This window comes from Marinilactibacillus psychrotolerans (genome assembly GCF_900101525.1).
GTDB lineage: Bacteria > Bacillota > Bacilli > Lactobacillales > Carnobacteriaceae_A > Marinilactibacillus > Marinilactibacillus psychrotolerans.
In genome coordinates, this window is record NZ_FMZD01000013.1 from 1 (window position 1) to 57671 (window position 57671).

General features: G+C 34.6%; 52 protein-coding genes (1 of these 52 running past the window's edge). 6 read left to right on the forward strand and 46 right to left on the reverse strand.

Going from position 1 to position 57671, the window contains the following annotated elements:
- Positions 1-486 precede the first annotated feature (486 nt).
- Complete coding sequence (locus tag BLT22_RS07995) at positions 487-1359, forward strand: cation diffusion facilitator family transporter (RefSeq protein ID WP_087058465.1); 873 nt, start codon at positions 487-489, stop codon at positions 1357-1359.
- A 179-nt stretch (positions 1360-1538) separates the two neighbouring features.
- Here the strand turns inward: BLT22_RS07995 and BLT22_RS08000 are convergent, their stop codons facing one another.
- The 6 genes from BLT22_RS08000 to BLT22_RS08025 all read right to left on the reverse strand — a co-directional run bounded on the left by BLT22_RS08000 (position 1539) and on the right by BLT22_RS08025 (position 8806).
- Positions 1539-3095 (reverse strand): bifunctional metallophosphatase/5'-nucleotidase, encoded by a 1557-nt coding sequence (locus tag BLT22_RS08000; RefSeq protein ID WP_091762321.1) that lies wholly within the window; start codon positions 3093-3095, stop codon positions 1539-1541.
- A 58-nt stretch (positions 3096-3153) separates the two neighbouring features.
- Positions 3154-4467 (reverse strand): MBL fold metallo-hydrolase, encoded by a 1314-nt coding sequence (locus BLT22_RS08005; RefSeq protein WP_091762323.1) that lies wholly within the window; start codon positions 4465-4467, stop codon positions 3154-3156.
- 76 nt (positions 4468-4543) lie between these two features.
- Entirely contained in the window at positions 4544-5875 is a 1332-nt protein-coding gene (locus BLT22_RS08010; RefSeq protein WP_091762326.1) for an ABC transporter substrate-binding protein, read from the reverse strand.
- Positions 5876-5967: 92 nt separating this feature from the next.
- Positions 5968-6837, reverse strand: a complete 870-nt coding sequence (locus BLT22_RS08015; RefSeq protein WP_236048902.1) for a carbohydrate ABC transporter permease — start codon at positions 6835-6837, stop codon at positions 5968-5970.
- 53 nt (positions 6838-6890) lie between these two features.
- On the reverse strand, positions 6891-7781 hold the full coding sequence (locus tag BLT22_RS08020; protein ID WP_091762328.1) for a carbohydrate ABC transporter permease: 891 nt from the start codon (positions 7779-7781) through the stop codon (positions 6891-6893).
- Positions 7778-8806, reverse strand: a complete 1029-nt coding sequence (locus tag BLT22_RS08025; RefSeq protein WP_218127260.1) for an ABC transporter ATP-binding protein — start codon at positions 8804-8806, stop codon at positions 7778-7780. Before BLT22_RS08025 ends, BLT22_RS08020 begins: the two co-directional genes overlap by 4 nt.
- A 344-nt stretch (positions 8807-9150) precedes the next feature.
- On the opposite strand from BLT22_RS08025, the gene BLT22_RS08030 reads away from it, so the two are divergent.
- On the forward strand, positions 9151-10332 hold the full coding sequence (locus BLT22_RS08030) for an amidohydrolase (RefSeq protein ID WP_091762331.1): 1182 nt from the start codon (positions 9151-9153) through the stop codon (positions 10330-10332).
- Between the two features lie 104 nt (positions 10333-10436).
- On the opposite strand, the gene BLT22_RS08035 is transcribed toward BLT22_RS08030, so the two are convergent.
- The 4 genes from BLT22_RS08035 to BLT22_RS08050 form a co-directional block, all read right to left on the reverse strand.
- Positions 10437-11363, reverse strand: a complete 927-nt coding sequence (locus BLT22_RS08035; protein ID WP_091762333.1) for a 2-dehydropantoate 2-reductase — start codon at positions 11361-11363, stop codon at positions 10437-10439.
- A gap of 207 nt (positions 11364-11570) precedes the next feature.
- Positions 11571-12299: a TspO/MBR family protein gene (locus BLT22_RS08040; protein WP_091762335.1), complete on the reverse strand. Its 729-nt coding sequence runs from the start codon at positions 12297-12299 to the stop codon at positions 11571-11573.
- A 15-nt stretch (positions 12300-12314) separates the two neighbouring features.
- Complete coding sequence (gene uvsE, locus BLT22_RS08045; protein WP_091762337.1) at positions 12315-13574, reverse strand: UV DNA damage repair endonuclease UvsE; 1260 nt, start codon at positions 13572-13574, stop codon at positions 12315-12317.
- Between the two features lie 176 nt (positions 13575-13750).
- Positions 13751-14272 carry an SF0329 family protein gene (locus BLT22_RS08050; RefSeq protein ID WP_091762339.1) on the reverse strand — a complete coding sequence of 174 codons (522 nt, stop codon included), beginning with the start codon at positions 14270-14272 and terminating at the stop codon, positions 13751-13753.
- A 220-nt stretch (positions 14273-14492) separates the two neighbouring features.
- Between BLT22_RS08050 and BLT22_RS08055 the strand changes: the two genes are divergently transcribed.
- Complete coding sequence (locus BLT22_RS08055; RefSeq protein ID WP_091762341.1) at positions 14493-15482, forward strand: EAL domain-containing protein; 990 nt, start codon at positions 14493-14495, stop codon at positions 15480-15482.
- 104 nt (positions 15483-15586) lie between these two features.
- Positions 15587-15736 carry a lmo0937 family membrane protein gene (locus BLT22_RS12220; RefSeq protein WP_143020643.1) on the forward strand — a complete coding sequence of 50 codons (150 nt, stop codon included), beginning with the start codon at positions 15587-15589 and terminating at the stop codon, positions 15734-15736.
- A 59-nt stretch (positions 15737-15795) separates the two neighbouring features.
- Here BLT22_RS12220 and BLT22_RS08060 read toward each other — a convergent pair whose 3' ends face one another.
- The 3 genes from BLT22_RS08060 to BLT22_RS08070 form a co-directional block, all read right to left on the reverse strand.
- Entirely contained in the window at positions 15796-16533 is a 738-nt protein-coding gene (locus BLT22_RS08060; protein ID WP_091762342.1) for an alpha/beta hydrolase, read from the reverse strand.
- Between the two features lie 154 nt (positions 16534-16687).
- A complete protein-coding gene (locus BLT22_RS08065) occupies positions 16688-17446 on the reverse strand; it encodes a ThiF family adenylyltransferase (protein ID WP_091762344.1) in 759 nt (252 codons plus the stop codon).
- A complete protein-coding gene (locus BLT22_RS08070; protein WP_091762346.1) occupies positions 17446-18054 on the reverse strand; it encodes an N-acyl amino acid synthase FeeM domain-containing protein in 609 nt (202 codons plus the stop codon). The genes BLT22_RS08065 and BLT22_RS08070 overlap by 1 nt, the downstream gene beginning before the upstream one ends.
- Before the next feature lie 175 nt (positions 18055-18229).
- On the opposite strand from BLT22_RS08070, the gene BLT22_RS08075 reads away from it, so the two are divergent.
- On the forward strand, positions 18230-19444 hold the full coding sequence (locus BLT22_RS08075) for an HD-GYP domain-containing protein (RefSeq protein WP_176935400.1): 1215 nt from the start codon (positions 18230-18232) through the stop codon (positions 19442-19444).
- 250 nt (positions 19445-19694) lie between these two features.
- On the opposite strand, the gene BLT22_RS08080 is transcribed toward BLT22_RS08075, so the two are convergent.
- The 20 genes from BLT22_RS08080 to BLT22_RS08170 all read right to left on the reverse strand — a co-directional run bounded on the left by BLT22_RS08080 (position 19695) and on the right by BLT22_RS08170 (position 41395).
- On the reverse strand, positions 19695-20153 hold the full coding sequence (locus BLT22_RS08080; protein WP_091762350.1) for a hypothetical protein: 459 nt from the start codon (positions 20151-20153) through the stop codon (positions 19695-19697).
- A gap of 228 nt (positions 20154-20381) precedes the next feature.
- Positions 20382-20633 carry a hypothetical protein gene (locus BLT22_RS12445; RefSeq protein WP_218127258.1) on the reverse strand — a complete coding sequence of 84 codons (252 nt, stop codon included), beginning with the start codon at positions 20631-20633 and terminating at the stop codon, positions 20382-20384.
- 68 nt (positions 20634-20701) lie between these two features.
- Positions 20702-20872, reverse strand: coding sequence for a CDP-alcohol phosphatidyltransferase family protein (locus BLT22_RS12450; RefSeq protein ID WP_218127259.1), 171 nt, complete (start codon positions 20870-20872; stop codon positions 20702-20704).
- Between the two features lie 20 nt (positions 20873-20892).
- Complete coding sequence (locus tag BLT22_RS08090; RefSeq protein ID WP_091762352.1) at positions 20893-21099, reverse strand: hypothetical protein; 207 nt, start codon at positions 21097-21099, stop codon at positions 20893-20895.
- A gap of 401 nt (positions 21100-21500) precedes the next feature.
- A complete protein-coding gene (gene rlmD, locus BLT22_RS08095; protein ID WP_087057790.1) occupies positions 21501-22889 on the reverse strand; it encodes a 23S rRNA (uracil(1939)-C(5))-methyltransferase RlmD in 1389 nt (462 codons plus the stop codon).
- A gap of 93 nt (positions 22890-22982) precedes the next feature.
- Complete coding sequence (locus BLT22_RS08100; RefSeq protein ID WP_087057788.1) at positions 22983-23996, reverse strand: diacylglycerol kinase family lipid kinase; 1014 nt, start codon at positions 23994-23996, stop codon at positions 22983-22985.
- Positions 23997-24039: 43 nt separating this feature from the next.
- Entirely contained in the window at positions 24040-25473 is a 1434-nt protein-coding gene (gene gatB, locus BLT22_RS08105) for an Asp-tRNA(Asn)/Glu-tRNA(Gln) amidotransferase subunit GatB (RefSeq protein ID WP_087057785.1), read from the reverse strand.
- Positions 25474-25475: 2 nt separating this feature from the next.
- Entirely contained in the window at positions 25476-26942 is a 1467-nt protein-coding gene (gene gatA, locus BLT22_RS08110) for an Asp-tRNA(Asn)/Glu-tRNA(Gln) amidotransferase subunit GatA (RefSeq protein WP_091762355.1), read from the reverse strand.
- Positions 26942-27247 (reverse strand): Asp-tRNA(Asn)/Glu-tRNA(Gln) amidotransferase subunit GatC, encoded by a 306-nt coding sequence (gene gatC / locus BLT22_RS08115; protein WP_087057780.1) that lies wholly within the window; start codon positions 27245-27247, stop codon positions 26942-26944. Before gatC ends, gatA begins: the two co-directional genes overlap by 1 nt.
- Positions 27248-27293: 46 nt before the next feature.
- Positions 27294-28469 (reverse strand): CamS family sex pheromone protein, encoded by a 1176-nt coding sequence (locus BLT22_RS08120; RefSeq protein ID WP_087057778.1) that lies wholly within the window; start codon positions 28467-28469, stop codon positions 27294-27296.
- 22 nt (positions 28470-28491) lie between these two features.
- Entirely contained in the window at positions 28492-30510 is a 2019-nt protein-coding gene (gene ligA, locus BLT22_RS08125) for an NAD-dependent DNA ligase LigA (RefSeq protein WP_087057776.1), read from the reverse strand.
- 31 nt (positions 30511-30541) lie between these two features.
- Positions 30542-32776: a DNA helicase PcrA gene (gene pcrA, locus BLT22_RS08130; protein WP_091762357.1), complete on the reverse strand. Its 2235-nt coding sequence runs from the start codon at positions 32774-32776 to the stop codon at positions 30542-30544.
- A gap of 255 nt (positions 32777-33031) precedes the next feature.
- Positions 33032-33679, reverse strand: coding sequence for a GntR family transcriptional regulator (locus BLT22_RS08135; RefSeq protein ID WP_091762359.1), 648 nt, complete (start codon positions 33677-33679; stop codon positions 33032-33034).
- 88 nt (positions 33680-33767) lie between these two features.
- Complete coding sequence (locus BLT22_RS08140; protein WP_091762361.1) at positions 33768-34886, reverse strand: 5-(carboxyamino)imidazole ribonucleotide synthase; 1119 nt, start codon at positions 34884-34886, stop codon at positions 33768-33770.
- 60 nt (positions 34887-34946) lie between these two features.
- On the reverse strand, positions 34947-35483 hold the full coding sequence (locus BLT22_RS08145) for a DUF2179 domain-containing protein (RefSeq protein ID WP_087057802.1): 537 nt from the start codon (positions 35481-35483) through the stop codon (positions 34947-34949).
- 101 nt (positions 35484-35584) lie between these two features.
- Positions 35585-36940, reverse strand: a complete 1356-nt coding sequence (locus tag BLT22_RS08150) for a hemolysin family protein (RefSeq protein WP_091762363.1) — start codon at positions 36938-36940, stop codon at positions 35585-35587.
- A gap of 119 nt (positions 36941-37059) precedes the next feature.
- Positions 37060-39117 carry a penicillin-binding protein PBP4(5) gene (pbp4, locus tag BLT22_RS08155; protein ID WP_091762365.1) on the reverse strand — a complete coding sequence of 686 codons (2058 nt, stop codon included), beginning with the start codon at positions 39115-39117 and terminating at the stop codon, positions 37060-37062.
- A gap of 76 nt (positions 39118-39193) precedes the next feature.
- A complete protein-coding gene (locus BLT22_RS08160) occupies positions 39194-39883 on the reverse strand; it encodes a hydrolase (RefSeq protein WP_091762367.1) in 690 nt (229 codons plus the stop codon).
- Positions 39880-40527, reverse strand: coding sequence for a glycoside hydrolase family 73 protein (locus tag BLT22_RS08165; RefSeq protein ID WP_091762369.1), 648 nt, complete (start codon positions 40525-40527; stop codon positions 39880-39882). Before BLT22_RS08165 ends, BLT22_RS08160 begins: the two co-directional genes overlap by 4 nt.
- Before the next feature lie 46 nt (positions 40528-40573).
- Positions 40574-41395, reverse strand: a complete 822-nt coding sequence (locus BLT22_RS08170) for a M15 family metallopeptidase (RefSeq protein ID WP_236048900.1) — start codon at positions 41393-41395, stop codon at positions 40574-40576.
- Between the two features lie 183 nt (positions 41396-41578).
- On the opposite strand from BLT22_RS08170, the gene BLT22_RS08175 reads away from it, so the two are divergent.
- Entirely contained in the window at positions 41579-42544 is a 966-nt protein-coding gene (locus BLT22_RS08175) for a Gfo/Idh/MocA family protein (protein WP_091762372.1), read from the forward strand.
- Positions 42545-42591: 47 nt separating this feature from the next.
- Here BLT22_RS08175 and BLT22_RS08180 read toward each other — a convergent pair whose 3' ends face one another.
- The 13 genes from BLT22_RS08180 to BLT22_RS08240 all read right to left on the reverse strand — a co-directional run.
- Positions 42592-45900 carry an FtsX-like permease family protein gene (locus tag BLT22_RS08180; RefSeq protein WP_176935404.1) on the reverse strand — a complete coding sequence of 1103 codons (3309 nt, stop codon included), beginning with the start codon at positions 45898-45900 and terminating at the stop codon, positions 42592-42594.
- A 65-nt stretch (positions 45901-45965) separates the two neighbouring features.
- Complete coding sequence (locus tag BLT22_RS08185; protein ID WP_087057752.1) at positions 45966-46670, reverse strand: ABC transporter ATP-binding protein; 705 nt, start codon at positions 46668-46670, stop codon at positions 45966-45968.
- A 168-nt stretch (positions 46671-46838) separates the two neighbouring features.
- Entirely contained in the window at positions 46839-48017 is a 1179-nt protein-coding gene (locus BLT22_RS08190) for a class I SAM-dependent rRNA methyltransferase (protein ID WP_091762376.1), read from the reverse strand.
- A gap of 130 nt (positions 48018-48147) precedes the next feature.
- Positions 48148-50328, reverse strand: coding sequence for an LTA synthase family protein (locus BLT22_RS08195; RefSeq protein WP_091762377.1), 2181 nt, complete (start codon positions 50326-50328; stop codon positions 48148-48150).
- Positions 50329-50567: 239 nt separating this feature from the next.
- A complete protein-coding gene (locus BLT22_RS08200; protein WP_087057747.1) occupies positions 50568-51980 on the reverse strand; it encodes an ATP-binding protein in 1413 nt (470 codons plus the stop codon).
- A gap of 2 nt (positions 51981-51982) precedes the next feature.
- Complete coding sequence (locus BLT22_RS08205) at positions 51983-52696, reverse strand: response regulator transcription factor (RefSeq protein WP_091762379.1); 714 nt, start codon at positions 52694-52696, stop codon at positions 51983-51985.
- Between the two features lie 200 nt (positions 52697-52896).
- Positions 52897-53214, reverse strand: a complete 318-nt coding sequence (locus BLT22_RS08210; protein WP_091762381.1) for a single-stranded DNA-binding protein — start codon at positions 53212-53214, stop codon at positions 52897-52899.
- Positions 53215-53359: 145 nt separating this feature from the next.
- On the reverse strand, positions 53360-53548 hold the full coding sequence (locus tag BLT22_RS08215; protein ID WP_226910257.1) for a DNA-directed RNA polymerase subunit beta: 189 nt from the start codon (positions 53546-53548) through the stop codon (positions 53360-53362).
- A gap of 77 nt (positions 53549-53625) precedes the next feature.
- The gene (mreB, locus tag BLT22_RS08220) at positions 53626-54609 is read right to left on the reverse strand and encodes a rod shape-determining protein MreB (protein WP_143020644.1); all 984 of its coding nucleotides are present in this window, start codon (positions 54607-54609) and stop codon (positions 53626-53628) included.
- Between the two features lie 251 nt (positions 54610-54860).
- Positions 54861-56162, reverse strand: a complete 1302-nt coding sequence (murA, locus tag BLT22_RS08225; RefSeq protein ID WP_091762385.1) for a UDP-N-acetylglucosamine 1-carboxyvinyltransferase — start codon at positions 56160-56162, stop codon at positions 54861-54863.
- A 279-nt stretch (positions 56163-56441) separates the two neighbouring features.
- A complete protein-coding gene (locus tag BLT22_RS08230; protein WP_087057473.1) occupies positions 56442-56675 on the reverse strand; it encodes a DUF1146 family protein in 234 nt (77 codons plus the stop codon).
- 138 nt (positions 56676-56813) lie between these two features.
- Positions 56814-57443 (reverse strand): uracil phosphoribosyltransferase, encoded by a 630-nt coding sequence (gene upp / locus BLT22_RS08235; protein WP_087057472.1) that lies wholly within the window; start codon positions 57441-57443, stop codon positions 56814-56816.
- 126 nt (positions 57444-57569) lie between these two features.
- A protein-coding gene (locus BLT22_RS08240; protein WP_091762387.1) for an L-threonylcarbamoyladenylate synthase crosses the window boundary here: on the reverse strand, positions 57570-57671 show its final stretch. It continues 912 nt past the right edge of the window; the window shows 102 of its 1014 coding nt (coding positions 913-1014); its start codon lies off the right edge, out of view — the gene reads right to left on this strand; the stop codon is at positions 57570-57572.

Sequence of the window (57671 nt, forward strand, 5' to 3'; positions counted from 1 at the left end):
CAGATAAGAGCAGCATATCACACCATTCAGCTCATTTCAGTCAGGTTTCTATACTCAAGTAAAGTATCTATTTTTAGAGAAATTGGCCTGCGTAACAATAAAGATAGAGACTGAGAGCAAACGAGCTAGAAAGTAAAACGCCGTCAAATCAAAATCATATCCTTGATTTGACGGCGTTCTTGATTTTCCGACACTTCAAATTTTCAGACAATGAAGACTTTTGTCCCAGCTACTTTTTTTATTTTCTATTGATTCTTTATGAAACTAATTAGTTATTCGAATTTTGTATTTATAGAATCTTTTAAATCTTAAAGATTTCTAAGTTTATTTTTTTTAGATTGAACTTTTCTTATTTAAACAGTACGATTAAAAGTATAAGATAATAATACCAAAAAGAATGATTAGTTTTGGTTATTTCGGTATCCTATCTTTCATAAAGATAGGTTTTATTATGTATTTAACTTAAAAGATAAATGAGGTTTTTTTATGGAAAATCGTTATAATAAAATTCAATCTGCTGAGCGGGGGGCAAGACTTAGTATCCTTGTTTATATCCTATTGGCTTTGATGAAATTAACTGTTGGTTATGCATTCAAATCCACCTCCTTAAGAGCAGACGGATTAAATAATTTCACGGATGTTATTTCTTCAGTAACCATACTAATCGGTCTGCGTGCTGCTAGAAAACCAGCTGATTCCAACCATCCCTATGGCCATTGGAAGGCTGAACCAATTGCTAGTTTAATTACATCTTTTGCAATGCTATTTGTTGGATTTCAAGTTTTGCAATCTACTATCAATCGATTACTATCAGGAGATGTGGTTCCGCCTAATAGCTTAGCTGCTATTGCTGCATTGATTGGAACGGTCGTAATGTTAGGTGTTTATAAATATAATCTAAATTTATCCAAACAGGTTCAATCTAGTGGCTTAGCTGCTGTAGCAAAAGACAATCTTGCGGATGCCTTAACTAGTTTAGCAACTGCTGTAGCGATATTAGCATCTGGTCTAGGTTGGGAATGGATCGATGGCATAATGGCCGTAATTGTTTCCCTGATTATATTAAAGACAGGTATTGAAGTCTTTAGAGAGAGTACTTTCTCATTATCAGATGGATTTCATGAAACTGAACTCGAAGAATACCATGCTGCGGTAATCGAATTACCACAAGTAAGAAAAATTGCTTCATTAAAGGCTAGGATGTATGGAACAAATATTTATGCTGATATTACTATACTGGTAGACTCAAAGATGACTGTACAAGAAGGTCACGATATTACTGAAAAAATCGAACAATTATTATACGAAAAATTTGATGTCATGCATACAGACGTACATGTAGAACCCTATCGTGATTGAATAATCTAAAAGTATAAAAAGACGATTATCTGAATTTTTTTCAGCTAATCGTCTTTTTATTGGATCAATTTTTTTAAATTCTTCTCGCTTCAGGTTAAGTTTCATTATAAAATAATAGAATATATCAGGTTATCTGATTTCTTTAGCAGTATAATCTAATTGTATTCGTTCATTAGGTTTTATTTTATAACCTTAAAATTATGGTTAGCGGTAGCTTCAATAGTGCCGAATTCTTTAAAATAGTTTCCAATCAATTCATTCATCGGTATTGTAACTTCTCTTATAATCTTCGAAGCATCAAACATAGTATAGTCGCCACCTCCAACAGCTCTATACTGATTTACAACAACTTCTAATCTGTCTTCCGGTTTCACGGGTTCACCTTTATATTTAAATTCAGTAACTCTCTCGCCAAACGGTTTCGATACATTAATAATGTACTCTACGCCTTCATACATATCATAATTGTACATTTGTGGCTTAGGTTCAACGAAGTCAGGATTTACATCAATCTCTCCCAATTCATTTATGATAAAGTATTCTGCTGACTGTTCAATTGCTGCTTTAAGATCTGCACCAGTCACTTCAAGCACTGCTAATGTATTCGGAAAAATATAATTGGTTACAACATCTCTCATCGTTACTTTAGGACTGAATCCGCTGCTTTCATTATTGAATAATGCTGTCCCGGATATATCACAGTTAGTATAATGCATCTGCACTTTCTGAATAAACTCGATATAAGGATGTTCTTCTATACGTGCTTGCTCTACATCTTTAATCGTCATATCGCCGGTTACTTTGCCAATGGGCTGATCCAGCCAATCTTCAACTTCCTGATTTAACGCTTCATATTTACTTGAAAGTTCAGATTCAATTAAGGTTTTTTCTGTGACTTGAATTAATTCAGGTAATGAATTTTTTATAATCCATTGATCTTGTTCCTGTTCCAGTTCTAAAATCACTTTTCCTAGATAACTTCCCTTGTGCCCCGGCATCACAGTCGGCACACCATCTTTGATTTGAGCAATGACTCTATGTTGATGTCCGGTAAGTAAAACATCGATTCCTTCTACTTCCGTAAGTAATCTATAACCTTCATTTTCTCCTGTTTGAATCTCTGTTTCTTCGCCTGTATCGATATTTTTTTCGAATCCTCCATGATAACTGACAATGACAACGTCTGCTAATTTTCGAAGTTTCGGTACATATTCTTGTGCTGTTTCTAAGGCAGAATGAAATGTAAGTCCCGCATAGTTTTCCGGATGTTCCCAGTTCGGTATGTACTGAGTCGTTAATCCTAGAATAGCGACTTTGACACCGTCTTTTTCAGTAATAATGTACGATTTACCAAATGCCGGTTCACCTTTTTCATCTAATATGTTTGCCGAAAGAATCGGATATTTCGCTGAACGTACAGCAGAATTTAAGTAGTCCAAACCATAATTGAATTCGTGATTTCCAATTACACCTGCATCATATGGCAATTCATTCACTGCTTTCATGAGTGAATTCGCTTCTCCTTTTTCTTTTAATATGAAGAAGCTTAAAGGAGATCCTTGAATGAAGTCCCCATTTTCAATCAAGACTGTTGGTCCTTCAGCTGATTCTATTTCTTTTTTTAATACGTGAGCTAACTTGAATAAGCCATATTCTAAGTTCAGACCTCGTTTTTGGTAGCTGGTAGGAAATAGATACCCGTGAATATCACTTGTTTCGAAAATGGTTAATTTCATTTTTATATCTCCAATCTATGTAAGGGGCAAGCTTAAAACTAGCTTCCCTTGTGGTTAGTTAAATTATATATTCTTTATTGTATTCAGGTATGAAAGAACCTAAATTTCTTTTCTTTATTGCTTCATAAAATGTTTCCGGATTAAACGTATGCCAAGGAACTGTATTTTTTGCATTGATAAGTTGAGCTACTTTCAATAAATTCTCTTGTGTAGCATGGCCGCTTGCCCCTAAAGCAATAAATTCAATCGCTTGATTTTCTAAAAATCCTTTTAATTGCGCATAGCGTGGATCATAGTCTCCCAGCGGTTCACCATTGCTGTGCAAATAGTATCCACTATTAAAATAATCTAGAAACTGAAGATTTTTAAAACTGTTTTGCAGAACATAAGCACCGGGATTTTGAATCAATTGTTGCAAAGAAATCTTATTCTCCAGATAATCAAAATCATCTTCCTGACTACTTGTTTCTTTAAGTATAGTCCATTTTTCATTTGGATAAAAGGCATGAAGAATTTGAGCATAACTTGCTTCCCATACCATTGTTCTATTATGATTTTTTACAATAGTATTTACATCAAACATTCTTTCTACATTCCGGACGTATGGATTGTAAAAAAATAACTCGTCAGTATTCATTGCCATTAAATCTTTTATTTCATTCAGTAACGTATTTTCTGTAAATGTTTTGTATTTCTCTGGTTGTTCCAACTCGTTCTCTTCTCGAAAACTGAAAGATGTTCCTTCAATCAGCAACACATCGGCATCCCAATCTCTAGCTTCTTCAACCCATTTCAATACTCTTTCAGGATACTTTCCTGAAAGTCTGAAATCTCCAGAATGAAGTATTTTTAAAGAAGCTGTTTCGATAAAAAATGCACTGCATCCGATAGAATCATGATCGCTGTGTTTAGGAGAGACTATAATATCTCCTACTGTAATCGACTGATTATAACTGAAAGGTATCAATTGACAGTCGACAGTTACCTCTTCATTTATTTTTACTAACTCATTATATAGCTTATACGCTTCTTCTGAAAGATAAACTTTTACATCTTTATCAAGATAACGCAGTCCGCCCATATGATCTAAATGTAAGTGCGAGATAAAAATACTTGTCTCCAAATTTAAGTCAGTAGAGGGGAAAGTTTTTTTTGATTCTTTAATGATGTCTCTTGAATACAAATTTTTTATTGCTGGTAAATTTCCAGTCTGAATTAAGTATTCAGCTTCAGATAAGCCTTTTGTATCTTCAGGAAGTTGTCCGGCAACAGATAAGCCAAAGTCACATAGGACTCTGGCTTTGTCTGTGCGGATTTCGACAATATTCCCTCCGATGGTTTTTAAACCACTCCAAAATTGGTATGTTGTCATTTTAGAAATCCTCTCTATTGTTCTTGATACATAATCAAAACAAGAACTATTTTATTTTAAGTTACTGTAAAAGTAATTATTTATTTGCCTCGATAATCGATTCTGTTTCAGTCTGTAAGTTTTCTAATACAGTCTGTGGATCAGCATTGTTTACTGATATTTCTTCCATTGCACTGACTAATTCATTTCTGAATTCACCATAACCAGCAAAAGTTGGAGAAGTAACTCCATAATCTAACATTCGATTAGCTGCTTCACTGCGAGGATCTTCTTTTAAAAATTCAATGTATTCTGGTACATCTAATGCTGCTTCAACGATTGGCACGTACCCTGTATCCATAGCCCATTGTGCAGTATTTTCGGGTTGCAGTAAGAAGTTAACGTAAGCAACATATCCTGCTTGTTCTTCTTCAGTCGCTGAAGCGTAAAGCCCTAGGTCATTTCCAGCAAATAACGTCAGTTCCTTATCATTAAATGTTGGTACTTCAGCAGTTCCCCAATCAATTCCATTTTCTTCTGCTACCGGAGCAACGTGTGCCAAACCGGCAGACGACCCGATATACATAGCCGATTCTCCGCGTCCAAATGGCCCAGAGAAGTATCCATCCTCGCCAGCTGTACGTGCATAACCTTCTTGCATCATGTTACCTAAGAATTCAAGCGCTTCTACACTTTCTGCTGAATCAATATCTACTTCAAGCGTTTCTCCGTTAATGAACTCCGCTCCGTTCTGGCGTGCCATTGTTTCGTACTCCATTTCAAAGCCGTTTTCAAGTCCCATAGCTACACGGTCATCTCCAGCTTCCACCATTTTTTTACCTAAGGCTTCGATTTCTTCCCATGTAGATGGTGTTTCAACTTCATACTCATCTAAAATATCTTGATTAAAGAACATCAACCGGGTAGATTTAGAAAATGGCATTGCGTATCTTTCTTCTTCAAAAACTGAAGTCTCTTTGAATCCTTCGTAAATATCGTCTAAAGTACCTTGTTCAAATCCATTTTCAGTCAAAAACTCGTCTGATAGTGGCACAAGCAAATCGTTTGAAGCTAGTTCAGGAACGTCAGTCGATGTCAATTGAGACATTGTCGGCAATTCACCCGATACTCCTGCTCCGGTGATAGCCTGATTTAACTCATCATAGCCGCCTTGGTTTTGTTCAACAACTTCATATTGATCTTGTGACTCATTAAACGCTTCTGTCAATGCTGTTATAGCTTCTTGGTGCGGTCCGTTCATTGCATGCCAGAAAGTAATTTCAACGGTCTCTCCCGAAGTAGTTTCCGTTGCAGTGACATCATTCGCTTCTTTACTTGTTGCGTTACCGTTACCACATGCTGCCATTAATAATGTGCCAGCTGTTAATATACCTGTTCCTAGTTTAAATAATTTCTTATTATTCTGCATCTGTAATCCATTCTCCTTTTTGTATGTTTGGTTTTTAAATTTTAAACCTATAATCGGTACACGCCTGTTCGATCCGAACATCATGAAATGTGTTAGCCTTTTAAGCCACTCTTCGATACGCCCATAATGATATAGCGTTGCAAGAATAGGTAAATGATCACCATAGGGGCAACCACAATTACTGAAGCTGCCATCAGCAATTCATATTGAGTACCCGCTTCTGTGGTGAAAGCCTGCAGTCCTACCGGGAGTGGTCGTAACATACGATCATTCGTTACAATTAGCGGCCACATAAACGCATTCCAACTTCCAATAATCTTCAATATAGAAACAGCAACAATCGCTGATTTTGATAAGGGAACCATAATGGTCCATAAGAATTTAAAATCACTGCTTCCATCCACTTTTGCAGCATAATATAGTTCATTCGGTACTGACTCAAAATTCTGTTTTAACATGAATACTGAGAAAACACTAGCTACATACGGCACGATCATCGCAGCGTATGTATTAATGAGTCCAAGTCTTGAAATCGTAAGATAATTAGGAATAATCAAAAGCTCCCCCGGCACCATCATCGTAGCAATCAGGATTGTAAACAAAAGGTTTTTTCCATAGAATTGCATTTTAGCGAAAGCGAAAGCAGCGAGTATTGTCGTCAGCAATTCTCCTATTGTTGATAGTGAAGTAATCAATACACTGTTTAAAAAGTAACGGCCGAAAGGAGCCACTTCGAAAGCTTTCAGAAAGTTCTCGACTTTAAAGGATTTGGGAATCCAAATCGGTGGCATAGAAACGGCTTCTGCTGGTGATTTCAAAGAGGTTGAAACCATCCATAAAAATGGAATCAACATTGTAAAAGCCCCTATGGTAAGTAAAACGTACGCAACAGCTCTTGTATACTTATCCCCTACGGTAACAAGTTGAGTTTTATCTTTTGTTTTCGGTTTGAACCATTTCATTAAAATTGGCACTTTTTTCCCTCTTATTTCTTCCACTATTTGATTTCCTCTCTTTAATAATGTACGAATTTCTTGTTAAAGGCCATCTGTATCAATGTGAATACTAGAATAATTAAGAATAAAACGATTCCGGCTGCAGCTGCAATTCCATACTGGCTTTCCTGATAAAATTTCTGGAATATGTAGTAAACAACTGTCAACGCTGAACCAGCTGGTCCTGGTCTGCTTTGAAAAAGAGCAAACACTTCATCAAATACTTTAAAACTATTGATCACACCCATTACAGATACTAAAAACATGGTAGGACCTAATAAGGGAATGGTAATATTTGTAAATCTTTCCCAGCCCCGTGCTCCATCAATTTTCGCTGCTGAATAGTAGTTTTCATCGATATTGTTGAGACCAACCAAAAACAAAATAATATTAAATCCCAACCCTTTCCAGATCGCCATAATAACAAGTGCAAGCATTGAATACTTTGGATCCGTTAAAAATTCAATCGGTTCTATCCCTATCAATCCTAATGCATAATTCATCAAGCCAAATCGACTATGATAGATCCAACTCCAGACAATGGATATGGCAACTGTACTGGTGACAAAAGGAAGAAAATAGATAGAACGAAAAAATCCGGACAATACTTTTATCTTGTTTAACAACACAGCAATGCCAAGCGAAATAATGATTGATGCCGGAACAACACCTAGTACAAATATAAATGTATTCCTAATGGCCAGAATAAATTCAGGATCTTGCAATACTTCTATAAAATTACTAATACCATATTCATTAACCTCTTGTGTATATATATTAAAGTCAGTATAAAAGCTCATTAGAAAAGAGCGTATAATAGGGTATAAATTAAAAGTTGTGATAATCAGCATCATCGGTGCAATATAGAGTAAGGATTTTAAGGAACTTTTCAAAGTAGGCTTTTCTATCATGCCATAACCACCTCTTTGACCTCGATAACTTGACCCTTGTGATCAAAAAAGTGAATATCTTTCATCTGAGCCGTTAAATAGATTTCTGTATCTTCAAGCGGAATAATAGTTAAATTAGTAGCAACCAATTCTTTTTCCTTATTTTTAACATGAACGGTTGTATCTTTTCCTACTCGAGCAACATGACTGACTATTCCTTCAAACAAGGCGTTTTCTTTATTTTCTGTTGTCAGAATCTCTTCTGCTCTCAAACCAATTGTCTCGATATTCTGCTTAATTTCTTCTGAAATATTCAATCTTTCCAGTACTTCTGGGTAATCCTCTATACCAATCGTATTGATAATAGGTGTACCTAAGAATTGAGCAACAAAGCGATTTTTAGGTTTTTTATATAATGTGATTGGATCGCTGTTCTGCTGAATAGCCCCTTCGTTCAAGACCATGACTTCATCTGATATACTTAGCGCTTCTTCCTGATCGTGCGTTACAAAGACAGTCGTTACACCTGTTTTTTGCTGAATACGTCGGATTTCTTCTCGCATTTCGATGCGTAGTCTGGCATCCAAATTCGATAGCGGTTCATCCATCAATAGTATAGAAGGTTCTTTTGCTAAGGCTCTTGCTATTGCTACACGCTGCTGCTGACCACCAGACAGCTGTTTAGGTTTCTTATCCACGTGATCTTCAATCTGTACAAGCTGCGCTAATTCTAAAGCACGTTTCTGACGTTGTTTTTTAGGCATCTTTTCCATCTTAAGTGGAAACATAATATTTTCTAAAACACTTAAATGCGGATATAAAGCATAATTCTGAAATACCATACCAACTTTTCGTTTTACTGCATCGTATTTTGTAACCTCTTTATCTCCAAAAAATATTTGACCATTTGATGGAAATGTCAGACCCGAAATCAACATCAATGTTGTAGATTTTCCGCACCCGCTCGGACCTAATATAGAAACGAGTTTTCCCTCAGGAATTGTAAAACTTATTTTCTGTAATACTTCTTTATCTCCATAAGACATCGTGACATCTTTAAATTGAACTTGCACATCGTTCACTCCTTTGATATTGAGCCAAATACTTATCAGGTAGCATTAAAGCGTATCATTTTTATTCTCTTGCAGTCTATCACACCGATGTTAATACCTTGTAAATTCAATGTTGATATAGTGTCAAAATTGGTCCCTTGCATAAAAGCTAAATTAACGATAATATTTATGGTTTGCCTAAAAAATTTGACTTTGTTAGATTTATTATTAAGTTGTTTAATTCTTTAAAATCACTTTTGGCTTTATGATATCTTGCTTTTATCAGAAATTTATAAGACAATATGGGATAAGTTCAGAAGTATTAAGGGGAGAAAAAAATGAATCAAGCTATAAAAAACAAAATTTTTTCATTAGAGAAAGAACTAATTGCATTCAGAAGAAATCTTCATATGAATCCAGAAATCGCTTTTGAAGAAGTCGAGACAACTAACCGTATAGCATCTAAGTTAGATGAACTATCTATTTCATATCAACGGATGAATCCAACGGGTGTTTTGGCAGAAATCAAAGGATCCTATCCTGGAAAAACAATATTATTGAGAGCAGATATTGATGCTTTACCCGTAACTGAATTAAATACAAGTCTTAGTTATCAATCAAAAGTTCTTAATAAAATGCATGCTTGTGGTCATGATGCACATGCAGCAATGCTAATAACTGCTGCTGCAGCCTTGAATGAAGTCAAAGAAGATATTCATGGAACGATTCGTTTATTATTCCAACCAGCTGAGGAAATTGCTGAAGGCGCTAGGAAGATGATTGAACAAGGTGCTATTGAAAATGTTGACAATGTATTTGGAATCCACATTTGGTCTGAACTTGAATCCGGAAAAGTTTCCTGTCCTCCTGGTCCCTCTTTTGCTGCTGCAGATATGTTGACCGTTCGTTTCAAAGGAAAAGGTGGTCATGCTGCTATGCCCCACCAAACTGTCGATGCTGCTGTAATGGCGTCACAATTTGTCTCAACCATTCAGACTATTGTTTCAAGAGAAATTGATCCACTGCATCCGGCAGTTGTCACAATTGGGAAAATGGAAGTAGGCAGCCGATTTAACGTTATTGCCGAGAATGCATTGTTAGAAGGTACCATTCGAACATTTAATAATGATACAAGAGAGAAGATCGAAAGTTCACTTTCACAGTATGCCGCTCATCTTGCCCATCTATACGGAGGAACTGTTGAAGTAACATACGATAGAAAAACAGAACCTGTTGTTAATGAGTATAAATCTGCTCAATTAGTTCAGTCAGTAGCTGAAGATGCGTTTGGAAAAGATGTAGTACGTGAAGAACCCCCTACTATGGGAGCAGAGGACTTTGGCTTTTATATGTCTAAAGCTAGTGGTGCTTTTGCTTTAATTGGATCAGGTAATGCTGAAAAAGATACCTGCTGGGCACACCATCATGGTCACTTCAATGTAGATGAAGAAGCTTTAAAAGTTGGAGCTGAATTATATGCTCAGTATGCGCTTGCTTATTTATCTCAGTCAGAATTTTAAATAAAAAAGGATCGCAGAGAATAATCTCTGCGATCCTTTTTTTAAAAGCATACGAATAAATATCTTAAAACTATCTATTATGGACCTGACTTTCAAGCACCTAATTATTTTGCGTTTAATATTTGTTCTTTCGCATGGATAAGTTCGGTAATCAAGGCATTGGTTGGTGCTTTTAATCCATATTCCTCTGCCAAACGAGCAACAGCCCCATTTATATAATCTATTTCCGTTAAACGATTATGCTGCATTAAATCTTGGTGCATTGATGGATAATGATGGCCTAATTCATGACTGGTTTTTATAATATATTCAACTGTATCTTCAAAATCTAATTGAACCTCTTGTTTTTCAGCAACTTGAACAAATTCATTAACTATATTTTTTGTAATTGAGATTGCTTGATCTGTTTCAAACATTTCTCCTAAGGTCGCATCCAGCAAAGTACAGGTAGCATTCAGTGCTCCATTGACACAAGCTTTTCTCCAAATTGAAAATTTAACATCTTCACTATAGATTCCATTTAATCCGGCATCTTTAAGTATTTTAACAATCTGTTTGGCTTTTTCTTCTCCACCCGGTTTAAAGTTCTGGATTTCTGTTGATCCAGTTCCTTCCAATTCAATTTTACCAGGACCTGTCAATCCAGCTGTCCAGATTGTTACGCCAATCAGCATGTTTTCTAATGAAACATACTGTTTCATAACGGTTTCATGACCAATGCCATTTAACAAGCAGACAACTTGTGTGTCTTCTTTGATAATTGGTTGAATTTCCTCTAGCATTGATCCTAAAAACATTGCTTTTGTGAACATAAAGATTACATCTACTTTTTCTTTTACTTCATCTGGACGATAAATTGGAATATTTATAACTTTCTCAGTGCCATTATAGTTTACAGTTAGCCCATTTTCTTGAATGGCTTTAATATGTGCATCCCATTTGTCAATAAGAATTACATCATTACCAGCTTGGTGTAACATAAATCCAAAACGACTACCCATCGCTCCGCTTCCGGCAATTGCAATTTTCATATTTATTCACTCCTATTATTTTCCTAAAAAACTACTTATCTATTATACCATACCTATATATAATAAAGGAGTTTGCTTAAGAATGTTAAGTTTCTCAAGTTATTTCTTTATTATTTATACAAATTATTACAAAAACAGTGTTTGAATTTATCAAAAAAGAAGATCCCTCGCAAGGAATCTTCTTTCTGGGTCCTACTATTAACTTTGCTAAGCAATTGTTCGTTTTGATGATTGATAGGCAGTATATGCTGCTACTAGAAGCTGTAACCCAATTCCTATACTAACCGTCATGATAATAGCTGACTGACTTTCTTTTATAAAGATCCCTGTAAATGCCCAGACGAACACTAATGGATATAACCAATCTCTATATTTAAGAGAAATATAGAGACATAGCACTGTGGCCACTGCAAGCATGATAATTGTCCAAGTTACTTCATTCATTCCTAAAACCTGTTCAGCCTCAATCGATTTCACCCAACTAAAAATATTCACAATGGTAGCGACTGTTACCCATCCAAAATATAAAGAAAATGGAAAGCGATCAAAGAAATTATAACGGGCAAATGATATGTTCCGATAAATCATAACAAGTGTGAACAGAAGGCCAGCAATAACTAGCGTAGATACAAAGATTAAATCAGTCGTAAAAGTAATAATCCATGCCGCGTTTAGAATGAAATTTAAGATTAACCAAACTTTTACTTTATCATATATAGTGCCTTCAAATTTTCTAATGAAAAACAAGCGAATAATCCAGATGAGTACACTTAAATAAATTAATCCCCAAATCGAGAAAGCATATCCGGCGGGTTGAATCAGTGCTTGTTGATTATCAGCAATGGTTCCTACATCTGTCGCTGACCAATAATTCATGAAAATCATAGCTCCAAAAAAAACCAAATATAAAATACCCATTTTTTTTGTTTTAGTCAATTTTCATAACTCCTTTCAAAATTCAAAATATAACGATTGTAACATATAATACTGACTATATTTTTCCATCATTTGTCTCAAAAAAACTTTTAATTTTTCTATCTTAGCTTCTTCACTAGTGATAGCTTCTGATAAATATTTAAATTTTGTTTTTTCTTTATCTGTTGCTTCATTTTTGACATATCCCCATACATGACTGGCTGCATTAAGTGCCGAATTATTCGAAGGTTCCAAGTCAATCGCCGCTTCAATCAAACGATAGAATTGAATAACTGGATAGTCAGACTTGTCTTTCAATAATGAGCGTATGCTCTGATAGATATCTTGAGAACGTTCAAGTACAACGTATTTATAGCGACTCCATTCTTGCTCTAAATTTTTAATTTCACCTTTTTTAACTGTCGCTAAAACGCATTTTACAGCTGAAAGATTCTTATCTTTTACTTCAAGCATAATATCGATATCCAAATCTTTTACTTCGTCATAGTACTTCATAAATTCATCGATACGAATATATTTAGAATGAGTCCCAGTTCTATTACCTATTTGCTGCTGAGAATAATGGGTTTTCTGCCTTCCGTCTTTTTCTTTCCAAGTATGCTTAACCTTATTTATCCAGTAAGTATCCGATTTATCAGGATCACTAGTGTTGATGGCATTGTGCAAATTGTCATATACCGCTGGAGCCCCTGTTCTCTCGCTAATTGAAAGTACTTCCTCAATTGTATAAGAACGATCATCATTCTCAACGACTAAACGATCCTTGATTCTATCATTTAAGGTTTTATATACTTCCACAAAACGGTCCATTGCTCTCTCTTTTTCACCATAAACTCCTCCCACATGTAAAATCAGTTTACTGCTTGCATCAACTCCTAAGCTATCTAAAAATAATGCATGGTATTCCAGATCAGCGATTGCTCTTTTGACGACCCCTTCATCTGGTGAATTAAGAACTGTATACTGACCCGGATGCATAGATACTCTTATTTCATACTTTTTGATCAACTTACCAATCTCTTTAAACTGTTCAGCAAATTGGTTAGACCAATCCAATGTATTGACTTCTTTATCTGAAGCGAACGGAATAATATCCGAACTGATTCTAAAAAGATGAATATTATGTTTCCCATTAAATTCTATAATATTTTTCAAAGCATCCAAATTATACTTGATTAAAGCAGCAAGATGATCTCCCGTTGCATTGCTTTTTCTGCATGTCTTCTGTTTTGTTCCTTCTACACCTACTGTTATACATGGGTACCCGATACTCAATTGATATTCTCCCTTTAAAACTCAGTTGATTAAAAGTAAAAAGTGAGACCATACTTGTTATGCCTCACTCACCTTAATTATAAGAAAAATGATTCTAGTCAGATTCATTTTGTTCTTCTACTATTATCCTACCTTATTCATTGAATTTAATAAAATCATTCGTTTTTTATTTTAGTCTATACCTTTTCAGCTTCACATCTTAATTGATAAAAATATTGGATCAATTCATGATGATCTTGTATTGATTCATTCATTCTCCTTAATGTGCGCTTGCCTACACGTCGATCTAATAGACAAAGGATATTTGTCAATAAATCTTGAGAACCTAGAGATACTTCTATAGGATTATGCAAAAACATATTAACGATATCTAAGAAATCCCATTGAGCATAAATCCCTTTATTCATATTAATCGTTACTGCTAATTCTTTAGTTTCAAGAATGCTTTTAGTATCACTTAGATCATATATCAACACTCTTTCATTGATTATTCTTTGCTCTTCTTCAGCCTCTTTATTCATGGATATTAGTGAACACATGTTAAGAACATCTTTTTTATCTACTGTGATGTAAGCTCGACCAGTTTGATCATGAGCTTTACGGTAATTAACTAACTGATAATCAACTCTACTCCTTAAATCATCACAAAGAAAACTCATTAACAACTTTTTTGTCTGACTCCATTTTTTATACCTCATAAACAATCCTACTTTCTAGCAGTTCTCTGTAATTCTAAATAGTTTTAGACATTCTTTCACCGTATTCTATTGATTATTATGTTGAAACTTTCTTATCATACTCAATATACTTGAACTTAGTATATCAATTTACACTTAGCAAATCTCACTTTTTTCCTATTATCTTTTTTTAAATTATGATATGATTCACCTATTAACTATCTCGATTTCGGAGGAACATATGGCCTGTAAAAATTGTTCGATAATTAGTCCACGTATTACGTTTCAGTTGAATAAAAATCTACTTTCACTTATTTCAAATCATTTCATTCATTATGGTCATCACTTTAATGTACAGGACATTTATCTTGAAACAAATGAGAAAGGTGCGATTGATTTATATGATTTTTTAATTGAAATGGAGTTAGCTAATGGAGTAAAATTCAAACTCAATAAATTAGACTGGCATTCTCTAGAGTCGTTTCACGATTTTGTAGAAGCCTCTTGGATTGATTCGATTCTTAATGAAGATCATTTAACTATGCATTTTCAGCCTATTGTTGAAGCAGATGGTAAAATATTCGGTTATGAACTATTAGCTCGGTTCAATGACGATAATGGAAATATAATCTACCCAGATAAAATTTTTCCCGCTGCAAAAATTAGAGGGCGCACTTTTGCTCTTGATAGAATTTGTAGAATGCATGCTGTTAAACAAATTGAAAGACTAAAAAATGATCAAAAAGGCTTTATTAACTTTATTCCTACTGCCATTTATTCTCCAGAACACTGCCTTAGAACGACCACACTGATTGCAAATCGCTTAAATATTGATCCTAAAAGAATTATTTTTGAAGTAGTAGAAACTGAAAAAATTGATGATATGGATCATTTAAAAAACATATTACATTACTATCAAAAAAATGGATTTCAGTATGCTTTAGATGATGTTGGAGCTGGATATAATACGCTTAACGTGTTAGAAGAATTAAGTCCCCCTTATATGAAACTCGATATGAAGTTCGTATTAGGAGTGGCAGATGATTCGGAGAAACAAGCTGTTGCTTTATCATTTTTAGAAACAGCTCGTTATTTAAATTCAATTCCATTAGCTGAAGGTATTGAGACTGTCGAAGATTTTAATTGGTTAAAAAAACAAGGTTATCAACTATTTCAAGGATATTATTTTGGTAAACCACAGTCAGAACCATTAGAAACAGAATATATCTAGCTTCCTAGTCCCTCCACTAATAATACTTTTAATTCATATTATTATTTTATTGTCAGAAGTTTTGCTATAATGAATCTAATAAATAGTATAAAGGAGTGTTATAAATGCTTTGGACTTTAATTGGAATATTATTATTATTCTGGATTTTAGGCTTTATTTTTGAGATAGCTGGTGGCCTTGTTCATATCTTACTAGTTGTTGCGTTGATCATCTTTATCTATAATATGATTACTGGACGTAAAAAACGAATGTAGAGTTTCTTATTATAAATTCAAAAAGGGATCAAACTTGAAAATAAGTTTGATCCCTTTTCTTATCTTTCTATATTTTCTATAAATAAATCAACAACTGCTTCTTGCTGTTCTTTTCTGGTGATTTCACTTTCTCCATCACCTTTCTGATGTCCGTAATATCCAAAATTAGAATGATTTCCGCCTTTAATGATTTGGTACTCTGTATCATCAGGTAACAATGATTTAGATTCTAAGAAGTTATCCTGATTAAGTATTTGATCATTTGAAGCTGTAATAGATAATACACTTAGCTCAGAGCTAGAAATGTCTACACTCTTACTTGGATAAGATGCTAGTAGTAAAATCCCTTGTAACTGTTCTAAATGTTCTTCAGCATATATTAGAGCACTTGTTCCTCCCAGAGAGTGTCCTCCAATATACCAAGGTAGATCAGAACTATAATCTTTGTAAATATCTTCAAATACATTTGAATCAGTGATAGCTAGATTGATCGGCATAACTGGTAAGAATACCCTAAACCCTTCTCCACTTAACTCTTTGGCTAGTGGTAAATAAGCTTCGGTTTCCACCAGTCCTCCTTGATAAAACACTATATTTCCTATTGGTTTTTCTGGTTCAACTATAATCACATCATTTTCTGCTTTTACTCTACCATCGTCTAACAAGATTGCCGCTTCAGGCATTGCTTCATAAGTAGAGACTTTCAGATAGACATACATACCAACTATAATTAAAACAAGGAATAAACATATAGAAAAAACAATCCCTTTCCAATGTTGCTTAACTCGTTCAAACATGACATGACTTCCTTTTACTTTTTATATTAAAGTTTATCATACCTTAGAGAAGTTACTAGACCTTATTTCAAAAAATGATGTTTTTAAAGCCTATAAAACTAATACACTTCTACTTAAATATATCCATGTGCAATTATGATAACAAAAATTTATTTTATTCAAACTGTAATTGGAAATAATCAGGTACAATTTCTGGTTCTTTTCGGTCTAGTAAGTGTAAAACTAGTTTAGAAACAAGAATACCTGGTCCTAATGCTTGTCCTACACTTATTGTTGGTATACTACGATTTTCGATCCAGTTTGCTATTTTTTCTTCTGTAGCATAGTCGGGAAGATTTTGACTATATCCTGTCGGCGGAAAGGTTTTTCCTTTTAATTTATCAATCGCTATATCTTCTGGTATACCAGTATATTCTTCTAGCTTTAATCCTGATGGAGAAAAAGTTAATACGGATGCTCCAAATCCTAGTGCCACAGCAGTAATAACAAATAAATTTTTCTTTCGAGCAGCCCGATGCAGCGCAACAGATTCCGGAAAAGCAAAATAATCAATAGCATCAATTACGTAGTCCACTGCGTTTACAAAAGAATCTGCATTATCTTCGTTAACACCATCGTTGTAACATACGATTTCGATTTCTGGATTGATGGTTAGCAAATGATTTTTCAGTGCCTCTGCTTTTCTCTGTCCTACAGTTAGATGAGTTGCTGCACACTGTCGATTAATATTAGATACATCGAAAGTATCAGGATCTGCTAAAATTAATTTCCCGACTCCCATACGAGCAAGTAGTTCTGCAGAAAACCCTCCAATACAACCGCATCCTGCTATAGCAATTGTTGTCTCATGAAGCTGTTGTACTTCTTCTTCTGTCATAATTCCTAAATTTCTTATAAATTGTTCTTTAATCATTATCTTAATGCCTCCATTTCATTTTCTTCGTCATCCATAAAATAATCATATAAAGCCCTTCGTTTTTCTTTCAATGTTTCAAGGCATTCTGCTAAATTCAATACACAGGGAATGGTATTTGACCCCAGGTAAACATTTGGTTCTCCTATTATTTCAAATGGGAACTTGAAAATACGATACATATATCTATAAACTCGTTCATCAATACAACAAACCCAGTGTGTCAGACCATTATCTAATGAATAATTTAAAACTATTTTTATTAATCCTAAGCCTACATCATGTTTTGGCATTTTAGTAAATGCACTAATCTCTGCAAATTTATTCTTTTCAATTCCTGATAATTTTAATTTTTCAATTTCAAAAATATTAAAGTGTTTCATTGTTGGAAGATCTTTCAACGGCATAAAAATAAGCCTAGTCACCCCTACTACCTTATTCAAGTCAACTGTTTGAACAATAAAATAGGTTGAATTCTCTATGTAAGGATCCTCCATTTTTTGTTTAATAAATCCTACTTCCTGATAGCGATGATGATGCAAGGCAACCGCTTCATCACAAAGGTCCCCCTCGGCTTTACTATAATAATATTCCTCTTTTTTATCCATTGAGACACACTCCTTTAATTTTTTTACTAACTTATGTCTATTAAAAGATAAATCTTGACAAATTGAAAGTAATTTTTGATACTTATTTAAAAATCTATAGTCAATCAACAAAAAAAATGATAAACTCTTACGGAATAACATCATTTAAAATAGAAGAAATAGGATGATAGATAAAATGGATAAAATTGTAACAAAAAAACAACAATTATTACAAAAGCTTATTACGGACTATGATAAGAACTTGAATAATCAAATTCTGCTAGTATGTTTAATCTATATTGGATTAAGTATTAGTTGGAATCTTATCTTTAAGTGGTTTAATGTGCCATTTTCTCGTGCTCATATTGGTGTCTTAATTCTTTGTTTCGTTGTGCAACTGGCAGTGTTCTGGGTCTTTCACATTGTAAATATTCCTCAAAAAATCAGGACTCATATTGTTTTGTTATTTGTTATTTTTGTAACTATTAGTCTATATTTTGGGTCAGGTTATTCAGAATCTTGGAGTTATTTTTTGCTTATACCAATAATTTCTAGCCTTTATGGCAAACGAGCCTTATCTATTTATTACTCAATCATTGGATTACTCAGTTTGTCTATTATTAGTATCGTTTATCCCATTAACCCGCAGTATGTCACTGACGGCATTGATATTTCAAACCGTATATTGCTTTATTTAATCATTGCAACATTCAGTTATTTGTTATTGTCCAAACTTAATATGCTTTATAATAAACAAGTCAATACAGTTGTTACTTCGTTGGAAACAACTCTTGAGCAAGTCGCTAAAAGTTTTATAATTGCAATGGAAGCAAAGGATCACTATACATTTGGACATAGCGAAAGAGTTAGTCAATATGCAGTAGCATTAGGTAAACAACTTCCCGAGTATCATGACGAACAACAATTGAAACATCTACGACTGAGTGGTCTCCTTCATGATATTGGTAAAATTAATATTTCTGAGGATATTTTAACAAAATCAACAAAATTAACGGATCCAGAATATGACATCATAAAAACGCATACTACTTTTGGAGCCCAAATGATTGAAAAGATTGAAGGTCTAGAAGAGTTAAAAAGTGGTGTTTTATATCATCATGAAAGATGGGATGGAAAAGGATACCCATCAGAATTGAAAGCATCTGAAATCCCTTTAGATGCGAGAATTCTAGCTCTTGCAGATTCTTTTGATGCAATGACTTCAACAAGATCTTATCAGAATGAACAATTTATCGAAGAAGCTTTCCAAGAATTAGAAAAAGGGTTAGGTACACAGTTTGATCCCAATCTATCTGAAGCTCTTTCAGCAGCAAAACCTGAATTTTCAAAAATTTACTCTGAATATCATAATCCTTTAAATGAATTTGAGAAACTAACGGACTTTTTATAAAAATCTAATCGTTTTCTGGTTCTATACACTTCTAATAAAATAGTTAAAACTCTAGAACAACATTTGAATACATATATAACTGTATTAGTATTACTGATCTTTGCGTGTGCATCAATTGTTAATCAGACAAACATTGTTCAAAAGTTTCAATAAATTATATTACCTTAAAAAAGCTCTTTCTATATTGGCCATTTTATTGGCTTAGGAAGGATTTTCTAGTTGTGAACAACCTAATTGTTTGCAAGTATAGTCAATGGTAATTTAAATAGGTAATTGTAACATGGGTTATCCCAAAAACAACTGTGACAGCAACAGCAAGTAGATTATGAAGCCATACTTCTGCTATGATAAAATAAATAACAGGAATAATAGCCATTAACATAAGAATTTCAAAATTTGCGCCAACTGTAAAATATAATAACCAAAGCAAAAAGTAACTTAGTAAAAATAAAGATATAAAAATCATGTATCTAGATAATATTGGAGCCTCTTTTTTACTTATAAAAAATATCAAGAGAACGGCAAACAACCCCTGGCTTCCATGTTCAATCATATTGATCAAAAGATTATTATTAGTTATTACCATTTCGTTGCTGGGATTGTTTATTATTAAAAAAAGAAAATTAGGGAACATAGGTAATAGAAATATCACTAGACCCTTCCATGAAAACCCTATGCTGATCTGAAAAAAATCTAATATTTTATTCATAGTATATTTCTCTCCCAAAATATTCTCTAGCACTTTATGTACCATTCAATATAGGTTACTTTTTAATGCATGGCCAATTATCTATACTTTTGCCTTCGATTAATTTGATATAATTAGTCTTTCTTTTTCCATTTCAGATTTTAAAACACATGATTATATTCATAGTTTTTCTATCAGCAGAAAGATATTTCCTATCATTACAATCCTTTACAGATCATACTTACTGACTCAGTCTTCTATCCACCTTCTAATAAAATGCCCTTCTTGAATCGCAGCAAATGTAGCAGTAGCACATACCAAAATGGCACTATATTTTAATTTAATGATAGCTAATGTCAATGGTAAAATAAAAAGTAGTAAACCAGTAACTTTGTTCATAATCGTATGTTCTACCAATGATTTATTCTGTAAGACAACTCCAGATAGCCCATTGCTGATCTTTACTATAGCAATTATGGCAAACCATAACCAAAGCCACATTGGCATCTCAAGTATAGGAAGCAGCTTTATCAGACAGACAATATAAAATATAAAATCAGCTGCTGTATCTAATTTTGACCAAATTCACTAACGGTATTTGTCTTTCTTGCAATTCTCCCATCAATCATATCAGTAAATCCAGCCAACAAATAAAGAATATAAAAGGCTGGAGAGAGAGATAAACAAAACAAAAGCGCTATGCAATATAAAATGCGACAAACTGTTATGATATTAGCCATCCACTCGCTTCTTCCCTTTGTTACTGCATTTTTTCAAATGCCACAGTGTGTTCCTTCATAGAAATCTTTCCAACCTTATAGCCATACTCCAACAGTTCTTTCTTGTAGGTCAGAAAAGAATGATCTATTGGCAAGCCTGCGATTTTCTCTATTTCGGCATAAGTCAGCTTAAAATTATCTGTACCATTTGCTTTTATGTAGTTCCACAACGGATCGTATTTACTCATAATGGATGTCCCCTTCCTTTTTAATAAAATAATATACCTAAATTATTTATGTCTATATCATTTCTCTAGGATTATCATCTTAAAATCAACTACTTATTTTTGTGTGATTATAGATATATAATATCCATATTTTTGAGTTTCATTCATGAAATCAGTCAGGTCCATTTTTCTTTCAATAATTTTTTTGACGTTTTTTGTAAACGCAATCAAAAAATTGCAATCTATTTTATAAAATTCTACACCATATCAAATCTCGTTTCACAACCTACGACATCCAAACCAATGCCTGAGCAATAAGTCCATTTTTTTCATCAATGATATACCTATTCAAAGTAGCCGAGCTTTTCCGAAGTATCGTCTATACTTGGAAAAGCCGAAAACATACCACTTTCTTACACTGTTTATTTATTTAAAGACAACGATACTACCGTCTCAACATGATGAGTCTGAGGGAACATATCAACTGGTTGTGCTTTAATGACGTCATATCCACCTTCATGCAAAAGCTTCAAGTCGCGCGCTAAAGTTGCCGGATTACAGCTTACATATACCATTCTTTCTGGTTTCATTGTTAATACGGCATCAACGAATGCTTTTGCTAACCCTTTTCTTGGTGGATCAACTACTAACACGTCAACCTTCTCATTTCGATCTGTCCATTCTACCATTAACTCTTCAGCTGCCCCAACTTTAAAAGATACATTTGAAACATCATTTACTTGAACGTTTCTATTTGCATTCTTGATTGCGGTATTTACAATTTCAAGTCCATAAACGTGTTTTGCTTTTTTAGCTAGTCCAAGTGTTAATGTCCCAATACCACAATACGCATCAATAACCGTTTCTTTCCCAGTTAATTCAGCATAATCAATTGCTGTTTGATATAGTTGTTGCGTTTGTACTGGATTAATTTGATAAAATGACTGGTGAGAGATAAAATACGTGTCACCTAATAATGTATCATGATAGCCATCTTCCCCAAATAATACCCTATGATCTGATCCGAGTATTACATTCGTTTTTTCAGGATTAATATTCTGAATCAAACTGACTAATTCTGGTAATTTTTCTTTTAGACTACTAATAATTTCGTCTTCTCTTGGTAAATCGCTTGTTCTTGTAACTAAAACGACCATCAATTCTCCAGTATAATATCCTCGTCTAATAAGAATATGACGGATATCTCCTTTATGATTCACTTCATCATATGGTTTGATATGATACCGTTTTAGAACATCTCTTACAATCACAACTGCTTCATCTATTTTAGGATCCTGAATCGCAAAATCTTCTAGAGGAATCAAATCATGACTGTTTTTTCTGAAAAATCCAGTTGCCATTTTTCCATCAATTTTACGCACAGGTATCTGCGCTTTATTTCTATAACCATAAGGATCTTCCATACCTATAACGTCTGCAATAGGCACTTCTGGTAGCTTAGCAATTCGCTCAAAAACTCTTACTACTTGATCTTTTTTGAATCGTAATTGTGCATCATAAGATAAATGCTGTAGAGGCATCGTCCCTGTTTGGGCGTATACTTTGTCCATTACCTCCACTCGATCTGGACTTTCTGTAATGACTTCAAGCAGTTTCCCAAAAGCAAATTTTTTGCCAATTTTAACGACCTTAAATGTAACTTCTTCTTGGGGTAATGCACCTTCTACAAAAATTGGAAAGTTATCGATTTTAACGACACCAAGTCCTTCATGAGTTAAATCTTCGATTGTACCTGTATAATCTTTATTTTTTGATACTGGTGCTGTAAATTTTTGCTTATTTTTTCCCAATATAATGCTCCCTTTAAATTTATCCTTGAGTTAGGTTGTCAATGTCTTCAAATACATTAATTTGTTGTTTTGTATGTTTTAAACAAATGTATTTTATTCATTTTGTTCTTCTAATTCTGATACTTTTTTGATAAAATCTGTTTCTTTTTCTTCCATTGAAGGATCTCTAGTGTCAATATCTAATTTCATCGCATCGAGATCGCCAACCATTTCCATATGCTGGCGGTAATTGATAAATGTAGCCGGTGCATCTCCACCATATTCACCATCAATATTAATCATCAATTTTTTATCCCCTAATGTTTCAGTGACAACTTTACTAGTCTTCGTATAAACAATTTTTGAGCTATTGACATGCTTACCATCATTCATTAATAAGGTGATTAAACGCATAATTTCCACAAGGTTTGTAGCTTTTACGATAATCAAAGTAAACTTGCCATCTCCTAGTGTTTTATCTGGTGCAATATCCTCAAATCCTCCAACAGAGTTAGTCAAGGCTACAAAGACCATAGAAGCCTGTCCTTCGTATACACCATCATCATACTCCACTCGTACTGGTACTTTTCCAATTCGAGGAAGCAATTCAGCACCTTTAACAAAGTAAGCTAAGGAACCAAATAGGGACTTCATGTTAGCAGGAACTTCGTAGGATACTTCTGAAAGAAAGCCAGCTGCTCCAATATTCATAAAATATCTTTCTTCTTTGGCCGTACTTACTTTCCCTATATCCATAAAAACAGTCTGATCTTTTTCAATTACTTTTGCTGCATCGACCATATTACCTCTGGGTACATGTAACGCTCTAGCATAGTCATTGGTAGTACCTGCTGGAATTATAGCAATTTTGGGTCTCGTCTGCGCTCCGGCAATACCATTTATAACTTCATTAATTGTACCATCGCCACCAGCAGCCACAACTAAATCAAACTGTTCATTTGCACATCTTAAAGCTTCTTTTCGAGCACTTAATGGATCTGTTGTTGTACAAAAAGCACTGGTATCATATCCAAAATCTTCATAAACTTTTAATATATCTGGTAGAGCTTTCTTGACTTGTTCTCTACCAGAAGTTGGATTATAGATAATTCTTGCTCTCTTTCTCATATCTTAGTGTTCCTCCTATAAACATTTAATCCCTACTCAATGCTTATCGCTTTTCAATCTCTTCTTTTAATAATTTATTCACCACACCAGGATTTGCTTGACCGCGAGTTTTTTTCATGATCTGTCCTACTAAAAACCCGATAGCACGATCTCTACCATTTTTATAATCTTCAATAGACTGTTCATTTTGATCAAGCGTTTCGTTGATTACGGGAAGTAGTTTGCTTGGATCACTTAATTGTGCCCATCCTTTTTCTTCAACCAAGGCTTCAACATTGTTGCTTCCATTAGTAATTAATTCTCGAAAGACTTTTTTTGCAATTTTAGATGAAATCGTTCCATCTGCAATCAAATTAATCATTTCAGCTAGTGCTTTAGGAGTCAAAGCTGTTTCACTAAATGAAAGCTTTTCACTATTCAAGTATGCTGAAACCTCTCCCATTAACCAATTGGAAACTTGTTTAGGATCCGCACCATGAGAAACTGTTCCCTCAAAGAAATCAGACATTTCTCGAGAAGATGTTAGTACTTCTGCATCATATTCAGGAATACCTAACTCTTCAACGTATCGCGTTCTTCTTTCTTTGGGCATTTCTGGTAGTGACTGACGCACTTTTTCTATCCACTCATCTTCAATCAACAAGTTAGGAATATCTGGTTCTGGAAAATATCGATAATCACTTGAACCTTCTTTGACACGCATTAAAATTGTTTTTCCTGTGGTTTCATCATAGCGTCTAGTTTCTTGCATTAATTCGCGACCGGCTATTAACTCACGCTCTTGGCGTTCTACTTCATGAGCCAATCCTTTGCGGACAAAATTAAATGAGTTCAAGTTTTTCAATTCGGATTTCGTTCCAAATTCCTTTTGTCCAAATGGTCTTAAAGAAATATTGGCATCACAGCGCATAGATCCTTCTTCCATTTTCACATCAGAAACGCCGGTAAACTGAACAATTTGTTTGACAGCCTCTAAATACGCATAAGCTTCTTCTGGAGAACGCATATCTGCTTCAGAAACGATCTCTATTAAAGGTGTACCTTGGCGATTTAAATCTACATAAGAATAGCCATCACTTCCATGGGTATTTTTTCCTGCATCTTCTTCAAGGTGCACTCTTTCAATTCTGATTTTTTTCTTTTCTCCATTTACTTCTATTTCTATCCAACCATCATGCCCTATTGGACGATCAAACTGAGAGATTTGATACGCTTTTGGATTATCTGGATAGAAGTAGTTCTTTCTATCAAATTTTGTATCTTGAGTTATTGTACAGTTCAATGCTAAAGCAGCTTTCATTCCAAATTCAATAGCTCGTTCATTTACTACTGGTAACACCCCAGGGTATCCCCAATCAATCACGTTTGTATTTGTGTTTGGTTCAGCGCCGAAATGAGCAGGTGAGGGTGAAAACATTTTAGAGTTAGTTTTTAATTCTACGTGAATCTCTAAGCCTATAATTGTTTCAAAATTCATTTTTATTTCCCTCCTTTGAAATTTGGTCTTTGTTTATGAAAGTCTGTAGCCTGTTCATAAGCATATGCGGCACGATAAAGTGTTTGTTCGTCAAAATGTTTGCCAATCAATTGCATACCCACAGGCATATTATTTGAAAATCCACAAGGAATAGATACAGATGGTACTCCTGCTAAGTTAACTGGGACTGTTAGAATATCAGCCATATACATTGCTAATGGATCTTCGATCTTCCCACCTATATCAAATGCAGTTGTAGTAGTGGTTGGCGCAACTAAAAAATCTACTTCTTCAAAAACTTTCTCAAAATCTTGACGGATGAGTGTTCGAGCTTGAGCAGCCTTCTTGAAATGCGCATCATAGAATCCAGCACTTAGCGAGAATGTACCCAACATAATCCGTCTTTTAACTTCTAATCCAAAACCTTCTGATCGAGATTTTACATATAGTTCTTCTAAGCTATTCACATTGTCTGCACGATATCCATATCTTATCCCATCAAACCTTTGAAGGTTACTGGAAGCTTCAGAGGACGCAATAATATAGTAGGCAGGAATCCCATATTTAGAATGCGGTAAACTTACTTCCACAATCTCTGCGCCAAGTTCTTCATATTTTTTAAGCGCCGCTCTAACTGAGTCTACAATGCCTTTTTCTTTAGCATCTTCATTGAAGTACTCTTTAGGTACACCAATACGCATCCCCTTAACACCTTTTTCAATGCCATCTGTAAAATCAGGTGTTTCTCCTTTATAAGAGGTAGAATCCCGCTGGTCGTAACCACTAATCGCATTCAAAACTAGTGCATTGTCTTTAACAGTTCGAGAAAAAGGCCCAATTTGATCAAGACTTGAACCAAACGCAATCAATCCATAACGAGACACACGGCCATATGTTGGTTTCATTCCTACAATGCCCGTAAATGCAGCTGGTTCTCTAATAGAACCACCAGTATCCGATCCTAATGAAACTGGTACTTGACCAGCTGCAACAGCGGCGGCTGATCCACCAGATGATCCACCTGGAACTTTTGACAAGTCCCAAGGATTTCGGGTTACTTTAAATGCAGAATTTTCTGTTGATCCACCCATTGCAAATTCATCCATATTCAGCTTACCTATAGAAACCATACCGGCTTTAGCTAACTTTTCAACTACAGTTGCATCATATACAGGAACAAAATCTTCTAACATTTTTGATGCTGCGGTTGTAGTTAACCCTTTCGTAACGATATTATCTTTAATTCCAATTGGAAGTCCACTTAAAATATTATTCGGATCTATTCCGTTTTCATCCACCATACGAGCATGTTTTAAAGCTTCTTCTTTATTCAAAGCTAAAAATGCCCCAACATTCGCTTCGGTTTCATCTATTTTATCGTAGACTGCTTCAATTATCTGAACAGAGCTAAGCTCACCATTGACCAATCGCTCATGCAGTTCTTCTAATGTGTAATCTAAAATGGCCATTATGCTCCACTCTCCCCATTGTCCATGATTGCAGGTACTTTGATAAATCCATCTTGTTTTGTTTTAACATTTTTAAACAATTCTTCTCTGTCTATTTCTAATTTAGATTCATCTTTTCTTACAACACTATGATGTGTAATCCCGTGGAAGGTCCCTTCCACTCCTTGCGTATCTAAATCTTCAAGTTGTTCAACCATTTGGATAATCTTATCGATTTCTTCAGTAAAATCATGTATATCTTCTTCTTTAAATTCTAACTTCGCCAATTTTGCCACATGCTTGACTGTTTCTTCATTAATCGCCATTTTCTACTTCCTTCCATTTTATAAATACTGAATTAGTTAATTAAACTCAATCAAATACGTGAGTTACAAATTCTGTTTCCCCAGACTCGCGACTCAAAAAGGCTTCAACTCCATTTAATGACTCTACTTTTATTTCAATAGGAAGATTCTCTGCTAAGTAAGAATTAGCAGCTTGGTTTAAATATTGGGTAAAAGCAATCATTTCTCCCTTTCCATAAAACTGTGTCATAACTTCTATCTGTAAGGTTGCTAAATTATTATCAATATAATGAGCGATCCCTGTTACCCCACTCAAATTAGGGAAAAAGTTTTCTACTTCTGATTTAAAATTAGCAAACTGGTTCCCTTCCGCACTTTGCATCCCTTCAATAGGAAAAACTTTTCTATCTTCATTGATGGCTTTCCATCCTGAAACTTCTGAAGCCCCACTTTCACTGAGTCCATGAGAAATGTACGTGCCTCCAGCAAAATCATCTCGCTTCGATTGCTCATAAAGACCTACCATAATTGGCACTGTTTTTAATTCTTCAATCTTACGCATGCGAGAAATGACTTCATTTGCTATTTTTTTACCTTCTTCTAATAACTTTTCTCTTGGAATTTCTTGGACTTCTTGTCTTTGATCTCCAAAATAATCAACTGAATTGAGCGCTAACCCAACACTTAGACCTGCTAACTCCATACCATCATCTGTTTGCTTATAGTAATCTTGCTCCAGTATTGAGCTTAAATAATTTGGATTTCTCGTTGCAGGATCTGTTTCCCCATTATCTTCAGGATTTAATCCTAAGTTTTCTTCCCCATCTTCAATCTCTTTTTCCGTTAATTTTCTAGATCTTTGCAACCAGCTAGTGACTGTCCCAGCAGGAAGAAATTGGCCTTCTTGAAAAAAATAGTCTTCCGTAGAAAAATGTTTTTGTGAAAATCTCATTAAATCTTCTTCAAATGTCTTAATATTGACGTTAGAGTTCAATTCCCTTGTAATACCGCGATTTAAGCTTGGTGAATATGTCCCTTCTTTAGTGATGACCGGACGATAATAGTCAGAATCAATTCTTGATTCTATAATAACTGCATCTCCATTTTCACTAGTCTGAGTAGTCCCCTCTTCATTTTCTTCAGGAACATTCCCATTAGGACCAACAGGATCTGGTAACGCATCACAGGAAGCCAATAGCAATGTCATACTAGCTAAACCAAACAATATTCTTTTTTTATGCATATTTTTTACCTCACTTTCAAGATTACTCAGACAGTTCTTTTAGTAATCTCTTTTCATCCCATATAGAAACTTCTAACTCTTTAGCTTTATCTAATTTACTACCAGCATCTATTCCAGCAATGAGTAGATCAGTTTTTTTAGAAATACTTCCTGTAACATTCGCACCCAGTAAAGTTAGCTCTTCTTTTAAATCATTGCGTTTAAAGTGTTCCAATTTTCCAGTTATAACAACTGTTTTATCATTGAAATATGAATCTGTATTAATTGTTGCTTGTCTTTTGACTCCAGTATAGGTCATATTAATACCAAATGATTTTAATTTATCGATGAGATCCATTGCAGCTTCTAACTCAAAGAAAGCGACAATACTTTCAGCAATAATTTCTCCAATCCCTTCAATAGATTGGATATCTTCAAGAGAAGCCCTTTTGATATTCTCGATAGATTCATATTCTTCAGCTAAAAGTCTTGCGGCTTTTGCGCCAACGTGTTTAATCCCTAGACCAAATAACAATTTTTCCAAAGAATTATCTTTCGAATTCTTAATAGCATTTAATAAATTCTCGGCAGACTTATCTGCAATTTTGTCTAAAGTTAAAAGGTCTTCTTTATTTAGTCGATATAGATCAGATACATCTTGTACTAACTGTTTTTCAAAAAGTTGAATGATAATTTTTTCACCAAGTCCGTCAATATTCATTGCATTCCTTGAGACAAAATGAATTAATCTTTCTTTTGCTTGAGCTGGACATTTTGGGTTCACACATCTCAAAGCTACTTCATCTTCTAGGTGTACTAATTCACTTTGGCAAGCAGGACATTGTGTAGGTATCTGACATGGTTCAGTCTCTTTAGATCTCGAATCAAAATCTACTCTCACCACTTCAGGAATAATGTCTCCTGCTTTTCTGACAAATACGGTATCGTTTATTCGAATATCTTTTTCCTTTATCAAGTCGACATTGTGCAAACTCGCTCTCTGCACAGTAGTTCCTGCTAAGTGAACTGGATCCATTAACGCAGTCGGCGTCACCACTCCTGTGCGTCCGACAGACCATTCAATTTCATTTACAGTCGTCTTAGCTTCTTCAGCTGGAAATTTATAAGCAATTGCCCATCTTGGAGCCTTCACAGTATAACCAGCCTGTTCTTGATTATCGAATTTATTTACTTTTATAACAATCCCATCAATTTCATAGGGTAAACTAGTTCGTTTATTCTGATACTCTTCAATGTAAGTCCAAACCTCTTCAATAGATTGAAAAACAGTTCTTTCTGGATTCGTTCTTAATCCTAATTTATCCAGAGAGTTTAAAGCGTCACTTTGTGTTTCTACATTCAAATCTCCATACTGCACTATTGAATATAAAAAGACACTTAGATTTCTAGAAGCTGTTACTTGGGGATTTAAATTTCTTAATGTTCCTGCAGCTGCATTCCTGGGATTTGCAAACACGGCCTCCCCTTGTTCTTCTCTTTCCTCATTTAATTGTATAAAAGAGGACTTAGGCATATATATTTCACCACGAGCTTCAATTGTCACGGCTCGTTTCAACTTAAGCGGAACTGCTTTAATTGATCTTACATTCCCTGTTACATTTTCTCCGACTCTTCCGTCTCCTCTAGTGACTGCTCGAATGAGTTTTCCATTTTCATACTTTAAGGAAACAGCTAAACCATCAATTTTGAGTTCACATTCATATTCAACTTCACCGTCAACCAATTGTCTGACTCGCTTATCAAAAGCTCTTAGTCCATCTAAATCAAAAGCGTTATCCAAGCTTAGCATTGGTAAATCGTGTTCAACCTTTTCAAACCCTGGAAGAAGTGTTCCTCCTACTCGCTGAGAAGGCGAGTCTTGCTGAACCAACGTAGGATACATTTCTTCAAGTTTAAGCAACTCTTGATATAATTTATCATATTCACTATCTGGAATAGTCGGTCGATCAAGGACATAATATTCATGACTGTAATGATCCAATAAAGTAATCAACTCATCTACTCTTCTCTGAGCTTGCTTGAAATCATTATCTAAAACCACTAAGTTTGCTCCTCTCAGTCTTTTTCAGGTTTCATACTTTCTCAATTGGGGCAAATGTTGCTAACAGTGGTTTAATTCCAATACCAGGAAATGCAATATCCAATTGTAGATCTTGGCCTGATCCACTAATTTTAACAACTGTTCCTATTCCCCAAGTCTTATGGTTAGCTTTGTCCCCAACCGTCCAGTCTAAACTTTCTGCCCCACTATTACCTGTTGGATGAGAAGTGACTGTTCTGACCTTCTTGTTAGCAGGAATATAGTCATTAGATCGATTACCAAAGCCGCTATTTATTCCACTTGAGAAAGGTTTTATACTATTCGATTCTACTCTTTCTAGTAAGTCATCTTCAATTTCATCTAAAAACCTTGATGGTCTATTCAGTTGTGTTTTACCATATAGCGTTCTGTTCATTGCATTGGAAAGATAGAGTTTCTCTTCCGCTCTAGTGATTCCAACATATGCAAGCCGTCTTTCTTCTTCCATTTCTTCCTCATTTAATTCTGCTCTGGATAACGGGAACAACCCTTCTTCCATGCCAATTAGGAAAACAACTGGAAATTCTAGTCCCTTAGCTGCATGGAGCGTCATTAAAGTAATCTCGCTTGTAGGTTCTTCTGCTTCTGTATCTAAATCAGATAATAAAGCTAAGTCAGTTAGGAAAGAAATCAAACTCTTATCTTCTTGAGGGTCTTCATCGAATTGCTGTGTTACAGAAAGAAACTCATTAATATTTTCAATACGTGCTTCTGATTCTAATGTTCGTTCTTTTTTTAATGTAGGAAGGTAATCAGATTTTTCAAGAATTTGTTCAGTTAACTCTGTTACAGTAAGAAATTCGGCCATTTTTCTAAAATCATTGATCATTGCAGCAAATACTTCCAGGCTATTAGCAGCTCGACCAGATAAGTTGGTTACTTGAGCATTTAATGCTGCTTCATATAACGACCATCCCATCTCTTCTGCTGCTAATATTAGCTTTTCAATGGAACTAGCTCCAATACCTCTTTTAGGCACATTCACCACTCTATTAAAACTTAAATTATCTGATGGATTTGCAATTAGAGTTAAATAAGCTAAAATATCTTTAATTTCTTTTCTGTCATAGAATTTATGTCCTCCAACCATACGGTAGGGAATGTTTGTCTTGATCAGAGTTTCTTCCATAATTCTTGACTGGGCATTCGTTCTATACAATACCGCGAAATCATTATATTCCTTCTTAGAATCCAAGGCCATTTCTTCTTTAATCTGTTGTACGATATAGCGAGATTCTTCATGTTCATTGCCAGCTCGATAGTAGACGATTTTATTTCCATCATGATTATCCGTCCAGAGATTTTTTTCTCTTCTATTAATATTATGGGATATAACATGGTTCGCTGCTTGTAAAATATTTTTAGTTGAGCGATAATTCTGCTCTAAATAAATCACTTTAGCTTCTGGATAATCTTTCTCAAAATTCATAATATTTTCCATATCTGCTCCACGCCATCCATAAATACTTTGATCTGCATCTCCAACGACACAAATATTCCGAAGGCGACTAGCCAATAACTGAACTAATTTATACTGAGCATGGTTTGTATCTTGATACTCGTCAACGTGGATATACTGAAATTTAGTTTGATAGACTTTCAACACATCTGGATGTTCTTCAAAAAGCCGTACCGTCAACATAATTAAATCGTCAAAATCTACAGCTTGTGCATTTCGCAGTTCTCGCTGATACGCATCATAACAGTCAGCAACAATTTTGCTGAAGTAATCACTTGCTTCTGCACGAAAAGCTGCTTCATTCTGTAATTTATTCTTTGCATTACTAATTTCAGAAAGTATTGCACGTGGATTATATTTTTTTGGATCGATGTTTTGTCTCTTTAAAATTCGTTTCATTAATGTCTGCTGTTCCCCAGGATCACTAATTGTGAAAGAACGGCTATATCCAATCTGGTCAGCTTCTCTGCGTAAAATCCTTACACACATTGAGTGAAAAGTAGAAACCCATACATCGGTTCCACCTTCTTTGACTAAATTTGATACTCGAGCTTTCATTTCAGAAGCTGCTTTATTTGTAAATGTTATCGCTAATATATTCCAAGGGTTTACACCTTGTTCTTCTATTAAGTAAGAAATACGATGAGTCAGTACTCTCGTTTTACCAGAACCTGCTCCTGCCATAATTAAAAGCGGGCCTTCAGTATATGCCGCTGCTTCTTTTTGCTTTGGATTCATTCCACTTAAAATATCTTTACGCAGTACCAATATCGTCATCCTTTCAGGTAATCATACATTATTTTATTATACAGAAAACATCTCTTTCTTTCCATAGAACAAGGCATTCCATCATATAAATCTTAGAATATTATCTTTTTCAAGTTCCGGTATAACACTTTTATACTTACATAAGAGAAAACATTTGTTTTAATCTAAATACTTTTAATTAACATAATATTTTATCCATACAAAAAAAGCATATTGAATTGATTTCATCAATATACTTTTTAAATACTCTCTTATCTAATCTATGATCTGTACGATATTTAAAAGGAGTTGATTCAATAAGATTCTTATCTCTCTCCTAGCATAAGGATAATTTTGCTCTTCTAATAATTGAATTAACTGCTCATAATGTTTTATTTTAGTCTGCCGACTTCGATAGAGAACATTTGAAATTTTTCCGTTATCTGGCAACAAGTCTTTCATCGACATTAAAATCATTGATCTACTATGTCGATTTTTTTCTAATGAAAGCAGCTCTTCCCACAATTGCCATTCTTTTTCTTCAAAATCATTTGTATTGTTTGAATTAGCTTGTTTCATACTTTGTAATATTATTTTTGAATGTTTAAGATCCATTTGCTTTTCTTGCTTTTCAAGTTTCATTAAATAATGAATTACCATTAATTCAATAAATTCAATGCGCTCGCGAAAAGATTTTGAATCAATCATTAATGGTAAAACTTTAGCCCCTTTATACGGCTCGATCTTAATATATTTTTCTTTTTCCAAAAGCATAACTGCATTACGAATTGGCGTTCGGCTCATCCCTAAAATTTCAGCAATATCTTGTTCCCGTATATGCTTTTGAGGTAACCATTCTTTATTTTCAATTTTTCTCTTTATAAAATGATAAGCTTCTAGCTCTCTTTTCTTAATTTTTTTCATTTTTTCAGTCCTTGACTTTTTCTCTAATCATTACTTATTAGGCCTTTAATTAGATCAAAAGAAATTTACTCTACTGCAGAACATTTAGCTACATTCCTATATCTGATAAGAGTACTAATAACTCATTTATATTATCTGCAGGAATTGATACATGACCTTTCTCAGTATTTGGATCTGCTGGATCATTTTGATAAAAAGTAAACTTCCAGTCTTGTTGAATTCTAGCTTGCGTGTATGCCTGTTCAAGCTGCGTATAATCGAATACTCTCATTACAGTAGAACTAGTCAAATTCCATTCTGTTGGTATTGGCCAGCCACAGATAGCGCGAATATGTGCATCAAATTGCGATAACTCTCCTTGATCTATCGTAAAGTGAAAGGCTTGGTGAGGGTGCCCAACCAATTCATTTATATAGAGTGACCCCGTCGAAGTAGTAAATAATTCTAAAGCTATAACTCCTTGAAAATCAATATTTCCTGCTACAATTTTAGCAATTCGATTCACTTCTTCTACTATATCCTCACTAACTCGTGCTGGTGTAACAGATTGGAAAAATTCATCATTACGGTACATCATTTCAGTAACTGGATAAATTAATATTTGGCTAGAGCTGTCTTTCGCAATGGCAACACATAACTCTCTTTCAAAGGGTATCCATGCTTCAAGTACACTTGCGCCAGAATCAACTAGTCTTTTTGTTTTAGGAATATCGTTTTCATCATATAAAACGACATGTTCCTTATACCGCTCGTCTGTTCTGTTTGCTTTTAGTACACAAGGGAAACCAATGCTTTGAACAGCTTCTTCTACATCTTCTATAGAAACAATAGTGGCAAACGGAGCAATGTTAAGACTATGGGATTCCAAGAAAGCTTTCTGCAAAACTCTGTCTTGAGAGATGGAGAGTAAATCTTCTCCTTGTGGAACCGGCAAAGTCCGCTTCATCATCCGCAGGTAATCCGAATGAAAAGCTTCCGTCTCGTATAAAACAACATCACTTTTCATCGAGAGATCTTGAAAGGCTTTTTCATTCGTCAATTCTGCCCTTAAATGCCAATCTGCAATACTACTAGCTGACGAGTTAGCATCTGGATCTAGAATACCAACTTTATATCCCATTTTCTTTGCAGAAAGGGCCAGCAATCGAGCAACGCTTCCACCACCGATTATTCCTATAGTTTTACCCGGTTGAATCCAATCACTCATGGTTACCGCTCCTCTTTCTATTTTCAATATTAGTTTTAAATCAATTAATTTATAATAAAACTATTCATTATGTGATTTCTTTTTCAATTTATTTTTCTTAATTTTCTTAGTCCAGAAGCCACCATTAATGTATCTTGGCTCATATGATATAATGAAAGCTTTGGCTTCAATTTCATGTATTTTGACATATAGATCACGCTCATTCGATCTTGGAGTTAAAATTTCCAATACATAACGGTCGCCTTCTTTTCCATATGCTTGGGTAGTTGTTACCCCATAACCAGAATTCCTTAATTTATTAGCGATCTCATAGCCTTTTTCTGGTACGATCGTCGTTACCAAAATATACCCTAGTGCTAAATAATTTTCTATTTTCATTCCAGTAAAAATACCCACTCCAAAACCTAATGCATATGCGAATACATTAAATACATTATCCAAGTTATCTAATACTAATCCCAGTCCCACTACGTATATCGTAATTTCTATCATTGCAATAAAAGGAGCGATTGACTGGTAACCTTTCATCGTCAACATCATTCTCAATGTATTAAGCGTAACGTATACTACGTTTATGCAAAATATTGTTAATAACATTATCCAATCTAAATTCACTAAAAACTCTCCCTATTTTTTGTCCTATCTATTGCTTTACATACTAGAACGGCTGAGACACTTCTAGCTGTCTCAGCCTGTTTTTATTGTTGTTTTTTATCTTCTACTAATTGTGAACTATCTTCTTCAAGTGCAATCTTTTCAACTCTCAAAGTCAAAATTCTCGATCCTTCAAGAGATTCTACTCTCATTAATAAATCTTCTAGTTTCAAGAATGCATCATCATCTTTGTTAGGTACACTTCCAAATTCAGTTATAAAATATCCAGCTATTGTATCAACATTTTCTGATTCAATTTTCGTATTAAAGAAATCATTAAATTTATCAATAGGTGCTGCACCTTCAACAATAAACTCTTGCTCTGAAATCTGTTCAATCAAGTTATTCGTTTCATCGTATTCATCATCGATCTCTCCAACTATTTCTTCCAAAAGATCTTCTAGTGTAACAATTCCGACCACTCCACCATACTCGTCATTAAGCACAGCCATTTGATTTTGTGTACGTTTCATTTGAAATATCAGATCATCAATATAAATGGTCTCTGGAACAAAAAGCGCCTCATTACTAATTTCTTTTAAATCAATATCATATAAAGGTTTTTCTTTTGAGGCTTTCAATAAGTTCTTCACATGAATGATACCTAATATATTATCTTTATCTTCAAAATACAAAGGAACCCTTGAATGAGAGGTATTGAGCATTGCATCAATATTTTCTCTATTTGAATCATCATAATCTAACATAAATGAATCTGTTCTAGGGACCATCACTTCTCTAGCTATCTTGTTATCAAGCGAAAGCACACCTTTAAGCATTGAAAATTCTTCCAGATCGATAATCTCATGATGATGACTCTGTTCTAAAAATGTACGAAATTCATCTCGCGTCATTGTTTCTTCTTGAGCATTGAAATCAATAGGCAATATTTTTTTCATACCATTTGTGATAACTTTCAATGTCCATACTATTGGAATAAATAACTTGCGGACAAAAAGAACAATCCCAACAAGAGCCATTGCTGTTTGATCAGGATTTTGTGCAGCAACCGCTTTAGGTAATTGCTCTCCAAAAATAAGTACAACAGAAGAAACAATTAAAGTGATGAGTATCATACTGGCAATTCTAGCATAAACAAAACCGCCTAATAAATCAGCTAGATAATCTGTATAATAAAATGATGCTAGTGCGCTACTGAATAATGCTGAAAGTGTCAATATAATTCGAACAGCAATTAAATAATCATCTGATTTTTCAAGTAGATTCAACACTTTTTTTGCTTTCTTGTTGCCTTCAATTGACAACTCGATGATTCTAGTCTGATTCAGTGACACTAATGCTATTTCAATTGCCGCAAAAATCCCGTAAATCAAAGTCAATAAGATGATGAGTGAAACATGCCCAATTAAGGGCTGTATACTCCCAGGATCTGAATTCATTATGTTTTTCTCCTTTTTTATGAACGAACCTTATTATTTTTTCAAAATCAAAGCCACTATATCACATATCCTACTGTCTCACAATAAAATAATGTACTAGTAGATTTAATACAATATAGCTATTCTGTTACTTTCAAGTCAGACAACACAGGTAAAAATCTATCGACAACATCACCACTGCCTTTTCCTTCTAAAAATCCCATAAAAGTAAAATCGTTATCGTCAGCATCGAATGCGTAAACAAATCCATTTGTGACGTTTTCGCCATCTTCTGACACTTCAGCTGTTCCTGTTTTCGCACCTACTGTAAATGGTAATGAAGAAAAGGCATGCGCCGTTCCATCCGTATCTTTAACTGCTGCAACAAGATCTTTCTTGATTAGTTGTGCAGACTCTTCAGATACTGGACTTAATTGGTTCACTTTCCCCTCTAACTCTAACTGAGGAAACGTCATTGCTCCTTTGTTGACAACAGCTGAGTAGAAAGAAATTTGATGAATCGGGCTCATCAGCAATTCTCCCTGCCCATAAGCAGTATCTGCTAATAAAGTTGGACGATTAAGAGTACCATCATTTGAGATTTGAGCTGGCTGCATACTGAAGGGTAAATTCATATTAGCACCAAAAGGAAATTGACTTAATTTTTCTACAAAGTCTTTTTCGCCCATTTCTAAAGCTTCCATCGCAAAATAAATATTGTCTGAATACGTAATAGCTGCTTGTAAATTCACTTCTGTTACAGCATCACTTACTCTAGTAATCTTATGGTCTCCGAATGAATTATCGTTTGGTTGCCACTCTAGTCCTTCTATCCTATGTGTCTTATCAGGTGAAGTGATACCTAGATCAAGACCAATCATTGAAGTAAGAATCTTAAAAGTAGACCCTGGTGCATACCTTTGAGCATAACGCGCTAGAAAAGGACTGTCTTCATCTTCAGTGTATTTTTGATATTGTTCATTTGAAATTCCTTCAACAAATAGTTGAGGATCATAAGATGGTGAGCTAGCAGCAACTAATAGCTCTCCTGAATCTGGTGCCATTACAACAGCTGCCCCAGGCTCTCCCTGCAATTGATCATACATTTCTTTCTGCAGATCCATGTCAATTGTCAAACGAATATTCTCTCCGTCTTTTTTTTCAGATTCAACTAAGACTTTTTTATTTTCTCCTGACTCAGTTTCAATATAAATCTGTCCACCTTTTATTCCTCTTAGTCGTTCATCAAAAGCTGCTTCTAACCCTGCTTTTCCAACAGTATCCCCTGTTTGTAAAGTGGGATTGCTTTCAATATCTTCTGCTGTAACCTCTCCAACATAACCCGTCAAATGTGCAGCAGCTTCCCCTAGCGGATACATTCTAGACTCTGTTTGTCTATATACTACGCCTGCTAGTTCGGGTCTATTATCTGCATTTACAACTTTAATAGGTACAAAACTTTCATCTGTTACCCAAGACTGTTCAAGTATTTTTTCTATGGAAGATACTTCTATGCCAAAATTTTCTGAGATACTAGATAACTGTGACTTACGTGCATCTCCTTCTCCTAACGAACTTGGAAGTATCCCAGCTTCCCAGGCACTTCCGTTACCGGCGAGCATATTGCCGTTACGATCATTGATACTTCCGCGCTCTCCTTCATCATAAGAAAGCTTAACGGTATCTCCTTCTTCCATATCTGGAAAGATCAAGGAAGTATCCCAATCCACAAACATTTTATCATCCACTTCGGAAAAAGTTGTCTCATATTTTAAATCTTCTAATCTTCCAAGCGATGTATCCATGGCTAATGTATAGGTGAATTTATACTGATCAGTTTCTTCATCTATAATAAGTTCGTTTTCCCTATTTTCAATATTTGCAGCCCCTATTCCAGAAAATATCGTTTTATATCTTTCTCCGATCTCTTCTCTATTATATGGCACATCATTTATTGAATCTTCAGATAGTAAAGTGACGAATTTCGTCATATCGTTTTCAGTTAATGCATCTAAGTAAGCTTGTAAAAGTTCTTCGGCTTGTGCTTGCCGCTTCTGAGCTTCTTTATTAGCTTGCCAATTATTATAAAGCCAGTAACTTCCGATAAGACCTAAGATAACAGCAGCAATAACTAACGGAATGAGCCAGACCTTTTTATTCTTTTTTTTCTCCTTAAACCTGTTTGAAGAACCTTTCATATATATCCCTGCTTTCCAATTATTTAAAATGATTCTATTATGGTTTCATTTATCTAATTTAACCAGAAATTCTGCACTAATTTTCAAAATCATCTTTCTCTTTTTTTCTATATTTATCCATTTTCTTACTAAACAATTTGCCATTAGATGGCGGAGTATAAGTGATTGTATTCGCTCCGGCTTCGATTGTAGCTTTGATACTCTCTTCTGTAGGTCCGCCTGTTGCTATAATAGGTAATTTGGGATATTTTTCTCTAATCTCTTTAACTAGTTCTATAGTGTTTCCAGCATTAGAAATATTCAAAATATCAACTCCAGCTGCCAGCCGTTCCTCGATATCCGTATATTCAGAAACGATTGTCATAATAATTGGAATATCAACTACTTCGTTAATTGCTTCGATGGTATCGATTGGTGTTGGTGCATTTACTACCACTGCTAGACAACCATGAGATTCCGCAAAAAGAGCCATATTAGCCGAACGTGGGCCTTGCGTTGTCCCGCCGCCAACACCTGCAAGTACTGGTATTGTAGAAACAGAAGTAATTGCTTCGATAATTGCCGGATGCGGAGTGAACGGATAAACAGCCATAATCGCATCAGCATTATTATTCATAATAATTGCGATATCTGTAGTAAAAAGCATCGCTTTGAATCGTTTTCCGTTAATATTGATTCCACTAGCTTCTCTTATAACATCTGGAACAGCGATATAATCTTTCCGCAAGTTGGTCTCAACAATAGGCATTTCTTTTCTTTTTGTCATTCACTCTTACTCTCCTGTTCAATAGTATCATGATCATATTTATATAACTCATAAGTTTCTATTAAAGAGATTACTTTTTCTGGATAATCTGGATCAGTTGCATAGCCAGCGGTTTGTAATGCTTCTGCTGATTCTATATAATTTGGAGCTTCAATTACTTCTTTATAAAGTTCTCCATCCCATTCAGTTCCATTATTTAATAACTTCGCATAATCTTCCATTGATTCCAACAGAGAATCATAGCTTCTAAACTGAGCACTTATTTCAATCCACTCATCTTCCTCAAATTCTTTAGTAGTATAAGAACTAGGGTTTTCTCCTTTGATGCCATAATAATTTTTTTCTCTTTGTGCTAATTCACTTTTACCCCAGTTAGACTCAAGTATAGCTTGTGCCATCATCACACTAGGTCTTACATGATATTTGGCTTCGATAATCACTGCATTCTCAGCTAGTTCATGAATGAACTCTTGCTCGTAATTCGTTGAAATACTACTAGGTTCTTCAAATAGTTTTTTACTGATCAGTGCGATCGAAAATATAAATAATAAAATACAAACGAAGAATATTTTCATTCCTAAGATAATTGGACTTTGTTTCTTTTTACGTGGGCTTTTACGTTTTTTGACCATTTTTTTAGCCAAGCCAATCTTCTCCTTTGAAACCAATAGACAACTTTTCTATTTGCAATTACTCATCTATCCTTACTTCTCGTTCTTTTAGTAATTCTATATATTCTTCTAATGTGAGATTATTATCCACAATAAACTTAGCATTATCTTCTCCAACATATCGGAAATGCCAAGATTCGTAATTAATATCGGTTAATTCTTTTTTGTTTTTTGGATAACGTAGAATAAATCCATAATCTGCCATCGTCTTGATTAACCAATGCTGAGACTCTTGAGTATCATAATCTGGTGTTAATCCATTTCCTTTTGAGATCCAATTTTGATCGACTATATCCATTGCTAATCCTGTATGATGTTCACTATTTTTAGGAATAGCAATATATTCCTCTGTTTTTTTTGTTGCTTCTTCTTTCGTGTATCCTTCTTCCATATACTGATTAATGCTACGGTCATAATTATTCTGCTGTCTTTCCACAGATCTATATCCTGAAGCAAAATAAAGATTGTATCCTGCTTCTAAAGCTGCCTTTTCCCAGTTCTTATAAGCATCTACTATTCTACGGTCAATTAATTTACCTGGTTCTATTTCCACTAAATCAGGTTTAAAATCATCTGGTAAGGGCGTCCAGTTATTCACTAATATTAAATTCCAGTCTGTCGAACTGACATTTTCTGGTAACGACTCTATTAGTGCGAGATGCTCTTTTTCTTCTTCAGACTGATTATCTTTAGTAAGACTATCGGTAGATTTATTCTCATTTTGCTCTTCAATAGTTGGATCAGAAACTTTTTGATTCGTTGCTGACTCATTATCGATAACTGAACATCCAGTCAAAATCAATGTGCTAAAAAGAAGTATAAACCGTCTTTTGATTATCATACAAAAATCTCCTACTTTGTTTAATTCACTTCTCCTATTTTACCACAACGCAAACTAACATAACAAAGTCTACACGAATATCTGAACTTTATTAACCGTTTACTTCATATTTTTGATACAATTAACTAGTAAACATGTATTATAACAAGTTACTTATAAACTATACTGAAAGAAGGAATGCTTATGTCTACAACAAAATGGGGTATCATTGGACTAGGTGAAATCGCTCATAATTTTGCAGATTCATTTAAATCCGATAACGCCGAACTGATTGCCGTTGCTTCAAGGACACTTCAAAAAGCCCAGGATTTTGCATCAGAATATAATGTTCCAAAAGCTTACGGACACTATGAAGCTCTCTGCTTCGATCCAGATATTGATATTGTCTATCTGGCAACACCCAACAGTCATCATGCTGAAAACATCAAAATGGCTTTAAATGCTGGTAAGCATATCTTATGTGAAAAAGCTATAGTGATGAACGCTGCACAACTTGCAGAAGTAATGGAACTTGCAGAAGAAAAAAATCTGATTGTAGCTGAAGCAATGACAATTTATCATATGCCTTTATTCAAACAACTGAAATCCAGAATTCAAACTGGTGAGTTTGGTGAATTAAAAATGGTGAACGCCATGTTTGGAAGCCTTAAAGATAGCGACCCTTCTATGCGATTTTTTAATAAAGAACTCGGTGGTGGCGCCTTACTTGACATAGGTGTCTACGCATTATCCTTCGTTCGTTATTTTTTAAGCAGCCAACCGACTGATTTACAAACAATGGTCAATCTGTATGAAACCGGCGTTGATGAAATGAGTACAATCCAACTGAAAAATTCTCAAAATGAATTATCAACTGTTTCCTTATCCTTTAGAGGTAAAATGCCAAAGCAAGGTGTTATTGTCTGTGAAAATGCCTTTATCACTGTACTAGATTATCCTAGAGCAGATAAAGCAATCATCACTTACCCAGATGGTGCCACGGAAATTGTAGAAGACGGTTCCTCAGCATTTGCTTTGTCCTATGAAGTACAGGACCTTTCTGATACGATACTAAACAAAGAAAATAAAACTTATATTGAATTAACTAAAGATGTTACAGATCTAATGGACCAGTCTGCAAAAGCCTGGGGAATGGATTTGACTAAGTAACAACATATAAAAAGATAGATATCATATGATATCTATCTTTTTATATGTTACTCTTGTGCTTTTAAAGCTTCGATCATATCAATATATTTCAGTTTGAAATGCATTAAGATCATGACCAATCCTGAGAATAGGAAAGTAAGCAATCCTGAGAATAAGAAACTGGTAAAGTTAATCTGGCGACTGAATCTCATTACATCAATTTCCGCAGTCTGTAAGACAAATCGTTGCATGATAACCCCTAAACCAAGTCCGACTATGATTCCCATTAAAGTCAGTACAAGATTCTCTCTATAGACATACATGGTTACTTCTTTATCATAGAATCCTAGTACTTTGATCGTAGATAGTTCTCTTTCTCTTTCTGAAACATTTATATTAGTCAAATTGTACAAAACAATAAACGCTAAAGTGGCAGCTGATACGATAATTACGAGTGTTACTACATCTAAACTATCTAAAGAACTTTGCATTGTATCGTAAATTGCAGAAACAAACACTACTCCTTGAACTGCCTCTTTTTCATTTAATGTTTGACCAATTTCATCATCGCTGATCGCATCGGTATCATACTTCAGCAAGCGTATATTATAAACCGGATCTTTTTTTGTAGCTGTCTCATAAGCTTCAGGAGACATATAAACATAATGCTGGAAGTAATGCTCTACAATTCCTTTTACTTCTACCTCATATACCTCTTGATCCTCTCCGTTGATCTGAATTTTATCTCCTTCAGTAACGTTCAATAGATCAGCTAACTTCTGCGTTATAATGCCGCCTTCTTTAGGCAGATCATAAATTTTATCCGATTCATCTTTATCTTTAAGAACTACATATTCATTCATTTTGTCAGCATCTTCAGGCACAAATACATTAATGTCTTGTCGATTTTCATCTACTTCTGCTGTAAAAGTATTTTGTTCAACTTCAATACTACTGTTGATTTCTTCCATATTATCTATGGTTTCTATATAGTCTGACTTGTCACTATCATCTGCATCTGTGTTTTCCGAAACAATCGCTTGATACTGGTTGATTTCTCCATATTGGATACTTCCGATATTCGAAATAGAATCCGATAATCCAAACCCTGTCAATAAAAGTGCCGTACATCCAGCCACTCCAATAATCGTCATTAGCATACGACCTTTGTATCGGAATAAATTTCTTGATGCAACTTTCTGAGTAAAACTAAATCGATTCCATAAGAAAGGGATTCTTTCAAGAATGATTCTTTTACCTTTTTTAGGTGCTTTTGGTCTCAATAAATTGGAGGCATTGCTTTGTAAAGAAATGCGTACGGACACTAATGTCGCTAACCCTGTAGCGCATAAGGCGGCAATTAATGAGACAATAGAAAAGCTCCAATAGAACTGTACCCCTATGTCCGGTAGATTATATAGCGATCCATAAGCATCCATAATGACGGATGGGAACACCCAATAACCGACACCTAAACCAATTCCAGCTCCAACTATTGTTGCTAAAAAAGCATAAACAAAATACTTTGTTGAAATATCTTTGTTGGTATAGCCAAGAGCTTTCATTGTACCGATCTGATTTCGTCCTTCATCTACCATTCTTGTCATAGTAGTCAATGAAATCAATGCAGCTAGTAAGAAGAAAAATACTGGGAATATTTGTGCAATAGCACTAATTCTTTCAGAATTCTCTCCATACTCTTCATACCCGGCAAAATAAGAGCGATCATTGACTAGATATTCAGGTGCTTCCAAGTTATCTAATTCTTCTTGAGCATCTTCTAAATCTGTTCTAGCATCAGCGATCTCAGCTTCAGCTTCTTCTCGTTCATTTTCAAAAGTTTCAAGGCCTTCTTGGTACTCTGCTTCTCCGTTTTCCAGCTCTGCTTCAGCTTCTGACAGTTCAGCTCTACCATTTGCCAATTCTTTTTCTAACGTAGCTTCCGCTTCATCAAGCTGTTGTTCGCCAGAATCCAGCTCAGCTTCTTGCTGTTCAATTTCCGCTAATCCAGCATTTACCTCTTGTTGAGATTGATCGAGTTCAGCTTTTGCATTTGCTAATTCTTGACGTCCTTGAGCAATTTCTTGTTCCGCTGCTGATAATTCCTGCTCCTGTGCATCTAACTGGGCTCTATTATTTGCTATCTCTTGACGAGTCGCTTGTACTTGTGCTTCGGGTAATTGTGCAGCGTTAGCTTCTAATTCCTGCTCCGCAGCTTCTAGTTCTTGTCTGGCACTTTGAATCTGCTGTTTACCATTTGCAATATTTTGTTCTGAACTAGCCAGTTCAGCTTCTGCAGTTTGACGACGAGCTTCTAATTCTTGTCTTCCAGAATTAATCTGTGCTTGTGCACTCTCAAGTTCCGCCCTACCTTCTGAAATCTGCTCTTTTCCTTGCTCAATTTCATTTCTTCTAGAATCAATTTCAGCACGAGCATCCGCTTCTTTTTGTTCTAATTCAGCAAGTCCATTTTCGTAAGCAGCTTTACCATCATCTAATTCAGTTCTAGCATCTTCTAATTCTGTCTTAGCTTCATCTAACTCCGTTTGAGCTTCTTCAATTTCTTTATAGCCTTTATCGATTTCTTCTTGACCTTCTTCTTTAATGGAAGACAATCGTTCTTGTGGTCTATCTTCCACTAAAGTTTCTAATTCATTTGATTTGTCTTCCATAAAATTATCATATTCATCGCTATAGGCCGGATATTGATCTGATTCATCATACTTAATAAATGTTTCGGTTCGATAATCAAGATTAAAATCTTCTTCTAAAATTACTGAAAATCCATCTAGCGTTCCCGAACCAACTTGCGTATTTCCCCGAGTATCACTCTCTACATATAGAGGGCTTTTAACAAAACCTACAATTTTATATTTAAGTTGATTAAAATTTTCTTCATAGGCTTCATCTGTTCCTTCTTCCAGCTGAATCGTATCTCCAATTTGGAAATTTTCTTTATATGTTGTTGTTGAGTCTATTGCAATTTCTCCAGATTTTTCTGGCAAACGCCCCTCTAATACTGTGTACTTATTCAACTGTTGCTTCTTATCAAGATCCAGTCCGTATATTTTAGAAGTAATGCCGTTATTACTCAGGACAACATCTGTTGAATAATAGGATTCTACCGTAGCATGCTCTACCGTATTTAATAGCTCAACATCTTCGTCGTTTAGTCCCATAGTAGAAAGTACTTGAAAATCCATTAAATCGTGCTTCTTATAATATTGATCTGCTGTTTTGATCATGACTGGTCCAGTCGCACTAATTCCGGCAAAGAAAGCTACCCCTAGTAAAATAATGGCTAATATTGATAGAAAACGTGTCTTAGATTTTCTAATCTCTCTAAATGTGTCTTTCCATAAAGCTGTTTTTTTCAATTCCATTCCTCATTTAAGTTGTTTTCATTATTGGATCAGGTCAACATATTCGTTTTTCTTTTATTTTACCATTCAATTTCGTGTACAGGAGTAGGGTGTTCGTTTACTGTCATACTTCTCACTTTAGCATTATTAATATCGATTACTCTATCCGCCATTGGTGCAATTGCTCGGTTATGTGTAATTACAACAACTGTCGCGCCATATTCTTCTTTGGATTTATTTAAAATTTCTAGTACTTTTTTCCCTGTTTCATAATCTAATGCTCCGGTTGGTTCATCACACAAAAGTAGTTTTGGCTGCTTAGCAAGTGCTCGCGCAATCGCAACTCTTTGTTGTTCGCCACCAGATAGTTGGGCTGGGAAATTATCCATCCGATCTTCAAGTCCTACACTCTTTAAAACTTCAGCAGCATCCAGAGCATCTGGAGAAATTTCTGCAGCCAATTCCACATTTTCTTTAGCAGTAAGATTAGGGATTAAATTATAATTCTGGAATACAAAGCCGACATCATCACGTCTATACTTTGTTAATTTTTTTTCATTAAACCCTACTATATTCGTACCATCAATTATAACTTCGCCTTCATCAGCGGAATCCATTCCGCCTAAAATATTCAATACAGTAGTCTTTCCCGCCCCACTCGGTCCCACAATTACAGCAAACTCGTGTTGTTCGACGTTAAATGTTATTCCATTGTTAGCTACCACAGTTGTTTCACCGGATATATATCTTTTGTATTCATCTTTTACAGTAATATAAGCTGTCATACATCTTTCCTCTCTATCATTCTCTTACTATATATTAGCATAGCGCGTAAAGGACTTGTACATAGTATGCTTTTCATCACATTTTCTTCATAAAAATATCACGATTTCATAACAAAGAGCCAGTAAAGTTACCCATACTTTACTGGCTCTTTGAAGTTAAAGCTTAACTTAACTAGTTTTCTCTAAGACCATAACTTTAAGATAATCGCTTTCTGGATACTGTTCATTTATTTTAAAATCTTCTGGTAGTCCATATTCTTCTAATAAATATGCATCTACTTCTTCTTTATCAAATGCTTCATTGATCATTTGATAAAAATCATCTCGACTTAATTTCCAAGTATTGGATGAAGCAATCAGCAAACCATTATCTGCTAAAATTTCTAATGCTTCTTGTACTAGACCAACGTAATCTTTCTCTACACTAAACGTACGTTTTTTCGTGCGTGCAAAAGTTGGTGGATCTAAAATTATAATATCAAATTTTAACTGGTGTTTTTTTGCGTAATCCAGATAATCAAATACATCGATTACACGAATTTCATGATCATCTGGATTCAATCCATTCACTTCAAATTGTTCAATTGTTTTAGCTTTACTACGTCTTGCAGCGTCTATATTAACTGTCTTGACAGCCCCGCCCATAGCTGCAGCTACAGAAAACGCACCAGTATAACTGAAAGTATTTAAAACCGTTTTGCCTGTTCCCCATTCCTCCATGAGTCTACGACGAACATTTCTCTGATCTAAAAAAATCCCAGTCATCCAGCCTTCATTAATATAAGTGGCATACTGGATGCCATTTTCTTTGATTAGAAGCGGTTCAGGAGGTGTTGCTCCAGCCACATGTCGTGATTGGATCTCAGCATTTTTAAAGCGTACTTTCTCAACTATTCCTTTAAAGTCAGGTATAGCAACTTTGAAAGCTTGATAGATTTGTTCACGGTAATCATAAAGTCCTTTATTAAACCAAGAAAAAATATAAAATCCATTATAATAATCAATCGTTATACCGCCAATTCCATCCCCTGATGCATTAAATAGACGGAACGCATTAGTAGATTTATCTGCATAATAAGCTGTTCTCGCATTTTGTGCCATTCGGAAATGTCGATCATAGAAATTAGAATCAATCGGTTCATCTTTATTAGTTGTAAGAATCCATCCTACTGTACGATCTTCCTCGCCGATATAACCTTTACCAATAAAATTATTGTTTTGATCAGTGATTTCAACAAACTCTCCTTGAGCCACGTCCTCCATAGTCTTGAAATCATATTCTTCTAAAGCTTTATATCCCTTTTTGAGACGATTCGCTGCTAATGTTTTTACTTTTAATTTTCTCACTATTCTACTCCTTTACTATCTTAGACAGATAGTTTATGGTGATTCTCATTATAACATAACTTCTTCTAAATTCCTTATCCCATATAAAAAGGTGGATGTCAAACTACTATTTGACATCCACCTTATATTATCATTCAGTTGCTTCAGATGTATCCATTTCTTCTGAGCTATTTTGGTCCTTATTATCTGTATTTCCTTCTGAATCTTTTGCAGGTTCTGTCGTATCATCTGATAATTCTGGAGCGTCTGTTTTGTATAAATCAGTTGTAGACTGTCCGCCATTCATTTCAATTAAACTTTTACTTCTCAGAGGATCATTCTCCAAATATTTTAGCTGATCACTATAAATATAGTCATTTCGTTCAACATTACTGAAAGATTCTGGAGTATAAAAGCGTAGTAAATCCATCATCATTAAATCATCTGAAAAACCTAATTCTTTTCTAGCATCTTCTTGTATTTGATTTAATTTAGCTAATTCTTCTTCTGATAAAGTATCTTGAATTTCCTCACCTGTGTTATTATCATAAATACTTTGTCCTATAAACGAATAATCGTCTGTGATAACATTTCCGTTTCGGAAAGGAATTGTATCATCATGTTCTTCTGATAACATATCTTGTCCCATAAACAGATAATCTTTTGTTTCAAGTCCTAATAGATGCATCATAGTTGGTAACATATCAACTTGTCCACTAGTCTTGTGAGATACTTGTCCATTTTTTGCTCCTGGTACATGAATAATCATAGGGACTTTCTGCATTTGAGTATTTTGGAAATCTCCCCATTCATCTTGATCTTCACCCAGTAAAGAAGCAAGATGAGGATTTCTCATGTTAGAAATGCCATAATGATCCCCATAAAGCATAATGATTGAATTATCATATAACCCAGATGCTTTTAGATAGTTGAAGAATTCTTCAATAGCCTGATCAGCATAGTTTGCAGTAGCAAAATACTGGTTGATAGTTTCATCATCTGTATTAGCAGTAGGAAATCCAGCATTCTGTTCGTCTAATGGATAAGGGAAATGATTCGTTACAGTAATAAATTTAGTATAGAAAGGTTGTGGCAGTTGTTCTAGATACTGCACAGACTCATCAAAGAACAACTTATCTTTTAACCCATATTCCAATGAATTATCCCCAGATACATCATAAAAAGCTGAATCAAAGAAATAATCATAGCCAAACTGTTGGTAAGTGTCATTTCTATTCCAGAATGAACCTACATTTCCATGAAAAGCTGCTGAGGTATATCCAGCTTCTTGATGAAGGATATTTGGTGCAGCATGGAATGTATTTGTTGAACCTAAAGTTTGGAATGCGCTACCTTGAGGCAAGCCATAAAGGGAGTTCTCTCCCAAAATCTCAGCATCAGATGATTTACCTTGACCTACTTGATGATAAAAATTATCAAAACTGTAAGAAGACTCATCATGGAAAAGACTGTTTACAAAAGGCATTACTTCATGTTTTTCACCATTTTCATCTTCTAATTCATAATCAATTAGAAATTGTTGAACGCTCTCCATTGCAATAACAATAACATTGCGTCCTTTAGCTTCGCCGAAATATTCCGGATTAGGTGCTGCGTCATTTTCTTTAGCAAAATCGACTATGTCAACTAAATTAGACTCATCAGCACTAGCTTTAACATGATTGTTTTGAGCCGTTTGGAATGCATCATAAGCTGTGAAAAAGTTCAAACCTAAATATTTCACAATATAATTACGATCAAATGTTCTAACTAATAATTGAGGTCTATTACTTTCAGCAAGCGCTAAGTTTCCTGCAAATAGCGCAACCCCTAAAATAGTTGTTGCCACCGCATAGCGTTTTCTTAATGGACGACTATCCATTTTAATAGGTGATTTCTTCTTATATAAGATTGCAGTTAGTAAAATAATGAAATCCAACCAATAAAAGATATCCCATGGTCTCATCATAGCAACTGTTGAAGAAACAACTGCCCCAGAAACATTATTAGAACCTAACAATATATTCATTGTAAGAAAATCACTAAACTCTCTATAGAACATAACATTAAAGTACAATATCATTGAAGCGATCGCCATCACGACGAAGAGAGCGATATAGGCGCGCTTAGTTTTTTTAAAGTAGAGCGCAATAGAAAATAAAATCACTGTAAATGCTATCGGATTGATTAACAAGATAAACTGTTGGATCGCACCTGATACACCTAGATTAAATTCAACTTGATAGACTAGATAGGTCTTTAACCAGAATAAAATACTAGCTAATCCGAAAAAACCCATTCTTGTGCTTAATAAACTTTTAACTTTAGACATGAATATGCCTCCTATTATTTCTGTAATTCCTCAAACAAAGTATATTTTTTTACTGTTTGGTAATATTATTAATCTCTAGGACATTTTACATTAAACTTACATAGAAGGCAAATGTTGAATCTATGTAAATGCAAGTCTGAAAATAATTAAGAAAGCCCAGTACTGTAAAGAAAAAACCTTCAAACTCTTATATTCTTTCTATAAGAGTTTGAAGACTTAATAAATTATTAAATTTTTGGTTAATCTTTTGAGTCTGGAAATTCTATTGTAAATGTAGTTCCTTTTTCTGGTTCACTTTCTACCTCTAACTTCGCTTTATGCATTTCTGCTAGCTGTTGAACGATAGATAGCCCTAATCCGGATTCACCATATTTTGTGTTTGTTCTTGATATATCTGCTTTATAATATCGATCCCAGATATTTTTAATTTGATCTTCCGTCATTCCTATCCCATTGTCTTTAATGATAATCTTAGTACCTGTTTCTGTTTTCATTCCACTGACTTCTATCAATCCGTCATCTGTAAATTGAATAGCATTTTTAATTAAATTGACTAAAATTTGCTTGAAACGATCGTAGTCAGCATACACTGTTAGGTTCTCTAACGAATCTATTTTCAGTTTATTATTAGAGCTCTCTGCAATATTTGCCATTTGCTCTTTTATCTCATCTAAAATTTCGGAAACAGGAAGAATATGTTTATTCAAGATAATTCTATTTGCTCGAATATTTTCATAATCAAGATTTTCATTTACTAATCGAATCATTCTCTTTGTTTCTTTCCTCATTAATTGTATGCTTCTCAAACGTTGTGATTCAGGGATAACGTCATATTCTAGACCTTCCAGCAATCCGTTAATGGTAGTTAGTGGTGTTCGCATTTCATGCGCGGCATCTTGCATAAAAGTTTTACGTCTTTCTTCTTGTCGCTCCACCTCCTGCCGTGACATATCTAAAGCATAAATCATCTTATTGAAATCTTGAGAAAGATTATCAATTTCATCTCTATCTTTATGTTTAATACGAATATCATAATTCCCTTCAGCTACCATATGAGCAGCTTGCCTCAATCCATTTACCCGTTTAACTTGGTACCGTGCGAATACAAAACTCATTATAATAGCAATAATAGTTGAAATTAAAAACGCATTAAATAGATTTCTTTTTAAATCGCTCATTTGTCGCTCTATCTGGCTTACTGGTGCGCTTACAGCCACAAATCCCGCATAATCTCCAGCACTCGATGTAAAATAAGGTAGATAGATATAAGCTGTATCTCTAGGATTCCCATAAAGATCAGCTTGTTCAGTAGTTAAAGAAACCCGTTCCCCATCTCTTAATCGGTCTTCTTCCTCAGGCACAACCCTTGTTTCTATATTTTCTGATAACTTTGGAAAAACCAAATCTCCATTACTATCGAATACAAAAAAGGTTACGCCTTGATTTCCTAGAAGAGATTGAAAATGAGATAATTGGTTAGATTCTAAATTTACATCTACAATAGATTCTGCATAAGCAAATAATCTATTTTCAGTTCCTTTTATTGCTGTATTACGAGCAAATAAAACAATCGAAACAACTGATATTGTTAGCAGCATAATGATAACTGATAAAAACCCCAGCATTTGTTGATAAAAATAAGGAAACTTCATTTTTAATCTATAGCTCCTGTATCATCAAATTTATATCCTACGCCCCATACTGTGTGAATAACTTGTGGACCGTTTTGTACAAGTTTCTGCCTCAATTTCTTTATATGTGCGTCAACTGTTCTTTCATCGCCAAAATATTCATAGTCCCACACCATTTGTAAAAGCTGTTCTCTTGAAAAAACTCTTCTTGGACTATTAGCTAAAGTGTATAGTAAATCAAATTCCTTAGGTGTCAATCCTTCTAATAATGTGTCATACAACAAAACTTCCCTTGTATTTCTGTCTAATTTTAGATGTTCTGTCTCAACTTCATACAAACTATCCTCTAATTCAGTTGAATGCGTTTGAGCATTTGCTCTTCTTTTAAGCGACTTGATTCGCGCAACTAAAGTCAGTGGACTAAATGGTTTAGTAACATAATCATCTGCCCCGATCTCTAAGCCTATTACTTCATCACTTTCAGTATCCTTAGCGGTAAGCATAATAATCGGAATTTGTGTAGAATATTTTCTAATCTCTTTACAGATTGTCATTCCATCCATTTCCGGTAACATAATATCTAGCACAACCAAATCATATTTATTCTGATTATTCAAATAAGTGTCTAACCCTTTTTTACCATTATGAACAAAGGTCGCTTCCCATTCTTCTTTCAAAAAAAACATTTCAATCATTTCACATACGGATTCATTATCTTCAATCATCAAAATATTCATGCGTATCCTTCTTTCATTAATATTTCTTTATAAGCTTCATTCTACATTATATAATAAATATTTGAAAATTTTGTGTGATTTTTTATTTATAAAGAAAGAAATAAGATAAAATAATGAAAATATGAAGACTATAATATAACTTAAAATAAAAAAACTCACTAAATTAAATTAGCGAGTTTTTTAGTTACTTTTTTAGATGTTTACTTTTTGGGCTGTAGGAACTGAACTTCATTAACTAATAGCTCTACTACATAGACGGTTTCTGATTCTTTATTCTTATAAGTTCTAGATTGCATTTTCCCCATTAATCCCACTAAGTCACCTTTATTGCAGTATTCTTCAATAAGTTCTGCCTTTTTCTCCCAGACTACAAATGGAATAAAGTCAGCTTCCACCCCATGGTCAGTACGATAATTTTTCTGGACTGCTAAGACATTATTCGATACTATTTTCCCCTCTCCTATATCGCGCAACTCGATTTCTCGAACAATTCTTCCCACCATTGCTACTTGATTCATACGCTTTCCTCCTAATATACTAGACTTTTTAGTGAACCTGTCCTTTGAACAGCACTACTATATAGACTGTATAATTACAAGAAAAACTAATGAAAAAAGATGAGTAGAATTTACTCTACTCATCTTCAATATGTTAGAAGTAGGATTACATAAAGAAATCTAAAATATGTTGCCACAATTCAGGTTTAAATACATCCATGGGGCTACCGCCATCACCAATCACTCCATATCCGAGCATTACTCCTCCAATAAAAGCTACAGCGATCACTAAGATTACTAAAAATACTTTTAATAGATACATTCCAGTCTTCTTTAAAATAGATTTCCAATTCATGAACTACACACCTCTAAACATTTCAAATTTATTATACATGGATATTTCTTACATTCGATTCTCTCACAGCCAAAATACTACTTACGTTTTTTTAGATTTTCAAGTAAAATCCCCGTACCTAATGCAACGGAATCTAATGGACTTTCAGCTCTAAAGACAGGAACTTTCAACTCTTCTGCAAACAATAGATCAATACCGTCGATCAAAGCACCACCGCCTGTTAGAATCACACCACGATCAATAATATCAGCTGATAATTCTGGCGGTGTTTTTTCTAAAACTTCTTTTGCTTTCTCCACTACAACTACCATTGATTCACGGGTTGCTTCCATAACCTCAAGAGAAGAAATGGACACAGTACGAGGCAATCCAGTAACTACATCTCTTCCTCTAACGTCCATTGAGTCGTTGCGTCCGTGATCAAAAATCACACCAATCTCTTTCTTAACTGCTTCAGCTGTGCGTTCTCCGATCAACAAGCTATGTTTTTTCTTCAAATAAATAATAATATCATTATCCAACGTATCACCAGCAATTTTTACAGAGCGACTTGTAACAATCCCACCCATAGAAAGAACTGCTATGTCACTTGTTCCGCCTCCAATATCTATCACCATATTTCCACTTGGTTGAAAAATATCCATTCCTGCACCAATAGCAGCAACTTTAGGCTCTTCTTCCAGATAGATATTCTTACCACCACTTTTTTCAGCAACTTCAATTATTGCTTTTTGTTCGATAGCTGTAATATTAGTAGGACAACAAATTAAGATATTGGGTTTCGATAAAAATCCTTTAACATTCAGTTTATTAATAAAATAAGTAAGCATTGCTTCAGTTATATCAAAATCAGCTATAACTCCACCTTGAAGAGGACGAATCGCTTGTATATTCCCTGGCGTTCTTCCAACCATTAAATAAGCTTCCTCGCCAACTGCTAATACTTCTTTAGTTTTAGTATCTAAAGCTACTACTGAAGGTTCATTTAATACTATTCCTTTACCTTTAACATGTACTAACACATTGGCGGTTCCTAAATCGATTCCAATATCTCTTGCCATAATTGTTCCCCTCTCAAGTCTTTTAGCGATTCTGCAAGATTAGTTAAAAGACTACTAACTAGTTTATAATTTTTGTATATATTCTCTAAATTTTCTCACTCTTCCTATCATACTCAAGATTTTACTAAAGAGCAAGATTAAAAACAACTTGAATTAAATAAAACCTATTTATATGCAAAAAAAGGAGAAAATCGAACGATCATCTTCTGAGATCTTTCCGATTCAACTCCTTATTTATTATCAAACGAAATTTATTCTGTGACGACTGCATTCGATACCTGTGAAGAAACTTCCTCTGTCACTCTTTCGATATCGGCTCCTAATTGTTTTAATTTTTCATGGAATTGATAATATCCGCGATCTAAATGGTTCAAGTTAGTAACACGCGTATGACCTTTGGAGATAAGTCCTGCTATAATTAAGGCAGCTGAGGCTCTTAAATCACTGGAAGCAACTTCGGCTCCTTGTAATTCTTCCCCACCAGCAATCATAAGACTTTGGCCATCAACTTTAAACGCTGCATTCATTTTACGCAATTCTTCCATATGCATGAACCGATTTTCAAAAACAGTCTCTCGCATAACGCTTGTTCCTTTTGCACTAAGTTGAGCAATTGTCATTTGTGCTTGCATATCTGTTGGAAAACCTGGATGTGGCATAGTTTTTACATCAGTCGGAAGCAATTGAGCTGGTCCAACAACCCGTAAGCCCTCCTGTTCTTCCTCAAACCGTACTCCCATTTCTTTTAACTTGGAGATCAGCGGTTTGTTATGTTCTGAAACAGCATTTTTAATCAGTATATTCCCTTTAGTTACTGCCGCAGCAACCATAAAGGTTCCACTTTCAATACGATCAGGGATAATCATATGATCTGTTCCAGTTAGTTCTTTGACTCCTTCGATGCGGATAGATTCCGTACCTGCACCAACTACTCTAGCACCCATTCGATTTAAGAAATTGGCTAGATCAACGATTTCTGGTTCTCTTGCAACATTTTCAATGATTGTTGTTCCTTCCGCAAGCGTCGCAGCCATCATGATATTTTGCGTAGCGCCTACACTTGGAAAGTCAAGATAGATATGAGCCCCTTTCAATTTTTCAGCGGAGGCTTCTATATATCCGTTTCTGATATGTACCTCTACTCCCATCGCTTCGAACCCTTTTAAATGAAGATCGATTGGACGCGTTCCAATTGCACATCCACCTGGCAAAGCTACCTTGGCATACGAATTACGAGCCAATAAAGGCCCCATTACAACAATTGAAGCACGCATTTTACTCATATATTCAAAAGGCGTTTCTTCATTTAATTCGCTTGTTGCATCCAATGTCATTTCTTTATTTCCTTCATCAAAAGAAATATCAACATTTAAATAATTTAGTACTTCTTTCATTGTATAAATATCAGATAACAACGGTACATTTGATAAATGATTTTTCCCTTTGCTCGCTAGAATTGTAGCTGCTAAAATAGGTAATGCAGCATTTTTTGCCCCTTCTACTTCAACTGTTCCATTTAAGTTTTGTCCGCCGTTCACAATAATCTTGTCCATACTATGCCCTCCAAGGTAATACTCATCCTATTAATTAATATTCATTCAGTTCATTCGATCATTTTTTATAATTTAAAATCATTATTCGAAATTTTTACAAGTTATATCATATATAATATAACTCTATCTTTTTTTCCAATTTTAAGATTAGATGAACAAAAAAGTTCATAATAACCTGTCATATTATATCAGAAAGCTATACATTTATAAACTATTACCTTTTCAAACCCTATGACTTTTTTGTGAACTTCCTCTATAGTTATAATATATCCTATATTATCAGCCGAATAATTGAACTAAATTTTGTGACGATAATATAAAATCTATAAAAAAGCTGCTAACAGTATACCCAATTGCAATAGAAAGAAAAATATACAATATTTTAGCTTGCTGTATATGATACTTTTTTATCAAACTGTCTGTTCTAAGTCCCTGCAGTGCCCAAAAGGTAATCAAAATAAACGTTATATGGGATATAATAGTGATCAACGATTGTATTCCAATAAAAGTCATATTCCCAATCCTTCCATAATAATTTTAGCATATCAAACTTTTGAATTCATTTTTAACGCTTATTATAAGTAATCAGAGTAGGAGAGCATACGAGAAATCCTCAATCCATTTTCTTGGATCGAGGATTTCAACATGGTTTTATAATGTTCCGAACAGTCTGTCACCTGCGTCACCAAGACCAGGTAAAATATATCCATTTTCATTTAATTTATCATCTAAAGAAGCTGAATAGATATCTACATCTGGATGAGCATCTTGTAAAACTTTGACACCTTCTGGAGCAGCTACTAAACACACAAATTTAATATTAGTTGCCCCTCTTTTTTTGAGTGCATCAATCGCTGCCACTGCAGATCCGCCTGTCGCAAGCATTGGATCAACGACCAGTAATTGGCGGTCAGGTAAATCTGAAGGAAGCTTGATAAAATATTCTACTGGTTCCATCGTCTCATGATCACGATACATTCCAACATGTCCAACTTTTGCTGCTGGTATTAAATCTAGCATGCCATCTACCATGCCTAACCCTGCACGTAAAATTGGAACAATTACAACTTTTTTCCCAGATAATTGTTTCTGTGTAGATTTAATTAGTGGTGTTTCAATTTCTATGTCTTCTACAGGCATTTCACGAGAAACTTCATAAGCTAATAACCTAGCTATTTCATTTACAACTTCTCTGAAATATTTTGTACCGGTTCTTTTATCTCTGATGATTGTAAGCTTATGTTGAATAAGTGGATGATTGATGACTTGAAATTTACCCATTTAAACGACTCCCTCTTTTTGAATTTATAGTGATCTCAATAAATTGATTGACTTGCCTGATTTCCTCTCATTATTGTACAGAAAGATTTGATCGTTTTCCATCTTATTTATCAAATTTAATGAATTTCAAATAACTTTGTTACCCGCTGCTTTTTCTAAACGATTCATGTAGGCTTCTCCAATTCCTATCCTATTATACGATTCTGCTAAAATAACCGTTGCTTTTGT

Excerpts from the sequence above, each read along its gene's own strand:
- BLT22_RS08170 (WP_236048900.1), bottom strand. The coding sequence starts at position 41,395 with ATGATAATCAAAAGACGGTTTATACTTCTTTTTAGCACATTGATTTTG.
- BLT22_RS08215 (WP_226910257.1), bottom strand. The coding sequence starts at position 53,548 with ATGAATTGGAAATCTATTTTAAAGAAGACTGGAATGTATCTATTAAAA.
- BLT22_RS08100 (WP_087057788.1), bottom strand. The coding sequence starts at position 23,996 with ATGAGAAAGAGAGCAAGAATTATCTATAATCCAACTTCTGGTAGAGAA.
- BLT22_RS08120 (WP_087057778.1), bottom strand. The coding sequence starts at position 28,469 with ATGCATAAAAAAAGAATATTGTTTGGTTTAGCTAGTATGACATTGCTA.
- BLT22_RS08025 (WP_218127260.1), bottom strand. The coding sequence starts at position 8,806 with ATGTCTTATGGAGATAAAGAAGTATTACAGAAAATAAGTTTTACAATT.
- BLT22_RS12220 (WP_143020643.1), top strand. The coding sequence starts at position 15,587 with ATGCTTTGGACTTTAATTGGAATATTATTATTATTCTGGATTTTAGGC.
- BLT22_RS08195 (WP_091762377.1), bottom strand. The coding sequence starts at position 50,328 with ATGTCTAAAGTTAAAAGTTTATTAAGCACAAGAATGGGTTTTTTCGGA.
- BLT22_RS08065 (WP_091762344.1), bottom strand. The coding sequence starts at position 17,446 with ATGATTAAAGAACAATTTATAAGAAATTTAGGAATTATGACAGAAGAA.
- BLT22_RS08080 (WP_091762350.1), bottom strand. The coding sequence starts at position 20,153 with ATGAATAAAATATTAGATTTTTTTCAGATCAGCATAGGGTTTTCATGG.
- murA (WP_091762385.1), bottom strand. The coding sequence starts at position 56,162 with ATGGACAAGATTATTGTGAACGGCGGACAAAACTTAAATGGAACAGTT.
- BLT22_RS08210 (WP_091762381.1), bottom strand. The coding sequence starts at position 53,214 with ATGAATCAAGTAGCAATGGTGGGAAGAATTGTTCGAGAAATCGAGTTG.
- BLT22_RS08090 (WP_091762352.1), bottom strand. The coding sequence starts at position 21,099 with ATGAGTAAATACGATCCGTTGTGGAACTACATAAAAGCAAATGGTACA.
- BLT22_RS08145 (WP_087057802.1), bottom strand. The coding sequence starts at position 35,483 with ATGTTATTAACAATATTTTGCATAAACGTAGTATACGTTACGCTTAAT.
- BLT22_RS08160 (WP_091762367.1), bottom strand. The coding sequence starts at position 39,883 with ATGACAAAAAGAAAAGAAATGCCTATTGTTGAGACCAACTTGCGGAAA.
- gatC (WP_087057780.1), bottom strand. The coding sequence starts at position 27,247 with ATGGCGATTAATGAAGAAACAGTCAAGCATGTGGCAAAATTGGCGAAG.
- BLT22_RS08135 (WP_091762359.1), bottom strand. The coding sequence starts at position 33,679 with ATGAAAAAAATTAAGAAAAGAGAGCTAGAAGCTTATCATTTTATAAAG.
- upp (WP_087057472.1), bottom strand. The coding sequence starts at position 57,443 with ATGGGTAAATTTCAAGTCATCAATCATCCACTTATTCAACATAAGCTT.
- BLT22_RS07995 (WP_087058465.1), top strand. The coding sequence starts at position 487 with ATGGAAAATCGTTATAATAAAATTCAATCTGCTGAGCGGGGGGCAAGA.
- gatA (WP_091762355.1), bottom strand. The coding sequence starts at position 26,942 with ATGGCCATTTTAGATTACACATTAGAAGAACTGCATGAGCGATTGGTC.
- BLT22_RS08030 (WP_091762331.1), top strand. The coding sequence starts at position 9,151 with ATGAATCAAGCTATAAAAAACAAAATTTTTTCATTAGAGAAAGAACTA.
- BLT22_RS08200 (WP_087057747.1), bottom strand. The coding sequence starts at position 51,980 with ATGAAGTTTCCTTATTTTTATCAACAAATGCTGGGGTTTTTATCAGTT.
- BLT22_RS08060 (WP_091762342.1), bottom strand. The coding sequence starts at position 16,533 with ATGTTTGAACGAGTTAAGCAACATTGGAAAGGGATTGTTTTTTCTATA.
- mreB (WP_143020644.1), bottom strand. The coding sequence starts at position 54,609 with ATGGCAAGAGATATTGGAATCGATTTAGGAACCGCCAATGTGTTAGTA.
- BLT22_RS08000 (WP_091762321.1), bottom strand. The coding sequence starts at position 3,095 with ATGAAATTAACCATTTTCGAAACAAGTGATATTCACGGGTATCTATTT.
- BLT22_RS08140 (WP_091762361.1), bottom strand. The coding sequence starts at position 34,886 with ATGAGTGATTGGATTCAACCGGGTAAAACTATAGGAATAATCGGTGGT.
- BLT22_RS08005 (WP_091762323.1), bottom strand. The coding sequence starts at position 4,467 with ATGACAACATACCAATTTTGGAGTGGTTTAAAAACCATCGGAGGGAAT.
- BLT22_RS08150 (WP_091762363.1), bottom strand. The coding sequence starts at position 36,940 with ATGAATTCAGATCCTGGGAGTATACAGCCCTTAATTGGGCATGTTTCA.
- BLT22_RS08075 (WP_176935400.1), top strand. The coding sequence starts at position 18,230 with ATGGATAAAATTGTAACAAAAAAACAACAATTATTACAAAAGCTTATT.
- BLT22_RS08070 (WP_091762346.1), bottom strand. The coding sequence starts at position 18,054 with ATGGATAAAAAAGAGGAATATTATTATAGTAAAGCCGAGGGGGACCTT.
- BLT22_RS08185 (WP_087057752.1), bottom strand. The coding sequence starts at position 46,670 with ATGACAGCTTATATTACTGTAAAAGATGAATACAAAAGATATATATCC.
- BLT22_RS08010 (WP_091762326.1), bottom strand. The coding sequence starts at position 5,875 with ATGCAGAATAATAAGAAATTATTTAAACTAGGAACAGGTATATTAACA.
- BLT22_RS12450 (WP_218127259.1), bottom strand. The coding sequence starts at position 20,872 with ATGGCTAATATCATAACAGTTTGTCGCATTTTATATTGCATAGCGCTT.
- BLT22_RS08205 (WP_091762379.1), bottom strand. The coding sequence starts at position 52,696 with ATGAATATTTTGATGATTGAAGATAATGAATCCGTATGTGAAATGATT.
- BLT22_RS08050 (WP_091762339.1), bottom strand. The coding sequence starts at position 14,272 with ATGAGGTATAAAAAATGGAGTCAGACAAAAAAGTTGTTAATGAGTTTT.
- BLT22_RS08015 (WP_236048902.1), bottom strand. The coding sequence starts at position 6,837 with ATGAAATGGTTCAAACCGAAAACAAAAGATAAAACTCAACTTGTTACC.
- BLT22_RS12445 (WP_218127258.1), bottom strand. The coding sequence starts at position 20,633 with ATGTGGCTTTGGTTATGGTTTGCCATAATTGCTATAGTAAAGATCAGC.
- BLT22_RS08020 (WP_091762328.1), bottom strand. The coding sequence starts at position 7,781 with ATGATAGAAAAGCCTACTTTGAAAAGTTCCTTAAAATCCTTACTCTAT.
- gatB (WP_087057785.1), bottom strand. The coding sequence starts at position 25,473 with ATGAATTTTGAAACAATTATAGGCTTAGAGATTCACGTAGAATTAAAA.
- BLT22_RS08035 (WP_091762333.1), bottom strand. The coding sequence starts at position 11,363 with ATGAAAATTGCAATTGCCGGAAGCGGAGCGATGGGTAGTCGTTTTGGA.
- pbp4 (WP_091762365.1), bottom strand. The coding sequence starts at position 39,117 with ATGAAAGGTTCTTCAAACAGGTTTAAGGAGAAAAAAAAGAATAAAAAG.
- BLT22_RS08230 (WP_087057473.1), bottom strand. The coding sequence starts at position 56,675 with ATGACTTTTATTGGAATACAATCGTTGATCACTATTATATCCCATATA.
- BLT22_RS08175 (WP_091762372.1), top strand. The coding sequence starts at position 41,579 with ATGTCTACAACAAAATGGGGTATCATTGGACTAGGTGAAATCGCTCAT.
- BLT22_RS08055 (WP_091762341.1), top strand. The coding sequence starts at position 14,493 with ATGGCCTGTAAAAATTGTTCGATAATTAGTCCACGTATTACGTTTCAG.